Source organism: Methylobacterium sp. E-065 (assembly GCF_022829605.1).
GTDB lineage: Bacteria > Pseudomonadota > Alphaproteobacteria > Rhizobiales > Beijerinckiaceae > Methylobacterium.
On record NZ_JAKSYD010000112.1, the window covers coordinates 1 to 53,800 of the forward strand.

Below are 53,800 nucleotides of genomic sequence, written 5' to 3' on the forward strand. Positions count from 1 at the left end.
ATGGGCAAGGAAAAGTTCGCTCGCACCAAGCCGCACTGCAACATCGGGACGATCGGGCACGTCGATCACGGCAAGACGTCACTGACGGCGGCGATCACGAAGGTGCTGGCTGAGACGGGCGGGGCGACGTTCACGGCCTACGACCAGATCGACAAGGCTCCGGAGGAGAAGGCGCGCGGGATCACGATCTCGACGGCGCACGTGGAGTACGAGACGGCCAACCGTCACTACGCGCACGTGGATTGCCCCGGCCACGCCGACTACGTGAAGAACATGATCACGGGCGCGGCGCAGATGGACGGCGCGATCCTGGTGGTGTCGGCGGCCGACGGCCCGATGCCGCAGACCCGCGAGCACATCCTGCTGGCCCGTCAGGTCGGCGTTCCGGCGCTGGTGGTGTTCCTCAACAAGGTCGACATGGTCGACGACGAGGAGCTGCTGGAGCTGGTCGAGCTGGAGGTGCGCGAGCTTCTCTCGAAGTACGACTTCCCGGGCGACGACATCCCGATCACCAAGGGCTCGGCGCTGATGGCGCTGGAGGACAAGGAGCCGAAGATCGGCAAGGAGGCGGTCCTGGCGCTGATGGCGACGGTGGACAGCTACATCCCGCAGCCGGAGCGTCCGATCGACATGCCGTTCCTGATGCCGATCGAGGACGTGTTCTCGATCTCGGGCCGCGGCACGGTGGTGACGGGCCGCGTCGAGCGCGGGATCGTGAAGGTGGGTGAGACGGTCGAGATCGTCGGCATCCGCGACACGCAGACCACGACGGTGACCGGCGTGGAGATGTTCCGCAAGCTGCTCGACCAGGGTCAGGCGGGCGACAACGTCGGCGTGCTGCTGCGCGGCACGAAGCGCGAGGACGTGGAGCGCGGCCAGGTCGTGTGCAAGCCGGGTTCGGTGAAGCCGCACGCCAAGTTCAAGGCCGAGGCGTACATCCTGACCAAGGAAGAGGGTGGCCGTCACACGCCGTTCTTCACGAACTACCGGCCGCAGTTCTACTTCCGCACGACGGACGTGACCGGGATCTGCACGCTGCCCGAGGGCACCGAGATGGTGATGCCGGGCGACAACGTGACCATGGACGTGGTGCTGATCGTGCCGGTGGCCATGGAAGAGAAGCTGCGCTTCGCCATCCGCGAGGGCGGCCGCACCGTCGGTGCCGGCGTCGTCGCCGCCATCAACGACTGAACTCGAGCAAGCATCCTTAGCAGGGCGCGGCGGGGCCAAGGTCCCGCACACCCCGCCGTCCCTCTGTAGGTTCTAGGAACATGAACGGTCAGAACATCCGTATCCGCCTGAAGGCGTTCGACCACCGCATCCTCGATGCGTCGACCAAGGAGATCGTCTCCACGGCCCGGCGCACCGGCGCGACCATCCGGGGTCCGATCCCGCTGCCGACGCATATCGAGAAGTTCACCGTCAACCGCTCGCCGCACATCGACAAGAAGTCGCGCGAGCAGTTCGAGATGCGCACGCACAAGCGGGTGCTCGATATCGTCGATCCGACGCCGCAGACCGTGGACGCGCTGATGAAGCTCGACCTCGCCGCCGGCGTGGACGTGGAGATCAAGCTCTGAGTCCGCTGAGGACTTAGAGCTTACCGTTTCATCGCGCGAGGGAGAGAACCTATGCGCTCAGGCGTCATCGCACAGAAGGTCGGCATGACCCGCGTCTTTACGGACGCGGGGGAGCATGTCCCCGTCACAGTGCTTAAGATCGATCAGTGCCAGGTGGTTGCCCACCGCACCGTCGAGAAGAACGGCTACGTTGCGCTGCAGGTCGGCGTCGGCAAGGCCAAGGTCAAGAACGTCTCGGCTGCCGAGCGGGGCCGCTTCGCGGTCGCCAAGGTCGAGCCGAAGAAGAAGCTCGCCGAGTTCCGCGTGTCCGAGGACGCGCTGATCCCGGTCGGTGCTGAGATCACGGCGGACCACTTCATCCCCGGCCAGTTCGTGGATGTGACCGGCACCACCACCGGTAAGGGCTTCGCGGGCGGTATCAAGCGCTGGAACTTCGGCGGTCTGCGCGCCACCCACGGCGTGTCGATCTCGCACCGTTCGATCGGTTCGACCGGTGGCCGTCAGGATCCGGGCAAGACCTTCAAGAACAAGAAGATGCCGGGTCACCTCGGTGTCGAGCGGGTCACCACCCAAAACCTGCGCGTCGTGCGCACCGATCCCGAGCGTGGGCTGATCCTGGTCGAGGGCGCGGTGCCGGGTGTCGCCGGCGGCTGGATCCAGATCCGCGATGCGGTGAAGCGCAAGCTCCCCGCTGACGTTCCGCTGCCGGGCAAGTTCCGTGAGAACGGCGCGCCCATCCCGGCTCCCGAAGCCGCTGCGGCTGAGGAGACCGCGTGATGAAGCTCGATATCAAAACCCTCGACGGCGCTGGCGCCGGCTCGGTTGAGCTGAACGAAGAGATCTTCGGCCTGGAGCCCCGCGCTGACCTGCTTCAGCGTATGGTTCGCTGGCAGCTCGCCAAGCGGCGCGCCGGTACCCATGCCGTTCAGAACCGCTCGGACGTGAACCGGACCCGCAAGAAGCTGTACAAGCAGAAGGGCACCGGTAACGCCCGCCACGGCGCAGCCTCCGCACCGCAGTTCCGCGGTGGTGGCCGGGCCTTCGGTCCGGTGGTTCGTGACCACAGCCACGACCTTCCCAAGAAGGTCCGCGCTCTGGCCCTGCGCCACGCCCTGTCGGCCAAGGCCAAGGCTTCGACCCTGATCGTCGTGGACGACATCAAGATCGAGGATCACAAGACCAAGGGGCTCGTCGAGCGTTTCGGCAAGATGGGCCTCTCCAACGCGCTGATCATCGGCGGTGCCGAGGTCGACGTGAATTTCGGCCGTGCCGCCCGCGCCATCCCGCAGATCGACGTGCTGCCCGTGCAGGGCATCAACGTCTATGACATCCTGCGCCGCGACACGCTCGTCCTGACGAAGGCTGCCGTCGACGCGCTGGAGGAGCGTTTCAAATGAGTGCCGATCCGCGCCACTACGACATCGTTGTCTCCCCGGTGATCACCGAGAAGGCGACGAACCTGACCGAGCAGAACAAGGTTGTCTTCCGCGTCGCCCCCAAGGCGACGAAGCCTCAGATCAAAGAGGCGGTCGAGAAGCTGTTCGACGTGAAGGTCACGGCCGTGAACACCCTTGTCACCAAGGGAAAGAAGAAGATTTTCCGCGGCCTCCGCGGACAGCGCTCCGACGTGAAGAAGGCGATCGTGACCCTGGCCGAGGGCCACTCGATCGACGTCACGACCGGGCTCTGAGGACGGGTTTTAGGGATCCAAGCCGATGGCCTTGAAGACATTCAAACCGGTCACGCCGAGCCTGCGCCAGCTCGTACTCGTCGACCGCCGTGAGCTCTACAAGGGCAAGCCGGTGAAGGCGCTGACGGAGGGCAAGTCGTCCTCCGGCGGCCGCAACAACCTGGGTCGCATCACTGTCCGCTTCCGCGGCGGCGGCCACAAGCGTGTACTGCGCAACGTCGACTTCAAGCGTCGCGAGCAGCTGGGCGTGTCTGCCACCGTGGAGCGGATCGAGTACGATCCGAACCGCACGGCGTTCATCGCGCTGATCAACTTCCCCGACGGGAAGCAGAGCTACATCCTGGCCCCCCAGCGCCTTCAGCCGGGCGACAAGGTGGTGGCCGGCGAGAGCGTCGACATCAAGCCGGGCAATGCTGCCCCGGTCGGCTCGATGCCGGTGGGCACGATCGTCCACAACGTGGAGCTGAAGATCGGCAAGGGCGGCGCGATCGCCCGCTCGGCTGGCAACTACGCGCAGATCGTTGGCCGCGATCAGGGCTACGTGACGCTCCGTCTGAACTCGGGCGAGCAGCGGCTGGTCCACGGCCAGTGCTTCGCCAGCGTCGGTGCGGTCTCGAACCCGGATCACATGAACATCTCGCTCGGTAAGGCCGGGCGTAACCGTTGGCTCGGCAAGCGCCCGCACGTCCGCGGCGTGGCGATGAACCCGGTCGACCATCCGCACGGCGGCGGCGAGGGTCGTACCTCGGGCGGCCGCAACCCGGTCACGCCCTGGGGCGTGCCCACCAAGGGGAAGAAGACCCGGTCCAACAAGCGGACCGACGTGTTCATCCTGTCCAGCCGCCACAACCGCAAGAAGTAATCGCTATGGCACGCTCTCTCTGGAAGGGGCCGTTCGTCGACGGCTACCTCTTCAAGAAGGCCGAAGCGGCGCGGGGTTCCTCGCGCTCCGAGGTCATAAAGATCTGGAGCCGCCGCTCCACGATCCTTCCGCAGTTCGTCGGGCTCACCTTCGGTGTTCACAACGGGCAGAAGCACATCCCGGTCTACGTGTCCGAGGAGATGGTCGGTCACAAGTTCGGCGAGTTCTCGCCGACCCGCACCTTCCCGGGCCATGCGGCCGACAAGAAGGCGAAGAGGCGCTGAGATGGGCAAGCAAGCCACCCCCCGCGCGCTCCCCGAGAACGAGGCGAAGGCCGTTGCGCGCATGCTGCGCGTCAGCCCGCAGAAGCTCAACCTCGTGGCGCAGATGATCCGCGGCAAAAAGGTCGACACGGCCCTTGCCGAGCTCGAGTTCTCGCGCAAGCGGATCTCGACCGAGGTCAAGAAGTGCCTCGAGAGCGCCATTGCCAACGCCGAGAACAACCACGATCTGGATGTCGACGATCTCGTCGTCTCCGAGGCCTTTGTGGGCAAGGCGCTGGTTCTCAAGCGCTTCCACGCTCGCGCCCGCGGTCGCGGTGCGCGTATTCTGAAGCCCTTCTCGAACCTCACCATCGTGGTTCGTGAAGTCCGCCAGGCCGAAGCGGCTTGAGGAGGAACTGATGGGCCAGAAAGTCAACCCGATCGGTCTTCGGCTCGGCATCAACCGGACCTGGGATTCCCGCTGGTTCGCCAACAAGGGCGACTACGCGAAGCTCATGCACGAGGACGTCGCGATCCGCGCCGCCCTCATGAAGCAGCTCAAGCAGGCGGCGGTCTCCAAGATCGTCATCGAGCGTCCGCACCGGAAGTGCCGCGTCACCATCCACTCGGGTCGTCCGGGCGTGGTGATCGGCAAGAAGGGCGCGGATATCGAGAAGCTGCGCAAGCTCGTCGGCACGATGACCAAGGCCGACGTGACCATCAACATCGTGGAGGTGCGCAAGCCCGAGATCGATGCCACCCTGGTGGCCGACTCGATCGCGCAGCAGCTCGAGCGCCGCGTCGCCTTCCGGCGCGCCATGAAGCGGGCCGTTCAGTCGGCCATGCGTCTGGGCGCCGAGGGCATCCGGATCAACTGCTCGGGCCGTCTCGGCGGCGCCGAGATCGCCCGCCAGGAATGGTACCGTGAGGGACGCGTCCCGCTGCACACGCTGCGCGCCGACGTCGATTACGGCACTGCCACGGCGTTCACGACGTATGGTACTTGCGGCATCAAGGTTTGGGTGTTCAAGGGCGAGATCCTTGAGCATGACCCGATGGCCCAGGATAAGAAGGCCCAGGAAGAGGGTGGCCGCTCCGGCGGACGCCGTGAGCGCGATGGCGAGGGCGGCCGCGAGCGCGGACGCCGCGAGCACGCGTAAGGTAGGAAGCCATGCTGCAACCGAAAAAGACTCGCTTCCGTAAGCAGTTCAAGGGCCGCATCCACGGTGCGGCCAAGGGCGGCTTCGAGCTGAACTTCGGCCAGTTCGGTCTGAAGGCGGTGGAGCCCGAGCGCGTCACTGCTCGCCAGATCGAGGCGGCCCGCCGCGCGATCACCCGCGAGATGAAGCGCCAGGGCCGCGTTTGGATCCGGGTGTTCCCGGACGTGCCGGTCTCCTCGAAGCCGACCGAAGTCCGCATGGGCTCCGGTAAGGGCGCTCCGGATTACTGGGCTGCCCGCGTGCATCCCGGCCGGATCATGTTTGAGGTCGACGGCGTTGCCGAGGCCATCGCCAAGGAGGCGCTCCGCCTCGGCGCCGCGAAGCTCCCGATCCGTACGCGGGTCGTCCAACGCATCGCCGACTGAACGGAGGCTATCGTGAAGTCGACCCAGAGAGTGTCTGATCTCAAGGCGTTGTCGCCGGATCAGTTGAATGACGAGTTGCTGAACCTCAAGAAAGAGCAGTTCAACCTGCGCTTCCAGGGGGCCACTGGCCAGCTCGAGAACGTCGCCCGCGTCCGTGAGGTCCGCCGCGACATCGCCCGTGTCCGGACTCTGCAGCGTTCCAAGACGCTGCAGCAGGCCAAGGCCTGAGGCGGGTTTTAGGAGACAACCATGCCGAAGCGCATCCTGCAGGGCACCGTCGTCAGCGACAAGGGTGAGAAGACCATCGTGGTGAAGGTGGAGCGTCGCTTCACGCACCCGGTGATGAAGAAGACCGTCCGCCGGTCGAAGAACTACCATGCGCATGACGAGGCGAATGTCGCCAAGGTCGGGCAGACGGTGTTCATCGAGGAGTGCCGTCCGTTCTCGAAGACCAAGACCTGGAAGCTGGTCGAGGGCGAGGCGGCGGTTCAGGCCGAGGCTGGCGAGGCCGCTTGATCTGATGGCTTGGCGGCTGCGGGCGACCGCATTCGCCAGATCGTTTCTATTCGAATCGACGAAAGCCCGGGCAAGGCCGACCTTCATTGGTCGGACTCGCACCGGGCTTCGTCGTTTGAGGATTGCGTTCGGCCTTGGTGCCGATGGTTGTACCTATGCGCATCAGATCAAGCCTAGCCTGTGCGATCGTCCTTGAGCCTCCGGCATTATGCGGCGGTCGGTTTCGACGGGCATCTCGACCTTCGGCGTTGGCACGGCGCTCGGAAAGAAAAACGGCCCCGGAGATGCCCCGGGGCCGTTCTACGTCTCTTGCGAAGAATGCCGCCGCAAACCCTCTCAGATTGCGGCAGCGCCGATCAGGCCTCGCCCTCGTCGAGATCGTCCGCGCTCGGCGTCGCGGTCTCCAAAATCTTCTCGGCCACCAGCCCTGAGTTCTGCCGGATCGAGCCTTCGATCTCGGCGGCGATCTTCGGGTTGTCGCGCAGGAAGCCCTTCGAGTTCTCGCGGCCCTGGCCGAGGCGCTGGCTGTTGTACGAGAACCAGGCGCCCGACTTCTCGACGATCCCGGCCTTCACGCCGAGATCGATCAGCTCGCCGACCTTCGACACGCCCTCGCCGAACATGATGTCGAACTCGACCTGCTTGAACGGTGGCGCGACCTTGTTCTTCACCACCTTGACGCGGACCTGATTGCCGATCGCCTCGTCCCGGTCCTTCAGGGTCGAGATACGGCGGATGTCGAGGCGCACCGAGGCGTAGAACTTCAGGGCGTTGCCGCCCGTGGTGGTTTCGGGGCTGCCGTACATCACGCCGATCTTCATCCGGATCTGGTTGATGAAGATGACCATGCAGTTCGACCGCGAGATCGAGCCGGTCAGCTTGCGCAGGGCTTGGCTCATCAGGCGCGCCTGCAGGCCGGGCTGGCTCTCGCCCATCTCGCCTTCGATCTCGGCCCGCGGGGTCAGCGCGGCGACCGAATCGACCACCAGCACGTCAATGGCGCCGGAGCGCACCAGCGTGTCCGTGATCTCCAGGGCCTGCTCCCCGGTGTCGGGCTGCGAGATCAGCAGGTCGTCGAGATTGACCCCGAGCTTGCGGGCATAGACCGGATCCAGCGCATGCTCGGCGTCGATGAAGGCGCAGACCCCGCCCTTCTTCTGGGCTTCCGCGATGGTGTGAAGGGCGAGCGTCGTCTTGCCCGATGATTCAGGGCCGTAGATTTCCACGACGCGACCGCGCGGAAGGCCGCCGACGCCGAGCGCGATGTCGAGCCCGATCGAGCCGGTGGAGACGGTTTCGACCTCCTGCACCTTGTCGTTCTTGCCAAGCCGCATGATCGAGCCCTTGCCGAAGGCACGCTCGATCTGAGACAGGGCGGCGTCGATCGCCTTGGACTTGTCCTTGTCCGCGGGGGGCATGTCGACCACTTTCAATGCGGGCTGGGCCATCTGGCGGCATCCTTATGAAGGGGTTGAGCGCCGTTCACAACGCGCGTCAACGTCGGTCTTGTGTACCTGTTTTGTTCTCAATCGGCAAGGGCGCGCGGGTGTTCTGACCGGGCGTTGTGCCCGTCAATTTGCATTGCATGCGTTGCGGGAGCGTGGCTGGTCCGTCTCGCGCTGTGGGATCCGGCGTTGTGCGATGGCCGCGCCGCCCCTCATACCCGGCGTGCCGGGATGAGGCTGTTTGCGCCGGTGCCTGAAGGGTCGGTGGCCCAGCCCCTCAGCTTGCCATCGTCTTTTTCACGGTCTCGACGAGCTGCTTCAGGCTGAAGGGTTTTGGCAGGAAGTTGAAGGTCTCGCCCTCCGGCAGGTTCTTGCGGAAGGCGTCCTCGGCGTAGCCGGAGACGAAGATCACCTTCAGGTCCGGCTGGTGCTTGCGCACTTCCCGCAGCAGGGTCGGACCGTCCATCTCCGGCATGACGACGTCGGAGACCACGAGGTCGATCGGCTGGGCGTTCTCACGCACGATCGCCAGCGCCTCGAGACCAGAGGCCGCCTCTAGGACCGTATAACCGCGGGCCGAGAGGGCCCGGCTGTTGACCGCGCGGACCGGATCCTCGTCCTCCACCAGCAGAATCGTACCCTGGCCAGTATGGTCGGCGGCGGGCTGGCGCGGCGGCGTCCGCTCGACCGGGGTCGCAGGCCCCACGGGTTCGATCTTTCCCTCGGCCTTCGACGAACCAGGCAGCCGTGCGGCGTCCGTCCGCGGTAAGGCTGGTGCGGGGGCCGGGAGCGGCACCTCCTCGGGTTCCGCCACCGGTATGTGGCGCGGCAGGTAGATCCGGAAGGCGGTGCCCTCCCCGACCGTGGACTGCACGTCGATCGTGCCGCCGGACTGCTTGACGATACCGAACACCGTCGAAAGCCCGAGGCCCGTGCCCTTGCCGATCTCCTTGGTGGTGAAGAACGGCTCGAAGATCTTCTCCATCAGCTCGGGCGGGATGCCCTGTCCGGTGTCGCGGACCTCGATCAGCACGTGATCGCCCGCAGGCGCACCGCCCCGCCCTTCGGCCACCGCTGCGGGACCCGGATCGGTGACGTTCTCGGTGCGGATCACCAGTTTGCCGCCCTCCGGCATCGCGTCGCGGGCGTTGACCGCGAGGTTCACGATCACCTGCTCGAACTGGTTGACGTCGGCCTTCACGGGCCAAACCTCGCGGCCGTGCTTCAACTCCAGGGCGACTCGCTCGCCGAGCAGCCGCTTCAGCAGGAGCGTGAGCTCCGACAGCGCCTCGCCGACACTCATCACCTCAGGCCGCAGGGTTTGGCGGCGGGAGAACGCCAGGAGCTGGCGGACGAGGCCCGCCGCCCGATTGGCGTTCTGCTTGATCTGCATGATGTCTTGGAAGGCCGGATCGGTCGGCCGGTGGCTCGCCAGCAGCAGGTCCGAGTAGCCGATGATCGCCTGCAGCACGTTGTTGAAGTCGTGCGCGATGCCGCCCGCGAGCTGACCCACGGCGTTCATCTTCTGGGCCTGGGCGACCTGCTGCTCCAGCTGGCGCTGCGCCGTCGTGTCGAGGGCGTACAGGATGACGCGCTCGGCCTCGTCGGTCTGCTGCCCGGGATCGCCGCCGTCGGCGGGGCTCAGCCAGACCCGCGCGGAGCGGCCACCGGGTCCGGTCAGCTGAACCTCGATCGGCTCGGGATCGGTCATCCCGCGCGATGCCCGGGCGAGCCCGGCTTCGAGGCTGGTGCGGTCGGTCACCGAGTCGCCGACGTTGGGCTCGGCCCGGTGCGTGCCGTCCCCGTCGATGGCGCCGTCCTCGGCCTGCCGCGGCACCGTACCGAACAGCCGGGTGAAGGAGGCGTTGGCCCGGGCGATCCGCCCCGTGCTGTCGAGGGTCGCGATGGCAATCGGCGAGTTGTTGAGGAACCTGGCGAGGCGGACCTCGGCGGCGCGCTGCGGCTCGTCGGTCTCGGCCCCGGCGGAGCGGTTGATCACGAAGGTCCGCGAGGAGCCGGGCTTGCCGTCCTTGCCGAAGGCGATCCGGTGGTAGAGCCGCACCGGCAGGGTGTGGCCGTTCCGGCGGCGCAGGTCGAGGTCGAAGCGGTCGGTCCGCACCTCGCCGGGCATTCCGGCGGCGCGCACGAGGACGTCGGCCTCGGGGGCGATCTCGGTGAGGTGTGGGCCACCGGGGCCGACGCTCGCGAGGTCGTAGCCGAGCCAGGCCGCCAGCGTGGCGTTCATGTACACGATGGCGCCGGCCGGATCGATCGACAGGAAGCCGGCCGGGGCGTGGTCGAGATAATCGATCGCGTGCTGGAGTTCCTGGAAGACGTTCTCCTGGCGCTCGCGTTCGGCGGTGATGTCGGCGACCGTCCAGAGGGCGGCGGCCCGGCGCGCGCGGGCCAACGGCCGGACCGAGACCCGGTACCAGCCGAAGCTGCGCTCGCCGGCGAGCGGGCCGAGCGGCGGCGACATCCGCACCTCTTCGGTGTGCGCCCGGGCGTCGCGCGAGGCCTGCGACAGGCGGTAGACCGCCTCGGAGACCTCCGGCGGCCCGACCAGGATGCGCTCCACCGGCACGAGGTTCGAGAAGGTGTCGCCCCCGGCGATCCGCAGATAGGCCTCGTTGGCGTAGATCAGCCGGCCGCCATCCTCGACCACCAGTGCGCCGTCCGGCGAAGCGTCGACGATGCCCTTGGTGATGTCGTCCCGGGCGGCGCTGCCGCTGAGCTGAAGCGCGCCGATGGCGAGGGCGAACAGGAAGAACACGCCCGCCATGGCGAGCAGGGCGAGCAGCCACACGATCAGCGACTGGGCCTGCTCGTTGGCCACGAAGGACAGGCCGATGGCGGCTCCGACCAGAAGGCCCGCCAGGACGAGCAGCAGCCCGACCCGGCCCGGCTGCTCCGAGCGGTCGATCGAGCCGGTCGCCTGCGGCGCAGCCGGCTGCGATCCCGCACCCTGAGCGGCGACGACCGGCAATCCTGCATTCGGCGCGCCTGCGGCGGGTGCCGGAGGTCCAGTCACGTCGGCCATCGGCTTCATTTCCAGAACGTTCCCCCCGGTTAGGCCGGCCGGCCATATCAGGGCAAGGGCCGCGCGGCATCACGCGCATCGCGCCAAGCCTCGGCCCAGCCTCGCGAAAAAAGGTGGACGAAGCGTGGCTTTCGCGCGGTTTCACGCGCTGACGCAATGCCATCCGGGGATTGGGAGCTTCTTCCGGCCGCCGATGACCGTGGCGTCACGACGCCGGACGCCGACAAACGCGACAGATCCAAGAGCGCGGCCGCCGCGCCGGCCAACGCGAAGGAGGATTGCTCGCCGCGCATATCCGAGCTGGGGTTTGTCGCGTTCGACCATGAGCCTCATCCGTCTTCGCCCTCGCGCGTCGGGCAGATCGACCGGACCGACGCGGCACGCCGGGTGTCGCGGCCCGCACCACTGGGCGAATTGATCACGAAAGCGTGATCGACTGGCTGCTCGGACCTCGCATCTCGTTACAGTCCGCATTGATATTCGAGACGTTCATGCAGACGAAACCCATGTCCAAGCGGCGACAGCCGCTCAACCGTGTGGATCCGGGCGCGTATGCGCGCCGCGTCGAACCGGCTCGATCACGCGGCGCTGCCGAACCGGTCACCGCCTGACTCCGCGCGTGGAAAAACTCTCCTTTGCGGCTCGGGGGACGGACGGCGCCGGCTTCGAGAGCTATCGGCGCCTCTACGGCATCGGCGCCGATGTCGAGCCCGCCGATGGGCCGTTCCGCGCCGAGGTTCGGATCCGGCGTTTCCGGCGGATGATCCTGTTCGAGCGGGAACTCGGCGGCCTGCTGCACATGCGTGGTCCCGGGCGCGTGCGCCATGATGGCTTCGACCACATCACGCTGCACCTCCTGTTGTCCGGCGATCTCAGCGGCGGCCCCCTCGGCGCCGGCCATCGCCTGCGGCCGGGCGAGATCATGGTGGTGGATACGCGCCGACCGCACTGGACGCGGGTCGAACGGGCCCGATTGATCACCGTCCAGCTCGCCCGCGAGGTGGTCGAGGCCTCGGTCAGCGATCTGGAACCGGTGCACGGGATCGTCCTGCCCGCGGCCGCTGCCGGGCTGCTGGCCGATTTCACTGCGTCCCTGGTCCGCCGGGCGGACGATCTGCCCCCGGTCGCGGTGGAGCGTGCGGCTGCCACGGCGGCCGAACTCCTCGGCCTGGGCTTGAGCGTCGCGACGGCCGCGCCGTTGGCGCGCCTCCTCTCGACCGAGGCGTCGCAGCCGCTGCGGCGGATCCGAGGCGAAGCCTATATCGATGCGCATTTGGCCGACCCGGGCCTGAACAGTTCGGCGATCGCGGCTGGGATCGGAGCCTCCCGGAGCAGCCTGTACGCGGTCTTTGCCGATGAGGGTGGCATTGCCCGCTTCATCCAGAGGCGACGGCTCGAGCGTCTGCGCGCGGACCTGCGCCGTTCCGAGGACGGCCGGACCGTGTCGGCCCTCGCCCACGCGCATGGCTTCGCGGACGAGAGCGGGTTCAACCGCGCGTTCCGGGCTGCCTTCGGCATGCCCCCCGGCCGGTACCGCGCCGCTATGCGGGAGGCCCGGGAGGACCGGTCCGGAGACGGGCCGACCGACGCCGTCCTGGTCCGCTGGACGAGCGAACTGTATTGATGGCCGATCTGGAACGTCGTTACGCGTCGTTCGGCCTGTCGGAGCGGCGGCTGGTGATCCTGCTCGCGGCGACGCAGCTGCTGGCGTTCAGCGACCGCTTCCTGATCACCCTGGTGGCACAGCCGCTGAAGCTGGACCTCGCCCTCTCGGACGCGCAGCTCGGTATCCTCCAGGGATCGGCCTTCGCCCTCCTCAACGCGGCCGCCATGCCGTGGGCCGGGGGCGTCGCGGATGCCGGGCACCGCAGGATCCTGCTGATGGCCAGCGTTCTGGTCTGGAGCGTAGCCACCCTCGCGTGCGGGCTCGCGACCAGCTTCGCGATTCTGCTCGCCGCCCGGGCCTTCCTTGGACTCGGGCAGGCCGCGGTCGCGCCCGCGGCGCTGTCGCTGATGGCGCATCGCTTGCCGCGGCGCAGACTGGGGCGGTCGGTGGCGCTCCTGACCGCCGGAGCCAGTCTCGGCCGCAGTCTCGCCCTCCTGGCAGGCGGGGCGGTTCTGGCCTTGCTGACGGCGGCGCACGACCTGAATCTGCCCGGCTACGGAACGCTCCATCCCTGGCAGGCGCTCTTCCTGCTGGCCTGCCTGCCGAACATCGCGCTCCTGATCGGGCTCCGGCGGGTGGTCGAGCCGCCCGCGGCGCCGCAGCGCGAGGGGCGGCCGGCCCTCGCCTGGGTCGTCCGGCACCGCGCCGCCTATGGGCCGCATTTCGGCGCCGCCGCGGCGGCTGTCCTGATCGGGCAGACCCTGACCGCCTGGGCGCCGACCTTCTACGTGCGCGTCCACGGCCTGACGCCCGCCGAGGCTGGCTTACGGCTCGGGCTTCTGGTGCTCATCGCGGCGCCGGTCGGGCACCTCGCGGGTGGGCGCTGGCTCGACCGCGCCCGGGCTTTCGCGCCCCGGCGGGCGGCCTCGTACGGACTCGCGATGGGCCTGGCGGCTGCACCGGCCTGCACGGCCGCGATGGTCCTCACGGCCGACCGCGCGATGTCGCTGGCGGCGTTCGCAGGGCTCGTGGCTGTGCTTGGCTTCACTTCCCCATCCGCTCTGGCGGGCCTCCAGCTCCTCACGCCGCGGGCGCTCCGCGGCCGCGTGAGCGCCGCCTTCGTGGCCGGGGTGACCCTGGTCGCCTTCGGGGCGGGCCCGGCCCTCGTCGGGCTGATCAACGACCGGATGGTCGGCCCGGCGCAAGTCGGGACGGCGATGCTGGCCGTGTTCGGCGTCGCCTCCCTGATCGGGATCGCCTTCGCCCTGGCGACACGCCCTCTCGCAGGCCGTCGGCGGGCCGTGTCTGAGAGCTGAGCCCGATCGCGTCGCAATCGTGCGCGGCTCTAAGCTCTCGTCGTGACGCGCTTTCTGACGCCGACCCGGCGTCCCTTTCGTCGGAGAGCGCTCTAAGCCGCCCGACGCCGCAGACGCAGCACGAAGCCGATCACCTCAGCCACCGCGCGGAAATGCTCGGCGGGGATCTCGCCGTCGATCTCCACGGTGGCGTGCAGCGCCCGGGCCAGCGGCGGGTTCTCGATCACCGCGACGCCGTGCTCGGCCGCCATCGCGCGGATGCGCAGGGCCAGCGAGTCGACGCCCTTGGCAACGCAGATCGGCGCCGCCATGCCGGTCTCGTAGCGTAGGGCCACCGCGTAGTGGGTCGGGTTGGTGACCACCACGGTGGCGGTCGGCACGGCGGCCATCATCCGCTTCCGCACCCGGGCCATGCGGAGCTGTCGCATGCGGCCCTTCACCTCCGGGTTGCCGTCCGACTCCTTCATCTCCTGCTTCATCTCCTCCTTCGACATGCGGTGGCGCTTGCGCCAGCGGAACCGCGCGTAGAGGGCATCGCCCAGGGTGATCGCGAGATGCACGCACAGCATGCCGGCGAGCAGCCGCAGGCTCAAGGAGAGGATCGCCGGCAGGGCCGCAGCGGGATCGAGCTGGACGAACACCTCCAGCCGGTCGCGGTCGTTCCACAGGACCACGCCGCCCACCACGCCGACGGTGCAGATCTTGGCCAGCCCCTTGCCGAACTGGAACCACGCCTCGATGCCGAGCAGGCGCTTCACCCCGGCCATGGGCGAGAGCCGCTCGAATTTCGGCATCAGCGTCTCGGCGGTGAACACCAACGGGTGCTGGAGCAGCCCGGCGGCGAGCCCGGCAACCACGGCGAGGCCCACCGGGACGGCCACCGCCTGCAGCCACAGCCAGAGCGCCCGCACGGCTGCGGCCCGCATCGCGGTGGCGTCGTCCGGCAGGGTGTGGGCGTTGGCGAGGTAGGCCCTGAGCCCGTACAGCAGGTTCTGCGCGATGCTGGGCGCCGCGAGCAGCAGCGCGAGGGTGAAGGCCGCCAGGATCGCGAAGGTGTTGATCTCGGTGCTGGTCGCGACGTCGCCGCGCTCGATCGCCTGATCCAGCCGCCGTTGGGACGGCTCCTCGGTCTTGTCCTCGTCGTCCGCGCCTTCGGCCATCCCGCGACTACCTCAGCGCCCGATCGATTCGGCGAGGTATCGGCCCATATCGTCCAGGAAGACGCCCATCATCACGCCGAGGCAGCCCATCAGGATCACGACGCCCACCAGCACCGAGGCCGGGACCGCCAGGGCGAACACCTGCAATTGCGGCATCAGGCGCGACAGCACGCCGAGGCCCAGATTGAACAGGATCCCGAACGCGATGAACGGCCCGGAGATCTGCATCGCCAGGGTGAAGCCGCGGGCGAGCGCCCGGGTCGCCAGCGTGAGCGCGTCCGAGAAGGCCGGGACCCCATCCGGCGGCAGGACGTCGTAGCTCCGCGCCAAGCCCTCGATGGCGAGGTGGTGCAGATCGGTGGTGAAGATCAGCGTGATGCCCAGCAGCGACAGGAAGTTGCCGATCGCCACCTGCTGGCCGCCCTGGCTCGGATCCACGGTCATCGCGTAGGACAGGCCGATCTGCGCTGCGATGATCGTCCCGGCGGTCTGGAGGGCCGCAAGCACCATCCGCACCGAGAGGCCGAGGACCAGCCCCACGATCGTCTCGCCGAACAAAAGCCCGATCAGCCGCGGCCCGGCGAGACCCTCCGTGCCGCCGAGCAAAGGACGAACGGTCGGGAACAGCACCAGGGTGGTCAGCACCGCGAAGGCCAGCCGCAGGCGCGGCGAGACCGACTGTTCGCCGATCCCGGGCATCAGCATGATCAGCGTGCCGACGCGCGCGAAGGTGATCAGGGAGGCCGAGGCGATCCCGGGCAGGAGGAGGTTCATCGCCGCCCCCCTGACACGCGGATTGCGCCGCTGTCGTGGCCGGGACGGACCTCACCCGCCCATCGCGATGCGGGCGGCGATGCGGGTCATGTAGCCCGCCATGGCGTCGCCGATGAAGGGCAGCATCAGGAGCAGCACGGCGAAGACTGCCACGACCTTGGGGACGTAGATCAGGGTCTGCTCTTGGATCTGGGTCAGGGCCTGGACCAGCGAGACCGCGAGGCCCACCGCCAGGGAGACGAGCATCAGCGGTCCGGCGATCTTCAGGAACACGAAGATGCCGTCGCGGGCGACGTCGAGGATGGCGAGTCCGGTCATGGCAAGGACGGATCCGAAGGAAAACAGGTCATAGTTTCAAAAGGTCGTCGACCTTTTGCGGGTGCAGGGCGGAGCCCTGCCAAAGGGCGGAGCCCTTTGGGATCCCCGGTCAGATCTGCATCCGCATGATCTCCTCGTAGGCGGAGATCATGCGGTCGCGCACGGCGACCATGGTCTGGAGGGCGGTCTCGCTCTCGGCGACCGCGGTGACCACGTCCACGACGTTGGCCTTGCCGGATGCGGCCGAGACCGCCTGGGCATCGGCCCGGCGCCCGGCATCGCCGACGTTCTCCAGCGTCTTGCCGAGGAACTGCATGAAGTCGGTGCCGGTCTCGGCCGTCGACTGCACCTTGGGGACGGGCCGGCCGGAGGCGATGCCCTGGACGGCGGCGTAGGCGCCCGCCGCGAAGTTGCTCGAAGCCATCGCTATCGCTCCTGACCGATCACTTCAGGATGCCGAGTGTCTGGGACAGCATCTTGCGCGTGGCGGTGATCATGTTGAGGTTCGCCTCGTAGGAGCGCTGGGCCTCGCGCAGGTCCATGTTTTCGACCAGCGCGTTGACGTTGGGCATCTGCACCTCGCCCCGTGCGTTGGCAGCGGGGTTGCCGGGCTCGAACTTGGTCCGGAAGGCGGACGGGTCGCGCCGGACGCGGCCCGCTTCCACGAGCCGGGCGCCGGTCTCGTCGTCGAGGTGGCTGGTGAAGCTCGGAATCTTGCGGCGATAGGGCTCCGCCCCAACCGAAGGCGGCGCGGAATCGGCATTGGCGATGTTCTCGGCGATGATCCGCATCCGGCCCGACTGGGCCTTGAGGCCGGCCGCCGCCACCGCCATCGACTTGCTGAATTCCATGGCTCAACGCCCTCCTCTCGCCACGTCCGGTCGGCCGACGTCAGCTCTTGCCGATGGCGATCTTCAGGGTGGTCAGACTGTGCTGGTAGAGCGAGGCGGCGAGCTGATAGTCCGACTGGTTGTCGCCGGCCTTCATCATCTCGTCTTCGAGATTGACCCCGTTGCCGCTCGGGCGGATCTCGAAACCCTTGGCGCGCTTGGCTTCGGCCCCGCCGCCCTGCCCCGCGGGCGCCAGATGGGCCGGACTCGTCAGGGCGAGGCTGGTCGAGCCGGAAGCCAGGGCGCCGGTCGCCCGATCGAAGCGCGGCTCGACGAGGTCGCGGGGCTTAAACCCCGGCATGTCGGCGTTGGCCACGTTCTCCGAGATCAGTCCCTGGCGCGCCTGGGCCCATTGCATCCGGGTGCGCAGCATGCCGAGCACGGGCAGATCGGTGAGGGCCATGGTCGCCTTCGGTCGGGCATCGCCGCGCCGGAACGAGCGCGCTCGGCAAAAACTGCCGCGCGCATGGTTAACGCTGCGTTAAACCCAGGATCGATGCCGCTGCGGTAGACGCGCCTAAGTCCGGATTCGACGCGTCGAGACGTGGCGACGGGCCCGGGGAAGTCCGTTCTTCCACAGCCGATACGGCGGCAGTGCGCTTCATTTCACGCCGTATTGTGTTGATGGCGTTGGTCTAAAAGGTCTGTTAACGACCCCTTAACGCCGTTTGCCTTGCAGCCCCTCCGGCGTGGTATGGACTCGTCCTTGCCGGGCGCGGACCAGCGGCGGCCGGAACGTGCGAGTGCGTAACCTTGCGATGGCTGCAATCCGTGTTCGGTTCTGACGGCTCCCCCATCGTTCAATATGTCGTGATCTTCGCCGTCATCTTTACGGCGCTGGCGGCAATCGTCTTCACGGTGCGGCGGCTCACGGGGCGGAACCTTGCGCTGCCGGGGCGGAACGGCGGCCGCGGGCGGCAGCCGCGGCTCGGCATCGTCGACGTGTACGAGCTCGATCGCGCCCGCCAGCTGATCCTGCTGCGTCGGGACAATGTCGAGCATCTGCTCCTCGTCGGCGGGCCCAACGACGTCGTGGTCGAGCGCAACATCCAGCGCAGCCAGCGTCCCCTGACGGAGGCGTCCCTGAGGGCGGATACCGCAGCGGACGCCCTCGACGAACCGCTGTCGGATCCTCTGGTCCAAGGCGGGCGCCTGTCCGAGCCGTCACGCGCTCTGCCCGAGATGTCCGGGCTGCGCGCCGAGCCGCTGTTCGATCCCGGCTTCGAGATGCCCGTGATCGTGCCCTCGCCCGTGCCGCGCTCCGGGGCGGGGCCGACCGTGAACCTGCCGCTTGATCCTGCGCTGCTCGGCGGCGACGAGCCCGGGCAGGACGTCTCCGAACCGCTGTTGCCGCTGGCGCCTGCGCCTCCTCAGAAATTCACCGAACCGCTGCGCGCTCCGGTTCGCGAGCCGGCCGCTCCGCGCCGGGTCATGAGCCGGACTGCGCCGCCGCTGGTCGATCCGCGGCCCGGCCCGGCCTCGGAGCGCGCCGCCGATCCGGCGCCCGCCGTGGATCAGACGGCCCGGCCGGCGCCGAGCCTCGCGGTCCCGTCCGAGCGCCGGAGCGTCGATCCGGCGATCCTCTCCGACATGGCCCGGCAGCTACAGGCGGCTTTGTCGCGTCCCTCGTCGGCGGTGACCCCGGCCCCGCCGCCCATCGCGGCCTCGGCCCCGGACGACGGCGTCGATCCGATCGCCGCCGCGATGGCGACCACTCCGCCGGTCTCCGCGACGCCGCCCGAACCGGTGCTGCCCTCAACCGTCGACATGCCTGTCGACGAGCCTGCACCGCCGAGCGTTGTGGCCGCAGCTCCGTCGGTCGCGGAGGTAGAGCCTCCGGAGGTGCCGGCTCCCGCACCGCCTCCGCCTGCACCCCCTCCTCCTGCGCCGGCCGTGGCCCGGCCCGAGCCGAAGGCGCCGCCCACGTTCCGGCCTCCGCCTCCGCCCGAGCCGTCCTCACCCCCGACACGCCCCGACGCGAAGACGTCGGGAAATCCCTTCTCCGTGGAGGAGATCGAGGCCGAATTCGCCCGGCTGCTGGGACGCCCGCTCGACAAGCGGAGCTGACCCCGATTCTTCGTGACCACACGGCGGTAACGCGGCGTTAACCATCTGCTGGAACGCTCGGGTCTGGAGGATGACCCGATGCTCTCTCTGAACGCCGAGACCGCCCGCCGCAGCCGCGCCTACCGCGCGTTCAAGCTCGATCGTGCCGGCCGCGTAGCCTCGGCCGAGATCGTTGCGGCCGAGGACGATGGCCATGCGCGTCGACAGGTGCGTGCCATGGCGGAGCGCAGCACGATCGAACTCTGGGAGCGGACGCGGTTCCTCGGCCGCTTCGAGCCCGCCGGGCCGGGACGGAACTAGAGCCGTGCCCGATCGCACTGCGATCGCGACTGGCTCCAAACCCCTGTTGTGACGCGCTCTCTCGCGCTGAACCGATACCCACGGCGGCGGTGCACGCTTTAGCGGCCCGCCGTCTCCGGCATTGCCAGCACGGCGAGGAAGCTGAGGACCGCCGCGACCCCCAGGTAGATCCCGACGAAGCCGATCCCGCCGATGTTGACAAGTTCCTGGGCGATGTAGGGCGCTCCGGAGGCGCCCAGGATTCCCGCTAGGTTGTAGGTGACCGAGGCGCCCGTGTAGCGGACCCGGGTCGGGAACAGTTCGGGCAGGACGGCGCCCATCGGGCCGAACACCCAACCCATGGACAGCAGCGCAAGGCACAGGAAGCCAAGGACCGGCGGCCATGTGCCGGTGCCGGCGGCATGGCCGAGCATCGGCCCCATCAGGAAGCCGAGCCCGAATACCGCGGCCATCCCGGAGAGCAGCACCGGCCGGCGGCCGAACCGGTCCGCGGCGGCGCCCGAGATCACGATGCCGAGCGCCATGAAGCAGACCGCGATGCACTCGAACAGCAGGAAGGTCGGCCGCGCGTAGCCGAGCGTGCCGGTGCCGTAGCCCAGCGCGAACACGGTCGAGAGGTAGAACACCGCGTAGACCGCCACCATGGCGAAGGTGCCCATGACGACCGCGCGCCCATGCTGCGTCAGCATGGTGGCGAAGGGCACGCGCTCCGGCCGGGCCTGGCTCAGCGCAGCCTTGAAAGCCGGCGTCTCGGTGAGCTTCAGGCGGACATAGAGCCCGACGCCCACGAGGGCTGCCGAAGCCAGGAACGGCAGGCGCCAGCCCCAGCTCTGGAAGCTCTCGGGCGTCAGGCCGAAGCTCAGCGCCAGGAAGCCGAGATTGGCCAGGATGAATCCGACCGGCGCGCCGAGCTGCGGAAAGATCCCGTACCAGGCCCGCCGGCCGGGCGGCGCGTTCTCGACCGCCAACAGGGCCGCGCCGCCCCACTCGCCGCCGAACCCGATGCCCTGGCCGCAGCGCAGGATGCAGAGCGCCGCCGGTGCCCACCAGCCGGCGGTGGCGTAGCTCGGCAGGCAGCCGATCAGGACCGTGGACAGCCCCATGATCAGGAGCGAGGCCACCAGGGTCGCCTTGCGGCCGACCCGGTCGCCGAAATGCCCGAACAGGGCTGCGCCCACCGGCCGGGCGACGAACGCGATCGCGAAGGTCGCGAAGGCGCTCAGCTGCTGCACGCCGGGCGCCCCGGCCGGGAAGAAGACCGGGCCGATCACGAGCGCGGCGGCGGTGGCGTAGATGTAGAAATCGAAGAACTCGATCGCCGTGCCGACGAAGCTCGCGGCCAGGATGCGCCCGGCGCTGGGCGGGGTGGCGGTCGCGTCGGCGCTTTCGACGGTCTGTAGCATGGCGGCGTTGCGATTTATCTTGACGGCAAACAGGATTGCGGCGCTTTCGCACGGGGCGGCGCCCGCGGGAACCCCGAAAGCGCGTCCGGTGCAGGTCGCCTGTGCGATGCACCGGCGCCGGTCTTGCGTTCGCCGGCCCCCTTCGCCAAGCTAATCGGCCCTAATCCGCGCGGGACGCCGGCCGCCGCGCCGTCCCTACCAGTCGAGTTTTGCGATGAGAGTCACTGTCGAGCGCGCGGCCCTACTCAGGTCGCTCGGCCACGTGCACCGGGTCGTCGAGCGCCGCAACACGATCCCGATCCTGTCGAACGTGCTGCTGCGCTCGGAAGGGTCCGGTCTCCAGCTGCGTGCGACCGACCTCGACATCGAGGTCACCGAGAGCGTGCCGGCGGATGTCGCCGATCCGGGCGCCACCACTGTCCCGGCGCACGTGATCTACGACATCGTGCGCAAGCTGCCCGACGGCGCGCAGGTCTCGCTGGAGACCGGCGGTGAATCCGGCCAGATGACGATACGCTCCGGCCGCTCGCGCTTCGCGCTGGGCGCCTTGCCGGAGGGCGACTTCCCGGATCTGGCCGCCGGCGAGATGCCCCACGGCTTCGAGATCGCCAGCGCGGACCTCAAGCGCCTGATCGACAAGACGCAGTTCGCGATCTCCACCGAGGAGACACGCTACTACCTGAACGGCATCTACCTGCACACGCTGGAGACCGAGAACGGCCCGGTGATGCGGGCGGTGGCAACCGACGGGCACCGGCTCGCGCGGGTCGAGATCTCCGCCCCCCAGGGCAGCGTCGGCATGCCGGGCGTGATCGTGCCCCGCAAGGCGGTGGCCGAGATCCAGAAGCTGCTCGACGACGGCGGCGATTCCGTCGCGGTCGATCTGTCGCCGGCCAAGATCCGCCTGCGCTTCGCGGGCGGCCTGACGCTGATCTCCAAGCTGATCGACGGCACCTTCCCGGATTACCAGCGGGTGATCCCGGCCAACAACGACAAGCGACTCATCGTCCAGCGCGACACCTTCGCCAAGGCGGTGGACCGCGTCTCCACGATCTCATCGGAGCGCGGGCGCGCCGTGAAGCTCGGCCTCGCCGAGGGCCGCCTCGCCCTCTCGGTGAACAACCCGGATTCCGGCAGCGCCACCGAAGAGCTTGACGTCGATTACGAGGCCGCCAGCCTCGATATCGGCTTCAACGCCCGCTACCTGCTCGACATCACGGCGCAGCTTGAAGGCGACACCGCCCTGTTCAAGCTCGCCGACCCGGGCTCGCCGACCCTGATCCAGGACCGCGAGGGCGCCCCGGCGCTTTACGTGCTGATGCCGATGCGGGTGTAAGCACGCTGCCATGCCAAGAACCGTCGTCCTTGACCCAGTGCAGGAGGCTTCGCTCGATCGCCTGGTTGCGGCTGGCCGTTATGGCTCGTCCGAAGAGGCGATCGCCGCCGGTGTGGCGTTGCTGCTCCGGCATGAGGACCGCCTCGCGACCCTCCATCAGTCTTGGCACGAGGGCGTCGAGAGTGGCGACTATCAACCCCTCGATGCCACGTTGGACGCTTTGGAAGCGCGCTACGGCGCCCTGGAAAAGGCCAGTCCTTGACGCCTGTCGTGGTGTCGTGGCGAGTCCGGGCGAACCCGCGCGAGATTGGTGATTTCATCGCCGCCGAGAATCCATCCCGTGCCCGCAGCTTCGTCTCGGAGCTGCGCACCCGGTGTCAGGCCCTCGGCCGGCAGCCCATGATGGGAAGACCCGCGCCGGAGGTTGCGCCAGACGTCCGGATCCTCGTATTCCGGTCTTTCCTCATCCTCCATCGCGTCTTCGACGACCGAATTTCGATCGATCGCGTCGTGCATTCAGCCCGTGATCGCTCCACCTTGCCATCCAATGAGTGACTCCGACACGGCCGGCAGCGCGCGCGTCACGCGCCTGATCGCCCGCGATTTCCGCAACCACGCCGATCTCGAACTGAACCCTGCTGCCCGCTTCGTCGCGCTGGTCGGGGAGAACGGGGCGGGCAAGACCAACCTGCTCGAAGCGCTCTCGCTGTTCGTGCCGGGCCGGGGCCTGCGCCGGGCCGAGTTCGCCACCATGGCGCGTGCCGGGGGCCCAGGGGGCTTTGCCGTGTCCCTCACTCTGGACCGGGACGGGGCCGAGCACCGGCTCGGCACCGGCTTGGAGCCGCCGGGCCCGGACGGGCGCTCGAGCCGGCTCTGCCGGATCGACGGCGCCCCCGCATCTTCGCCCGTCGCGTTCTGCGAGTTCCTTCGGGTGGTCTGGCTGACGCCGGATCTCGACGGGCTGTTCCGCGGCGCGGCCGGCGACCGGCGCCGGTTCCTCGACCGTCTCGTGCTGGCGGTCGATGCCGGCCACGGGGCGCGGGTCTCCGCGATGGAGCGCGCCCTGCGCTCGCGCAACCGCCTGCTGGAGGACCGGCCCGACGACGACCGTTGGCTCGACGCGGTGGAGCGGGAGGTGGCCGAACTCGGCGTCGCCGTGGCTCTCGCCCGCCGGGAGACCGCGGAGCGCCTGGACCGGCTGATCGCCGAGACCCGGGACGACGCGCAGCCCTTCCCCTGGGCGTCGATCCGCCTGGAGGGCGACCTCGACGACCTCGTGGCGGTCTGGCCGGCCATCGAGGCGGAGGACCGCTTCCGCCTCGCCCTGCGCAACGGCCGCAACCGGGACCGCGCGGCTGGACGGACGTTGATGGGGCCGCAGACCAGCGACCTCGTGGTCCGCCACGGCCCCAAGGACGTGCCGGCGGGCACCGCCTCGACCGGTGAGCAGAAGGCCCTGCTGATCGGTCTTGTGCTGGCCCATGCGCGCTTGGTGCGTGCCATGAGCGGTATCGCCCCCGTGATCCTCCTCGACGAGGTGGCGGCGCATCTCGATCCGCGCCGCCGCGCTGGCTTGTTCGAGGCGCTGGAGGCCCTGCCCGGTCAGGTCTGGATGACCGGCGCCGACCCAAGCGCCTTCGCGCAGGCCGGCGACCGGACCGAGGTGCTGCGGATCGGAGCCTGAGCCTCAGGCCGCGCGGATCGTGCTTAGGAAGCGGGACACTTCCGCCCCGAGCTGTTCGGACTGCCGCGACAATTCGCTTGCCGCGCCGAGCACCTGCGTGGCGGCCGCGCCGGTCGCCTCGGACGCCTGCGCCACGCCCACGATGTTGCTGGTCACCTGATCCGTCCCGGTCGCCGCCTGGGAGACATTGCGGACGATCTCCTGGGTCGCCGCGCCCTGCTGCTCGACGGCCGCGGCGATGGTGGTGGCGACGTCGTTGATCTCCCGGATGCGTGCCGTGATGGTGTCGATGGCCGAGACCGCCTGCCCGGTGACCCCCTGGATCTGGCTGATCTGCTGGCTGATCTCCTCGGTGGCCTTGGCGGTCTGGCCGGCCAGTTCCTTCACCTCTGCCGCCACCACAGCGAAGCCGCGACCCGCCTCGCCAGCCCGCGCCGCCTCGATCGTGGCATTCAGCGCCAGCAGGTTCGTCTGCCCGGCGATGTTGGAGATCAACCCGACGACCTCGCCGATGCGCGTGGCCGCCTGCACAAGCGCCTTGACGAGGTGCTGGGTCTGGTCGGCCTCACCGACCGCATTCTGGGCGAGATCGGCCGAGCCAAGCACCTGCCGGCCGATCTCCTGCACCGAAGAGCCCAACTCCTCGGCGGCGGCCGCCACGGTCTGGACGTTGGTGGAGGCCTCCTCGGCCGCCGCCGCAACGGTCGTGGACTGGTTGGCGGTCTCGGTGGCGCTGGCCGTCATGCTCTGGGCGGTAGCCTGCAACTCGGTGGCCGAGGACGAAACCATCCCGACGATGCCGCCCACCGCTCGCTCGAACCCGTCGGCCAGCTCCAGCATGGTGCGCCGGCGCTCCGCGAGCGCCGACTCGTCGGCGCGGCGCTTGACCTCGGCCTCCTCGGTGGCCTTGCGGGCGACCATGGTCTTGATGCCTTCCACGGCCTTCCCGACCGCCCCGATCTCGTCCCGGCGGGCGGCCTCGCGGATCTCGGCGTCGATCTCACCCTGCGCCATGCGCTGCAGGACCTTGACCAGGCGATCGAGCGGCCGTGTGATGCCCACCATCGCGATGAACACCGCTGCCAATAGGCCGGCCAGCATCCCGAGGGCGCTGACGGTCATCAGGGTCTGACGGGTGGCGTTGGTCTGGTCGGTCAGGTCGTCCGAGCCCTTCAGCATGTAGGCGGTGATCGCATCGGCAAGTTCGTTGCCCTCGGCCAGCATACCTGTGAAGGTCGGATCGATCGCCGTATGGATCAGCGCGATGGCCTGCTCGTTCTGGTTGCTGGTGCCGAGCCGGCGAACCTCGCTCACATCCTTGACGTAGCGCTCGATTCGGACCGTCATCGCGTCGATGCGCGGCGTGAAGGTCTGGGCATGCGCCCGCAGGTTGGGGAGCAGCGCCGTCACCTTCGGCAGGACGGCCTCGAAGCCCCGATTGGCGTCCTGCATCTGGCCCGGGTCCGTCTCCGCGATGACCCGATACACCCAATAGTTGAGTTCGACCATCAAACGGTTGAGCCGGCGCGCCTCGGCGACGGCCGCCGCCTCGTTGTTGATGAAGCGGCTGTATTCATCGTCAATTTTGGTCATGCGCGACTGGGCATACCAGACGCAGCTGCCGACAATCATACTAATCAGTGCGATGACTGCTGCTATCTTCGGCAGAATTTTGACGTTGGACAGGCGTAACACGGCTTTGGGCCTCCCGATCGACATCGATGGCAGACGAGTGCAGGGCTGCGGCGTCGATTTCTGGATTGCTAGTAAAATGGTTTTAACAAATGGTTCTTGTCAAGGGATGATCTGCAAGCTTCGATTTGGTTCATTGTTGCGTGGCGCAACATAACTTATTGCAGCGATCGAATATGAAGACCTATGAATTAAATATTTGATTTGGAATGATCTAGTGCCCGGTATTGCGTCTTCAGCTCATATATTTGGGTTCGTGTGCTTGAATGTATACCATCGGAAAATATCTTCGCCGTTGCACCCGGCGTTTCGCGACCATGGCAAGCGCTGCGGGCGACCGAACGACACCTCTGGGGCGTGCCGACCTTTTCTGCGGACGCCGGGGCGCCACATAGAGGTTCGGCACGCAGCAAGCGCGTGCGCTCGGAACTTTCTAACGCATGTCCAAGCCCGTCCACGCCATGATCCGCGTCCTCGAAGAGGATCGCGCACGCGACTACTATGCCCGCGCCTTCGGGCTCGAAGTGTCCGACCGCTTCGACTTCCCGGATTTCACCCTGATCTACCTGCGCGCCCCTGCCTCGCCGTTCGAGCTGGAGCTCACGGTCAACAAGGGGCGGGACAGGCCCTACGACCTCGGCGACGGCTACGGCCACATCGCCTTCGTGATCGACGACGTCGAGGCTGAGCACGCGCGGCACAAGCGCGAGGGCTTCACGGCCACCGATCTGAAGACGCTCAAGCACGGCGAGGACGTGCTGGCGCGGTTCTTCTTCGCGACCGATCCGGACGGGTACAAGATCGAGGTCATCCAGCGCGGCGGGCGCTTCGCCTGACCGCATCAGACCGACCGAACCCGTCGCGGAATACACAGCCGAGATCCATGCCGAACAACACCCGACACGAGACCCGTATCGTCTGCATCCGCCACGGACAGTCGACCTTCAACGCCGCCCACAAGCATGGGGGCGGCGACCCCGGCCTCCTGGACGCACGGCTGACCGAGATGGGTCAGGCCCAGGCCCGGGCCGCCCGGGATCGGCTGCGGGCGATCCCGTTCGAGCTCGTGGTGGTTTCGCCGCTCACCCGGGCGATCGAGACCGCGGCGATCCTGTTCGGCGACCATCCGAGCCAGCCGCGCGTGCTGGTCGAGGTGCTGCACCGGGAATGCCAGGAGAGCAGCTGCGATGTCGGGCGGGCGGCCTCCGAGATCGCGGCCGAGTTCCCGCATCTCGATGTCGGGCATCTCCCGGAGGTGTGGTGGCACGCCGAGCCGGGCTGTGAGGTCGGCGGCTATCCGGTCGAGCCGCGCCCCCTGTTCGACGCCCGGGTGGCGGCGTTCCGGGAGTGGCTGCGGGAGCGGCCCGAGCGGACCATCGCGGTCGTCGGGCACGGCACGTTCTTCTACCACCTCACCGGCACGTTCCTGGAGAACTGTGCCACCATCGAGCTGGACCTGGACGCCGCGCCGGCCGCGGCCTGATCAAGCCAGTGCGCGCGCGCGCGCCGCATCCAGCCGCTCCCGGGCGCCCGCGAGGGCGATCTCGGGCGCCTGCCGGCCGATCGCCAGGGCCATGTCGAGGATCGCGCAGGCCTCGGTCCAGGTGCCGATGACGAAGGGCGCCGCGCCTTCGGCGACCTCGGCGGCGCAGCGCGCATCCTCCCCGGCCCGTTGCGCGGCCGTGGCGGTGCGGGCGACGGCTGCCGTCAGCGCGCCCTCGCGCCAGCGCCGCGCCCGGGACGCCGCCTGCGAGAGTGCCCCACCCCGCCACGCGGCCGAGCGCGCCGCCGCGAACGCCGTCGGCCAATCCGGTGCCCCGGCGCAGGCCTCGGCATCCTCCGCCATCGCGGCCAGGGTGCAGAGCGGCGCGAGGATGCGCCGGACGCTTTCGAGCGCCAGCCGCCGGGTCCGCGCGGCTTCGATCTCCGGTGTGTCGGCGCTGCCGGACAGGCGCAGTACGAAGGCCAGGAGCTGCGTCCGCACGACGTCCGGCATGGCGTCGTTGAGCCCGAGGGCGTAGGCGGCGATCGGCCGCGAGAAGCAGGGCGGGCAATCCGTGCTGGAGCGGATCGCCCGGTAGGGCAGACCCGCGGCCACCATCGCCGCTTCGTTGATGCAGGTTCCGCCGTCAGGGCCGGGGAAGGGATGCGATCCGGCAAGCAGGCGCCAGTTCAGGATCGTCTCGAAGTCGGGATGCATCGGCGCGCTCTCCGTCTCGGGCACGCAGCGTGGCACGCCGCGAGCCGGATGGCGAGGCCCCTCAGCCGCCCAAGGTCGGCGCGAGGCCGGAGAGCATCGCCGTGCCGAGCACCAGCACGAAGGCGGCGGCCACCAGTTCGAGGCCGCCGAGCGCCAGGAGGCCGACCCGGCCCCGCCCGCCAGCAAGGCGCAGGGCCGCGCGCTTGGCGAAGACCGCGAGGCCGGCCAGCGCCGTGGTGGTGAGCGCCGTCCCCAGCGCCATGGCGAGCACCGCCAGCACGCCCGCCCCGGGGACGCCCTGCGACACCGCGAAGACCAGGACCAGCACAGCCCCCGCGCAGGGGCGCGAACCGGCAGCCAAGACAACCCCGGCCCGCTCGCGCCACGTATCCATCGTCTCAAGCGCCTCCGGTCCGGGCAGGTGGCTGCAGCCGGGCCCGCATGGGGCGTCGAGATGGACCAGGCGCCCGGCCTTGCGCCATGTCAGCACCAGCCCGATCAGGGCGACGAGGGCGAAGCTCGCGGTTTCGATCGCGGTGCCGGCGCGGGTGATGCCGGCCGCCGTGGCGTTCAGGATCAGGCTTCCGATCCCCATGATCGCCCCGGCGACGAGCGCCTGGAGCAAAGCCGCGCAGAAGCTGAGCGTGCAGCCGCGCCGGAACGCCCGCTCGCCCGCCAGGATGTAGCCGGCGATCACCGCCTTGCCGTGCCCCGGGCCGGCGGCGTGGAACACGCCGTACGCGAAGGCGAGTCCGACCAGCGGGCTCCAGCTGCCGCCGCCGCGCAGCGCCATGACGGCCGCGTTGAGGCTGCGCGAAAAGCTGGCTTGCAGCGCCAGGATGATCCCCCCGAGGCCGGTCGCCGCCGGGGCCGCTTCGCGAAACCCGATGCCGAAGGGCGAGCGCGGCGGCGGGGCGGTGAAGCCGGGCGCCACGAGCCACGCGATCCCGGCCGCCAGGAGCGCTGCGAGACCGATGGCCAGCGCCATGAGGCCGAGCCTCAGGCCCAGCCGTCCAGCCCCGGCGGGGGCGGCGATCCCGATGCCTACGGACACGCGACGAGCACCCGGCTGGAGAACTGAACCCCGTAGGAGGATGCGGCGGTCAGCGCCTCGAAGAAGGCCTCGGTCATGCCCGGGGATCCAGCCTCGGCGGTCTTCGGCTGCTCGGTCTTCGGGCGGGTGACGGTGGCGGCGCAGCCCTGCGGCGCGCCGGCCAGCGTCGCGGCTTCGGGCCCTTCGGCGAACGAGAAGGCGACGAAGTAGGTCGGGTCATAGACCTCCAGGGCGGCAACCCCCCGCCCCTGCTGGACCGGACTCTTCAGCGGCAGCAGGAAGGTCATGACCAGGGCCTTGTCCTCCATGCGGGCCGCCGGCTCCTTCGGATCGGCGAAGGCCTGCTCCCTGCCGCCGACCTTCAGCTTCGTGAAGTAGCCGAACTCGGCGAGGTTGGCGGTGTTCTCGGCGGCGAGCCCGGCGAGTTCGTCGGGGCTGAGTTTGCCGTCCTTGTTGGTGTCGAGGCCCTGCGTGACGAAGGCGGTGTATTCGGGGTCGAAGCTCCATGTGTCGCGCACGCCCACGAGCTTGCCGTTCTCGTAGACGAGCTGCGCCTTCGCGGTCACCCAGACGTGTGGGTGCGCGGAAGCTCCGGTGGCCGCGCAGGCGAGGATGGCGGCCAAAGCGGCGGCGCGAAGGGTCTGGCAATGCGCGGCGATCGGCATGGACGGTTGGCGCTCGCGACAGGAAGGGACCGGTGGTCCTTCCTCGCGCTCCGGTTGGGCAAAAGCGAGGCGAGTGCCGCCTACTCGCCCGCGTCGAGGCCCATCAGCTGGAAGCTCACCCGCAGGTCGTTCGACATCGGGATGTCGAGGCGCTCGCCGTTGGGCAGGCGCTTGAGGAACCAGCGCTCGTAGGTCCAGCGTAAGGCCCGGGACTCGGCCAGCCGCGTGAAGGTCTGCTGCACGATTCCAGCAAGCTCCGGATCGTCCTTGCGGAACATGATGCCATAGGGCTCGTAGGAGAGCTTGTCGGGCAGGACCGCGTAGTTCGCCCCGTCCTGCGCGTCGGTGGCGATCAGCCCGTAGAGCAGCACGTCGTCGGTGGCGAAGGCGTCGGCCTTACCGGCCTTCACCATCGCGTAGGATGCGGCGTGGTCAGGGGCGGTCACCACCTGCGCGGCGATCTTCAGCCGGGCAAGCTGGTCGCGCACGGCCTTCTCGTTGGTGGTGCCGGCGGTGACCACCACGGTCCTCCCGGCGAGGTCGCGATAGGAGGCGATCCCGGAGCCCCGCTTCACCAGCAATTGCGTCGCGCTGATGTAGTCCACCGGCGAGAAGGCGACCTGCTTGCGCCGCTCGGCGTTGGCGGTGGTCGAGCCGCATTCGAGGTCGATCTTGCCGGAGGTCACCGCCTCGATGCGGGTCTCGGCGCTGACCGGTGCGTAGCGGATCTTCACGGGCCGGCCGATCGCAGTCTGGACGTCGTCCGCGATCTCGCCGCAAAGATCGAGGGCGTAGCCGATCGCCCTCGGGCTGCTGTCCGGGTTCTTGCCGGCCACGAAGGAGAACGGCACCGAGCTTTCCCGGTAGCCGAGCACGATCTCGCCGCGCTCGGCGACGCTCTTGAGCGTGCCGGTGAGCACCTCCACGGCATAAGCCGGGGTCGCGCCCGTCAGCGCCAGAACAATCGCTGCCACGAGCCGCATCGTCATCGTCCGCTCCTTCGAAGCGTATCTTTGGCTGCCAGCAGCGTCACATATCGCGATCTTGCGCCAACCCCTCCACACAGGAGGTAGGAGAGAGCCCTGCGTCCCGCGATGTGCGAGAACCGGAGCCTCTGGATCAGGCCCCGCTGGCAAATCTCTGCAACTACTCCGCCGGCGACGGCACGGTCCCCACATGGTCGAGCCGCTGATCCGTGGCGGTGAGCTGCCCCTCCCACTTGGCCACCGCCACCGTGGCGACGCTGTTGCCGAGCACGTTGGTGGCCGAGCGGCCCATGTCGAGGAACTGGTCGATGCCGATGATCAGCAGCAGCCCGGCCTCCGGGATGTTGAAGTGCGACAGCGTCGCCGAGATCACCACCAGCGAGGCGCGCGGCACACCGGCCATGCCCTTCGAGGTCACCATCAGCAGGAGCAGCATCGTGAGCTGCTGCCCATAGGTCAGCGGGATGTTGTAGGCCTGGGCGATGAACATCACCGCGAAGGTGCAGTACATCATCGAGCCGTCGAGGTTGAACGAGTAGCCCATCGGCAGAACGAACGAGGTGATGCGGTTCGGTACGCCGAATGTCTCGAGGTTGGTCAGCATCTTCGGGTAGGCCGCCTCGCTCGACGCGGTCGAGAAGGCGAGCACGAAGGGCTCCTTGATCAGGTTGAACAGGCGCACGATGCCGCCGCCGCCGAGCAGCAGGAAGCCGACGCCCATCAACAGAGCCCAGAGCACGCCGAGACCGATGTAGAACTCGACGAGGAACTTGCCGTAGGTCACCAGCACGCCGATGCCCTGCGTGGTGATCGTGGCCGCGATGGCGGCGAACACCGCCACGGGGGCGAACATCATCACGTAGCCCGTCACCTTCAACATGACGTCGGCCACGCCCTCGATGCCCTTCGCCAGGAGTTGCCCCTTCTCGCCGAGCGCCGCGAGGCCCACGCCGAAGAAGATCGAGAAGACGACGATCTGCAGGATCTCGTTGTTGGCCATCGCCTCGACGGCGCTCTTCGGCACGAGGTGCGTGACGAACTCCTTGAGCGACAGCGAAGCCGCTTTGAGACCCGTGCCGGCGCCGGCATCGGGCAGCGGCAGGTTCAGGTTCACGCCCGGCTGCATGAGGTTGACCAGGATCAGCCCCAGCATCAGCGAGCAGAACGACGCGCCGACGAACCAGAGCAGCGCCTTGCCGCCGACCCGACCCACTGAGGCGGTGTCCCCGAGATGCGCAATGCCGACCACCAGGGTGGAGAATACCAGCGGCGCGATGATCATCTTGATCAGCCGCAGGAACACGTCGGAAATCAGCGCGATGTAGCCGGCGATCTCCTTCGCCGTCTGTGGATCCGGCCAGGTGATGCTGCAGGCATAGCCCACCGCGATCCCGAGGAGCATGCCGATGAAGATCATCGTCGTGAGTCGTGAACCCTTCATCGGACGGCTCCTCGCCTTGGCCCGGGATGAACGCATCTTAAAGTTCGTTAACGTGACGCAGGAATTGCGCCATGCGCAAGCCCAATCGGGGGGCGTGACTCGGGTCTTCGACTGTTTTCGCGCGACGCTTCCACGGGGATGAAACCAGTGGCCCACGTGCTACGGCTGCGGTACGGGACTTGCCCTGCCAAGCTGCCTGCTGTTTCAACAGGCGGCCCGGAACCTGCGCGCGAGAGTACATGGACGTCTTCGTACAGCAGCTCATCAATGGGCTGACGCTCGGCTCGATCTATGGCCTGATCGCCATCGGCTACACGATGGTGTTCGGCATCATCGGCATGGTGAACTTCGCCCATGGCGACGTCTTCATGGTCTCGTGCTTCATCGCGCTGATCACCTTCCTGCTGTTGACCACTTGGCTCGGCATCAGCTCGATCGCGCTGGCCTTCCTAGTCGTGCTGGTGGTCGCCATGGTGCTGACTGCCCTCTGGGGCTGGGCGATCGAGCGCATCGCCTACCGCCCCTTGCGCGGCTCGTTCCGGCTGGCGCCGCTGATCTCGGCGATCGGCGTGTCGATCTTCCTGTCGAACTTCGTGCAGGTGGTGCAGGGCGCGCGCAACAAGCCGACGCCACCGATGTTCTCGGGCGGCATCACCCTGTTCGAGCGCGATGGTTACGCGGTGTTCCTGGCCTGGAAGCAGGTGCTGATCATGGCGGTGACCGCCGTGCTGCTCACCGGCTTCTGGTATCTCGTGCAGCGCACGCCGTTCGGCCGGGCGCAGCGCGCCTGCGAGCAGGACCGCAAGATGGCGGCGCTCCTCGGGATCGACGTCGACCGCACGATCTCGCTGACCTTCGTGCTCGGCGCCGCGCTGGCAGCGGTCGCGGGCGTCCTCTACCTCATGTATTACGGCGTCGTGTCGTTCTCTGACGGGTTCGTGCCCGGCGTGAAGGCGTTCACCGCGGCGGTGCTGGGCGGCATCGGCTCGCTCCCCGGGGCTGTGCTCGGCGGCCTGATCATCGGGTTGATCGAGACCTTCTGGTCGGCCTATTTCTCCATCGAGTACAAGGACGTGGCGGCTTTCTCGATCCTCGCGATCGTGCTGATCTTCATGCCCTCGGGCATCCTGGGCCGGCCCGAGGTCGAGAAGGTCTGATGGCTGCCTCGCAGACTGCCCTTCCCGGCTCCGTCATGGCCGGCATCCTGCGCGACTGCGCCCTCTACGCCCTCGTGGCCTTCGGCCTGTGCGTGCCGATCATCGCCTACCGCACTGATCCCGGGCCGGGGACCGACCTCGTGCTCGTTCCGCGCTGGGGGCTGGTGGCGGCGCTCTGCGCGGCGGTCTTCGTCCTTCGCCTCGTCCAACGGCTCGTGCTGCTGCGCCGGGACGCCCGGCGGGCGCTGACCCCCGCCCCGACCCAGGCGACCGAGGCGGTGCACGGTGAGCCCGATGCGGGTCAGAAGAACTCGAAGCTCGGTCTCTGGCTGTTCATTGCCGTCGCGCTGACCCTGCCGATTCTCTCCACGCTCGCGACCGGCGGCCTGTCTTCGGCGCGCTACTGGATCGATCTCGGCATCCTGATCCTGACCTACGTGATGCTCGGCTGGGGCCTGAACATCGTCGTCGGCCTCGCGGGGCTGCTCGACCTCGGCTACGTCGCCTTCTACGCGGTCGGTGCCTATTCCTACGCGCTGCTCTCGACCACCTTCGGCCTGTCGTTCTGGATCTGCCTGCCGCTGGCCGGCCTGTTCGCTGGCCTGTGGGGCATGATCCTGGGCTTCCCCGTCCTGCGTCTGCGCGGCGATTACCTCGCGATCGTGACCCTGGCGTTCGGCGAGATCATCCGCCTCGTGCTGATCAACTGGACCGACGTGACCGGGGGGGGCGCCGGCATTTCGTCGATCCCCCGGGCGACCTTCTTCGGGATTCCGTTCACGGCGGGCGATGATGGGTTCGCCGCGACCTTCGGCATCCCGTACGATTCGATGCACCGGCTCGTGTTCCTGTACTACCTGATCCTGGGGCTCGCCCTGATCACCAACTTCGTCACCCTGCGCCTGCGCCGGCTGCCGATCGGGCGGGCCTGGGAGGCCCTGCGCGAGGACGAGATCGCCTGCCGGTCGCTCGGGATCGACACGACGGCGACCAAGCTCACGGCCTTCGCGCTGGGCGCGGCCTTCGGGGGCATCGCCGGGTCGTTCTTCGCCGTGCGCCAGGGCTTCATCAGCCCGGAGAGCTTCAACTTCCTGGAGAGCGCCATCATCCTGGCGATCGTCGTGCTCGGCGGCATGGGCAGCCAGGTCGGCGTCGCCATCGCGGCGGTGGCGATGGTCGGTGGGCCCGAGATGCTGCGCAACCTCGGCTTCCTGAAGGCCGTGTTCGGAGAGGGCTTCGATCCGAACGAGTACCGCCTGCTGCTGTTCGGGCTCGCCATGGTGGCCATGATGGTCTGGCGACCGCGCGGGCTGATCTCGGAGCGCCTGCCCTCGGTGTCGCTGGGCAAGCGCCGTGCCGTCTCGGGCGCGCATGTAAGCGAGGGGCACGGCTGATGGCGGCCCATCCGGATAGCCGGGCGGCTGCCGCCCCGCCGGTGCTCGCGGTCGAGCACCTGACCATGCGATTCGGCGGCCTGGTCGCCGTCTCCGACCTGTCCTTCGAGGCCCGGCGCGGCGACATCACCGCGCTGATCGGCCCGAACGGGGCCGGCAAGACCACGGTGTTCAACTGCATCACCGGCTTCTACAAGCCGACCGAGGGCATGCTGACCCTGTCTCATGCGGACGGCACCACGCACCTGCTGGAGCGGCTGCCGAACCATCAGGTCAACCGCACCGCCCGGGTGGCCCGGACCTTCCAGAACATCCGCCTGTTCCAGGGCATGACCGTGCTGGAGAACCTGCTGGTCGCCCAGCACGCGCCGCTGATGCGCGCCTCGGGCTATACGATCCTGGGCCTGCTCGGCCTCAAGACCTACCGGGACGCGCAAGCCGCCGCGATCGAGCGCGCCAAGGCGTGGCTCACCCGCATCGACCTGATGGACCGGGCCGACGACCCGGCCGGCGCCCTGCCGTATGGCGCCCAGAGGCGTCTGGAGATCGCCCGGGCGATGTGCACCGATCCGGTGCTGCTCTGCCTGGACGAGCCGGCGGCGGGCCTCAACCCGCGCGAATCGGCCGAGCTGAACACGCTGCTGCGCCACATCCGGGACGAGCACGACACCTCGGTCCTGCTGATCGAGCACGACATGTCGGTGGTGATGGAGATCTCCGACCACGTGGTGGTGCTCGATTACGGCCAGAAGATCGCCGACGGCACCCCCGCCGAGGTGCGCTCCGACCCGAAGGTGATCGCCGCCTATCTCGGCGTTGAGGACGAGGAGGTGGAGGCCGTGGAGGCCGAGGTCGGGATCAGCGTGCCGCACGGGCACGACGTTCAGACGGGGCAATCGGCATGAGCGTCGCCGGCATCAACGTCTTGGTCGAGGAGACCCGGGCGATCCAGGCAGGACAGAAGCCGCCGCTCCTCGCGGTGCGCGATGTCTCGACCTATTACGGCAGCGTCGCCGCCCTGCGCGGGGTCGACCTCGATGTCGCCGAGGGCGAGATCGTCACGCTGATCGGCGCCAACGGCGCCGGCAAGTCGACCCTGATGATGACGATCTTCGGCAGCCCCCAGGCGCGCTCGGGCACCATCACGTATGACGGGCGCGACATCACCCGGATGCCGACCCACGCCATCGCCCGGCTCGGCATCGCCCAGTCGCCGGAGGGCCGCCGGGTCTTCCCGCGCATGAGCGTCTACGAGAATCTCCAGATGGGCGCGGCGCTCCATGACGGGCGCTTCTTCACCGAGGATCTGGAGAAGGTCTGCGTCCTGTTCCCGCGGGTGAAGGAGAGGCTGACTCAGCGCGCCGGCACCATGTCGGGCGGCGAGCAGCAGATGCTGGCCATCGCCCGCGCCCTGATGAGCCGCCCGCGCCTGCTGCTGCTCGACGAGCCGTCGCTTGGCCTTGCGCCGCTGGTGGTGAAGGGCATCTTCGACGCGATCCGGGAGCTGAACCGGACCGAGGGCATGACGATCTTCCTCGTGGAGCAGAACGCCTATCACGCCCTCAAGCTCGCCCATCGCGGCTACGTGCTGGTCAACGGCCGGGTCACGATGAGCGGCACGGGTCGTGCGCTCCTGGACGATCCCAACGTTCAGGCCGCCTATCTGGAGGGGGGCCATGCCGGCCCGGTCGGGGCATGAGCATGCTGCAGGAGATCCTGTACGAGGAGCCGTCAGCCTGGCTGTTCCTGCTCGTCACCGTGGTGATGGGCGGCTGGGCCGGCTGGATGGCGGCCCGCGGCATCGCCCGGGGCTGGCGGCCGTTCTGGCAATGCGCCCTTGCGCTTCTGCTCGTGGCGGCTGCCGTGCGCTTCATCCACTACGCCCTGTTTTCGGGCACGCTGCTGTCGCTGCACTACTATGCGGTCGACGCTGTCGTGGTCATGATCATCGGCGCGGCGGGCTTCCGCTACACGCGGACGCGCCAGATGACGAGCCAGTACCGCTGGCTCTACGAGAAGACCTCACCGCTGACATGGCGCGAACGCGCGCCCGCAGCGGGCGGGGTCCGATGAGTGCGGCCGGATCCGCACGTGCGGTCCTGACGATAAGGGGAAGTACGCGATGAGATCGATTCTGCTGGCCGGGCTCGCCCTCGGCGCCATGATGGCCGGAACGCAGGCCGCCGAGGTCAAGCTCGGCATCGCTGCGCCGATCACCGGCAACAGCGCTGCCATCGGTGCGCAGCTCAAGAACGGCGCGAGCCAAGCGGTGGAGGACCTGAACAAGGCCGGCACCCTGAAGGGCACGACGCTGACCGTGACTGTGGGCGACGACGCCTCCGACCCGAAGCAGGGCGTCTCGGTTGCCAACAAGTTCGCCAGCGACGGCGTGAAGGTGGTGGTCGGCGACTACAATTCCGGCGTGTCGATCCCGGCCTCCGACGTCTATCTCGACGCCGGCATCATTCAGGTCACCCCCGCCTCCACGAACGTGAAGTTCACCGAGCGCGGCATGTGGAACACGTTCCGCACCTGCGGCCGCGACGACCAGCAGGGCGCGGTGGCCGGCACCTATCTGGCCGACCACTTCAAGGGCAAGAAGATCGCCTTCGTTCACGACAAGACCCCCTACGGCAAGGGTCTGGCCGACGAGACCCTTAAGGCGCTCAAGGCCAAGGGCGGCAAGGACGTGATGTACGAGGGCATCAACCCGGGCGAGAAGGATTATTCCGCCCTCGTCTCGAAGCTGAAGTCGGCCAATGTCGATGTCGTCTATTACGGTGGCTATTACACCGAGGCCGGCCTGATCCTGCGCCAGATGCGCGATCAGGGCCTCAAGGCGCCGATGATGGGCGGCGACGGCATGGTCGACCGCGAACTCGTGGCGATCGCCGGCCCCGCGGCCGAGGGCACGCTGACGACCTTCCCGCCGGATGCCCGCAAGAACCCGAACGCCAAGGCCGCGCTCGCTGCCTTCAAGGCCAAGAACATCGATCCCGAGGGCTATACCCTCTACTCCTATGCGGCCGTTCAGGTGCTGGCCAAGGCGATGGCCGAAACCGGATCCAGCGACGGCAAGAAGCTCGCCGAGTGGCTGCACCAGGGCAAGGCCGTCGAGACCGTGGTCGGCCCGATCGCGTACGACAAGAAGGGCGACATCACACGGCCCGACTACGTCATGTACGAGTGGAAGAAGGGCGCTGACGGCAAGATCGACTACACGGGTAACGAGTTGACCAAGTAAGACCGGACGGTTCTTCGATCCCGTAAGTCAGTCCGACGCCGCTCCGCATCCTATCTGTGGGGCGGCGTCGTCGTTTGAGATGCGGTGCATTCGTCAGTCTTGATGGCGGATACGCCGTCGAGCCCCCGTGCGTACGCCTAAGAAGTGTGCATGATGCCGCTGGCACGAGCGGCAGGCCGGCTCGACGTCTTGGAGGCGTTCATGAGGGGGGTAGGTATCGCGTCTGCGCGTATGCATACGAGCGTGGCCGCGCCCTATCCGCATTCAGCCGCGTTCGCGCGCGGAGACTCGATCCTCCTCCCGGCACCATCATTGCAAAGGCGTCGCCCGAGCGGGCGGGCCTGTAGGCTCAGCCGCCTGCCGACACCGTTCGGCCCGATCCAGGAGTTCCGTACCGATGCAGTCTGATATCGCTCGCCGCGGCGTTGCCGCGGCGCTGGGTCTGACCCTCGCCCTCGCCCCCATGAGTCTCCGGGCGCAGGAGCTGACCGGCACCCTCAAGAAGGTCAAGGATTCCAACGCCATCGTCATCGGCTACCGCGATGCGTCCGTGCCGTTCTCGTATCTCGGAGGCGACCAGAAGCCGGTCGGCTACGCGCTCGAGATCTGCAACAAGATCGCCGACGCCGTGAAGACCAAGCTCAACCTCCCGAACCTCGAGGTGAAGCTCAACCCGGTCACCTCCGCCACCCGCATCCCGCTGATGGCGAACGGCACGATCGACTTGGAGTGCGGCTCGACCACCAACAATGCCGAGCGCGAGAAGCAGGTGTGGTTCACCAACTCGCACTTCCTGACCGCCACGCGCTACGTCTCGAAGAAGTCGGCCAACCTGCACACGATCGAGGACCTGAAGGGCAAGACCGTCGTGTCGACCTCGGGCACCACGAACATCAAGCAGATCAACGAGGCCAACACGGAGCGTAAGCTCGGCCTGACGATCCTGCCGGCCAAGGACCATGCCGAGGCGTTCCTAATGGTCGAGACCGGCCGCGCCGCCGCCTTCGTGATGGACGACGTGCTGCTCGCCTCGCTCGCCGCGTCCTCCAAGGACCCGTCAGCCTACGAGATCTCCACCGAGGCCCTGTCGAAGCCTGAGCCCTACGGCATCATGCTGCGCAAGGACGACACGGAGTTCAAGAAGGTCGCGGACGACGCCACCGCCAAGCTCTACACGAGCCCCGAGGGCAAGGCGCTCTACGACACGTGGTTCACGAAGCCGATCCCGCCGCGCAACATCAACCTCAACCTGCCGATGAGCGCGGAGATGAAGAAGCAGTTCACGACGCCGATCTCGAGCCCCGATCCGGCGGCCTACTGAGATCCAGCGATACGATGATGCGCACCGCGGGCAAAGGCTTGCGGTGCGCCTCTGTAAGTTCACAGTAGAAGCGGCGCGATGAACTACAACTGGAACTGGCGAATCTTCTTCGATGCCTCGCCGGAGGGCAATGGCACCTACCTCGACATGCTCTTGTCGGGGCTCCTGTGGACGATCGCCACCGCGCTCTGCTCGTGGATCATCGCGTTCTTCCTCGGGTCGCTGGTCGGCGTGCTGCGCACCCTGCCGTCGAAGCCCGCCAACGCGATCGGCACGGCCTATGTCGAGCTGTTCCGCAACATCCCGCTGCTGGTGCAGATGTTCCTCTGGTACTTCGTAATGCCGGAGGTTGTGCCGACACGGATCGGTGACGCGATCAAGCAATTGCCCGACGCGCCGTTCTACACCGCGGTGGTGTGCCTCGGCTTCTTCACCGCCTCGCGGGTGGCCGAGCAGGTCCGGGCCGGCATCCAGGCGCTGCCGCGGGGCCAGCGGATGGCCGGCACCGCCATGGGCTTCACCACCTATCAGACCTACCGCTACGTGCTGCTGCCCAACGCCTACCGGATCATCCTGCCGCCGATGACCTCGGAGTTCCTCAACAACCTGAAGAACACGTCGGTGGCGCTGACCATCGGTCTCTTGGAGCTGACCGCGCGAGCCCGGTCGATGCAGGAATTCTCCTTCCAGGTGTTCGAGGCGTTCACGGCGGCCACGATCCTCTACGTGATCATCAACCTCGTGGTCGTCACGGCGGCGACCTTCCTGGAAAAGGCGGTTGCCATACCCGGCCAGCGCTGAGGATAGCCCGCCCCCGACCACCCGCCCGACGGCCACCGCGAACAGGCGCCGATGCTCTCGAATTTCGACTTCTCCGTCATCGTCTCCTCCCTGCCCTACCTGTTCGGGCAGGGCATGGTCTTCACCGTGACGCTCACCGCCATGGCGGCCGTCGGTGGCGTGATCATCGGCACCTTGCTGGCCATGGCCCGGCTCTCGGGCGTGCCGGGACTCACCCAGGTCGCGAAGGGCTATGTCGAGTTGTGCCGCTCGCTGCCGCTGGTGCTGGTGATCTTCTGGTTTTACTTCCTGGTGCCGTATATCGGCGCCTATCTGACCGGGGGCTCGACCCCGATCCAGGTCGGCGCCTTCCCGTCGGCGCTGATCACCTTCATGGCCTTCGAGGCAGCCTATTTCTCGGAGATCATGCGGGCGGGCATCCAATCGATCCCCAAGGGTCAGACCGCTGCTGCGCAGGCTTTGGGGATGAATTACTGGCAGACCATGGGCAACGTCGTCCTGCCCCAGGCTTTCCGCAACATGCTGCCGCTGCTGCTGACCCAGACCATCGTGCTGTTCCAGGACACCTCGCTGGTCTACGTGCTGTCGCTCACGGATTTCATGGGCGCCGCCTCGAAGGTGGCCCAGCGCGACGGCCGCCTCGTCGAGATGTATATTTTTGCGGCGGTCGTTTACTTTGCGATCTGCTTCTCGGCCTCGTTCCTGGTGCGCCGCCTGCAGCGCCGCGTGGCCATCATCCGCTGACCGACACTGGAGACTGCCTATGACCTCGTCCCCGATGCCGGCTCCACACGCCACAGAACCCGCCGCCGAGGCCGCCTACGCGCCGACGGATGCGGGCCTCCAGCCCGGCCACCTGATCTCCGGCGCCCCCGCGGCGGCGCCCGGCGAGACGATGATTTCCATCGACAACATCAGCAAATGGTACGGCGACTTCCAGGTGCTGACCAATTGCACCACTAAGGTCGCCAAGGGCGAGGTCGTGGTGGTCTGCGGGCCTTCGGGCTCGGGCAAGTCGACCCTGATCAAATGCGTCAATGCCCTGGAGCCCTTTCAGAAGGGCCAGGTCACGGTGGCGGGTACCAAGGTGGTCGACAAGGCGACCAACCTGCCCAAGCTTCGCTCGCGGGTCGGCATGGTGTTCCAGCATTTCGAGCTGTTTCCGCACCTGTCGATCACCGACAACCTGACCATTGCTCAGCGCAAGGTGCTCGGCCGCAGCGCCGAGGACGCCAAGAAGCGCGGGCTGGATCTGCTCGCCCGGGTCGGCCTCGGCGCGCACGCCACCAAGTTCCCGGGTCAGCTCTCGGGCGGCCAGCAGCAGCGGGTGGCCATCGCCCGGGCGCTCGCCATGAACCCGGTGGTGATGCTGTTCGATGAGCCGACCTCGGCGCTCGACCCCGAGATGGTCGGCGAGGTGCTCGACGTGATGGTGGAACTTGCCAAGGAAGGCATGACCATGATGGTCGTGACCCACGAGATGGGCTTCGCCCGCAAGGTCGCCGACCGGGTGATCTTCATGGATCGCGGCGAGATCGTCGAAGACGCGAGGAAGGAAGACTTTTTCGGCAGCCCCCGGTCGGAGCGGGCACAGACCTTCCTGTCGAAGATCCTGCAGCACTGATTGGGACACGTGACGCGTAGGATCCCGAACGCTCCAACATCCTGATTTTTCAGAGCAAAGCTTAGGGCTCTAGCGAGGGAGGCTGTCCGCATCTCAGGATGCGGTCGAGGGTGGGAGAAGCGAAGCGCGGTTGCTAACCCAACGCTTCCTGAGCCACCCGGTATTCCCGCCCGTGCCGGCAATAGCCCTCGACGATTCGGATCATCGTGGCGCGCTTCTCGGCGTCGAGAGGCGCGAGGATCCGCGCCGGGCGGCCCCCCCAGAGATAGCCGGCCTCCAGGATCTGGCCGGGATCCGTGGTGGCGCCGGCGGCCAGCATCACATCGTCGGCGATCAGAGTGCCGGGCGCGATCGCCGCGCCAATTCCGATGAGCGAGCGGGCGCCGATTCGGCAGTCGGCGATCCGCACGTTGTGGGCGATCGTCGTGTCGCGCCCAATCACCACGCCCTCTCCGCGGGTCCGTATGAGGGTGTTGTCCTGAATGTTGGTGTCGGCGCCGATCACGATCGGCCCGGCCTCGGCGTTGAGGTCGCAGCAGAACAGCACGCTCGATCCCGCGCCCAAGCTCACCCGCCCGCGCACGGTCGCGGTGCGGGCCACGAAAACGCTGGCCTCGACCTCGGGCGGATCTCCGGCGGGCGGCGTGGATCCTTCGCCCATCCGCTCGCGCAGGCGCTCGGCACGCTCGGCGACGTCTTCGAGTGTCACCGGCTGCTTCGGCCGCGCCGGGCTGCCCGCGTAGGCGAAGCCGCCGGTCAGCTGCGCCCTCGGGAAGACGGTGGAGCCCGCCTCGATCACCACGCCGTCGCCGATCTCCGCCCCGTCGAGGATCACCACGTCGTCCTCGATCACGACATCGGAGCCGACCGTGCAGGCATGCACGACGCTGTTGCGCCCGACGGTGACCCGGTCGCCGACCTGCGTGCCCCGCGCCTGGGTGGCGATGTGGACGGTGGAGCGCGGTCCGAGCCAGAATCGCTCGCCCAGGATGACGCTCTGCCCGTCCGCGCGGATGACGGCGTCGTCACCGATCCAGGACTGGGCGCCGATGCGGGCCGCGCCGATCACGGTGCTGCCGCGGCCGCACCAGACGGGCCGGCTCGCGAAGTCCGGCAGGACGCCTTCGTAGGGCAGGATGAGCTCGGGGGTCACGTGGATATCCTTCTCCACCGCCGGCCCGGGGCAAAGCACCCCGGCGCCGGCAGGGCGCGGTAGACCGTGTCATATAGAGGCATCGACCGGTGTGACAGGCAGAGGGCTGGCCGGAGCCGTCCCAGACCCCTATGGACCGAAGCATGAGCGCGCCCGTCCCGAGCATCGCCATCCAGGCCGAGCCCTTCGATACCGCGGCCGAGATCGCCCGCATCACCGCCGATCTCGGGGGTCGAGCCGGCGCCGTCGTCACCTTCTCTGGCTTGTGCCGGGACGAGGACGGCCGCCTGGCGGCGCTTGAACTCGAACATTACCCCGGCATGGCCGAGGCGGAGTTGGCTCGCGTCGCCGCGGAGGCGTCGTCGCGCTGGCCGCTCCAGGCCGTGCGGATGATCCACCGCTACGGGCGTGTGCGCCCGGGCGATGGAATCGTTCTGGTGATCACGGTCTCGAGCCACCGGATCGCCGCCTTCGAGGCGGCGAGCTTCCTGATGGATTATCTCAAGACCCGCGCGCCGTTCTGGAAGCGCGAGCACCTCGCAGACGGCACCACCGGCGCCTGGGTCGAGGCGACCGCGCAGGACGACGCCGCGGCCGGGCGCTGGGGCTGAGCCGGCCTACACGATCAGCGCGTTGAGCAGCACGGCCAGGATGCCCCCGGCGATGGCGATGCCCATCAGGACCACGCTGCTGAGCTGATCGGCGGAATCGACCGTGTGGCCAGGGCCGAGGGAACGGATCTGCGTCTCGCCGTAATGATCGCTCATCGCGTGTTTCCTGCTTGTGCCTCCGCCGGAATCGGTTGGGCGGCCGCAACCAACGCGCGAACGACCTTTCGGTCCCCGGTCTCGGGATGCCCGCGTCGGTCATCAGCACGGAAACGCGCGTTCGCGAATCGCACATACCGCGCCGCGCGCACTTGACCCCGGGTGGTACCGCGGCGTTCGTGGAGCCGCACTGCGGGAGCGATGATGTTGGACAGGAAGCTTCAGGACGTCGAGGGCCCGGCCAGGCCGTGGCGCGGTGCGGCGCCGCTCGCCGCCTCGGGTATTGCGGTCGTCTGCTTCGCGGCGGCGCTTGCGCTGGCCTGGATGTCGGTGGGGACGCTGCTGCTGATTTTCGCCGGCGTGCTGTTAGGCGTCTTCCTCGACGGTCTGACGCGCGGGCTCGGCCATGTCGTGCCCCTGCCCCGGGGTTTGCGGCTGACCATCGCCAGTCTCGCCGTCGCGATCGCGGTTCTGGCCTTCGGATCCTACGGCGGCGCCACGATCGTGCAGCAGGGACGCGACCTGGGCACCACGATCAAGGATCAAGCCGGAACGGTGACCGGCTGGCTCTCCGCGCGCGGCATCGATGTGCCGTCTTTCGCGCCACAGGGCGGCGGCAAGGACGGCTCGACCGAATCCGGCCAGCGAGAGGGCGGGCTCGGCGGTCTCGCCAACGGCCTCCTGAAGGGAAGCGGCTCGATCGTCTCGGATGCCGGCAGCGTGCTGGGACCGGCGGCCGCGGTGATCCTCGGGCTGTTCGACGCGCTGGGCAATGTCCTGGTGATCGCCTTCCTGGGGCTCGCCTTCGCGGCCGACCCGAAAGCCTACCGGGACGGCGTCGTCCGTTTCGTCCCGCCGCAGAAGCGCTGGCGGGCGAGCCAGGTCCTCGATGGGGCGGGCGAGACCCTGCGGCACTGGCTGTTCGGCCAGCTGATCATCATGGCGGTGATCTTCCTGTGCACCTGGGCTGGGCTGGCCTTCCTGGGGATCGGCGGTGCGCTGATTCTCGGCCTCCAGGCCGGCCTGCTCGCCTTCGTGCCCACTGTCGGCCCCCTCGTGGCGGGGCTCGTGATCGTGCTGGCTGCGCTGGCCTCCGGCACCAAGGCGGTGATCGGTGCGATCGGCGTCTACCTCGCCGTGCAGTGCCTGGAGAGCTACGGCCTGACGCCGTTCATCCAGAAGCGCGCCCTCGACATCCCCCCAGCCACGATCTTCGCCGGGCAGCTGATCCTCGGCGTGATCTTCGGCCTCTGGGGCATCGCCCTGGCCCTGCCGCTGATGGCGGTGATCAAGGTGCTGCTGGAGCAGCTCTACGTCGAGGACACCCTCCACGAGCAGCCGAGCACGTAAACTTCTGGTTTCGAAAGGTCCGTGACCTTTCGCGGGTGCAGGGCAGAGCCTTGCCGGGTTCGGGCGAAGCCCGATCGTCTGGGCTCCACCCCGACACCCCGCCGAAGGGCTCAGCCCTTCGGGAGCCCTTGGTATGCCGTGCTAGCGCAGGGCGTCCTCGAGCATCCGGGCCACGGCCAGGGCGCGCCCGTCGTCGCCGAAGCGGCCGATGACCTGGACGCCGATCGGAAGCCGGTCGCCCGGTACCGGTACGTTCACGCAGGGCACGCCCATCAGCGTCCAGAGCTGGTTGAAGCGCGGATCGCCGGTCGCGGCGAGCGTCGCGGGGGCCGGTCCCGGGGCCGAGAAGGTCAGGATCGCGTCGTAATTCGCGAACAGGTCCTTCAGCACCCTTCGGGCCCGGTGGGCATGGCGGCGGGCATCGTCATACGCGGCCGGCGCGATCGCGGCGCCGGCATAGAGATGCGCCCGGACGAGCGGCGGGAGGGCTTCGGCCTGTGTGTCGTACTCCCAGGCCAGCGCCAGCCGACCTTCGTAGTTCTGGATGATCCGATGGCGCTCCCAGGCCTCGGCCAGCTCCGGCGGCAGAGCAAGGTCGGTGACGTGCGCGCCGGCGCGCTCGGCCGCCTGTCGGGCCCGCGCCAGGGCGGCCTCGGCCTCCGGCTCCGGCGCTTCGGCGAAATCCTGTCGGACGAGGCCGATGCGGGGCGCGGATCCCGTCTCCGCCCCCTCGATCTGCGGTCGGCCGGTCACCAGCGCCAGGGCGTGCGCGACATCCGCGACGCCGGCAGCGAACAGGCCGACCGTATCGAGCGCCCAGGAATAGGTCTTCACCCCCACGGTCGGGATCAGCCGGAACGAGGGCTTCACCGCCGCGCAGCCGCAATAGCTCGCGGGCCGGATCACCGAACCCGCCGTCTGGGTGCCCAGCGCCAGCGGCAGCAGCCCGGCGCCGACCGCCGCAGCCGACCCGGCCGAGGATCCCCCGGGCGTGTGGCCGGGATCGTGCGGGTTGACGGTTTCCGTCGGATCGCTGCTGGCGAAGGCCGTGGTGGTGGTCTTGGCAAGCGCCACCGCGCCGAGGCCTTTTAGCCGTGCCACCACGGCGGAATCCCCCCGCGGGTGCCAGCCCTGGTAGATCGGCGAGCCCATCTGGGTCGGCAGGCCGGCGCTGTCGATGATGTCCTTCACGCCCACCGCGATCCCGGCGAGCGGCCCCATCTCCGGGACCGTGGGTGCCGCGTCGAGGGTGACGAAGGCGCGCAATTCCGGCTCCCGGGCAGCGATCGCCGCCCGGCAGAGATCGATCGCGCCCGCGGGCGTCAGGGTGCCGGCAGCGATGCGGGCGCGGAGATCGAGGAGCGAGAGCATTTTGTATTCAGTGCTCTGGACGGGGCCTCTGTCAACTCAGTCACGGGTCCCGGCATTCGGGAAACGGCGTTGACGAACGCTTTACGGGACCATGCGCATCGTCCGTGTCATGTGGCGTGGCGTATCCCTGATTTCGGCCCTGGCGCTGTTCGGCGCAGGGCTCACCGCGTGCTCGATCAATCATTTCGAGCGGCGCGAGCCGTGGCGCGACCAGGCGGAGCAGGTCTGCCTGGCCAAGAAGCTGGTGGAGCCCACCGAGTTCATCACGCCGGTGGCGGCGATGGACGGTCCGGGTCCCTGCGGCATGCAGCAGCCGTTCCGGGTGACGCGGCTCGGCGGCGGCTCCGTGCTGATGAAGCAGCGCATGACCCTTGGATGCCCGGCGCTCGCCGAGGCCGAAGCTTGGCTCGCCGACACGATCCAGCCCGCCGCCAACCTGTATTTCGGCGTGCCGGTGGCCGAGATCAACGCGGGCTCCTACTCCTGCCGAGGCCGCAACAATCAGCCCGGGGCGAAGCTTTCCGAGCACGGGTTCGGCAACGCCATCGACGTCATGTCGGTCAAGCTCGCCGACGGCCACGTGATCACCGTCAAGGGCGGGTGGCGCGGTACGGAGGCCGAGCAGGCCTTCCTGCGCGAAATTTTTCTGGGCGCCTGCCAGCGCTTCTCGACGGTGCTGGCGCCTGGCTCGAACGTGTTCCACTACGACCACATCCACGTGGACCTCGCCCGGCACGACCCGCGGGGCCTGAGGCGGATCTGCCAGCCCCTGATCAAGTTCACGCCGCAGCTCGGCACGGGCGCCGAACGGCCCCTGTCGCGCCCGGTGCCGCCGCCGCACCAGCCCGCCGCCCCGCAGGCCCCGGTGGATATCGAGGAGGACGATCCCTACGGCGTCGCGCCGATGTCGAAAGCGGCAAGCCCGACGCAGGTCGCCCGCGCTCCGGCACGCCTGCCGGCGGCGACGGCCTACACGTCGGCGCCGCCGGTCCGATCCGCGCCCCGTGTCGCAACCGCCGCTCCGGAGGAGCCCACAGGGGCCTACGACGAGCCGCTCCAGCTCGGGGCGCCGTCGCCCGGCACCGGGCCGATCTACTGAGGTTGCTTCTTGCTGCACGGGGGATCGTCGGCATAGCCGTCGACTCACTGTAGCGGCGACGCCGCACCGCCCGTCAAAAGGGCTTTTCTGGCGCAGCGAGAGCTTGACTGGCGGGCCTGCCGAGTCATCGTCCTGGGATGCAGGACCGTACATCCGCCGAGGCTCGCGCCATGCGTTCGATCCGTCACGGCCTCGCCCTCGGGCTGGCCCTCATCGCGCTGGCGCAGCCGGCGCTCGCCCGCTCGGCGCGCGAAGATATCGAGCCCGCCGAGGAGCGGGTCTTCCCGTTCGATGCGCAGATCCCAGCCTGTCAGGATCCCTCGGTGCTGGAGCGGGTCTCGACCAACTTCGCCGAGAAGGAGGCGAAGTTCTGGAACTCGTCGATGACGATCCTGTCGTTCGACACGATCGAGCGCACCGCGTGGCGGCCCTGGGGGCTGGACACCTATCCGCGCCGGTTCTGCACCGCGACCGTGACAACGTCCGACGGTATGCGCCGCAAGGTCGATTACTCCGTGCGCGAGAGCCTCGGCATCATCGGCGCAACCTGGGGCGTCGAGTTCTGCGTCCACGGGCTGGACCGCGAACTTGCCTACGCCTACGCCACCGCCTGCCGGATGGCGCGTCCCTGACCATGCGGGGGCTCGCAGCCTGCCTCGCCGGCCTGCTGATCGCCGGGCCGGCCCTCGCTCAGGATTACGGCGGCTTCGCCCGACGTGGCAGCCCCGGCGAATTCGACTTCTACGTGCTGGCCCTGTCGTGGTCCCCGACCTACTGCGCGGGCACCGGCGAGCGCCGGGACGACGTCCAGTGCGCGCCGGGCCGCGGGCTCGGCTTCGTGGTCCACGGGTTGTGGCCGCAATACAGCCGAGGCTACCCCGAGAACTGTTCCGCCGTGGTGCGCGCACCGACCCGGCAGGCGATCGAGGTGGCCGGGCAGGTCTATCCGAGCGAGGGCCTTGCCCGCTACGAGTGGCGCAAGCACGGGACCTGCTCGGGCCTCGATCCGGCGGCCTATTTCGCCGCCGCCCGGGACGCGCGGCTGACCGTGACGATCCCGGATGGCCTCAAGGGCGGTGGCCCGTCGCAGACGCTGGCGCCGATCGAGATCGCCCGCCAGTTCGTCGCCGCCAATCGCGGCCTGCGCCCCGACATGATGGCGGTCACCTGCACCCGGGGGCAGTTGCAGGAGGTGCGGATCTGCTTCGGCGAGGATCTTAAGGGGTTCACCTCCTGCCCCGAGGTCGCCCGCAGCAATTGCCGTGCGCCTGAAATCTCCCTCGACGCCGCACGCTGACTTTTTTCGACCGCAGGCGCTGGACCCGGGCCGCCGGATCCGCTTCACCGCGACCTCATGAATTATCGGCACGCCTTCCACGCCGGCAACCATGCCGACGTGCTCAAGCATCTCGTCCTGGCGCGGGTGCTCGATCATCTGCGCCTCAAGGACAAGCCGTTCCGGGCGCTCGACGCCTTCGCGGGGCTCGGCGTCTACGACCTCACGGCCGACGAGGCATCCCGCACCGGCGAGTGGCGGGACGGCTGGGGCCGCATGGAAGAGTCCTTTCCGCCCGCCGTCGAGGCGCTGCTCGCGCCCTATCGGGCCGCGGTGGCGGCGGTGCAGGCGCGCCACGGCGCAACCGCCTATCCCGGCTCGCCCGCCGTGATCCGCGAGGCCCTGAGGCCCGGCGACAAGGGTGTGTTCGTCGAACTGCATCCGGCCGATGCCGCGACCCTGCGGGCGCGCTACGAGCGCGATCCGCGCACGAAGGTGATGAGCCTCGACGGCTGGACCGCCGTCAACGCCCAGATCCCGCCCCCCGAGCGGCGCGGTCTCGTGCTGATCGACCCGCCCTACGAGGTGCCCGGCGAAATCGAACGGCTCGGTTCCCACGTCGCCCGGGCGGTGGCGAAGTGGCCGACCGGCGTGTTCCTGGCGTGGTACCCGATCAAGGATGCGGCCGCCCTCGATCGCATGGTCGGCGAGCTCGATGCCGCCCTGCCCCGCCCGGCGCTCCGCCTCGACCTGCTGATCGACCGGCCGGACGATCCGACCCGACTCACCGGCAGCGGCTTGATCGTCGTCAATCCGCCTTGGCGCCTCGCCGAAGAGGCTCTGCTGTTCCTGCCAGCGCTCGCCGAACGTCTGGCTCGACAGGACTTCGGAGGGTTTCGCTGTGATTCGATCGGCGCGCGGAGCTGAAGCCGCAGAATTCGCGCGACTTTTATGAGGTGCTGATCCGGGCCCGCAGGCTAAGGGACCTGCCGATCCCGTTTTTGTTGCGTCAAAGACACATTTGAGCGGTATCGGTCCGCCGCGATGTTAAAATGCTCAAAAAATATGCAACTGCCGTATGTTTGATTTTGTGTCATTTGCTGGTCGATGTCAGCTTGACCGTAGACGAACCACAACGAGCGGCGACATCATGCTGACCCGATCCACCCTGTCCGGCCTTGCCGCTGTCCTGCTGTCCTCGACCAGTCTCCTGGCGGCCGATCTGGCTGCGCCGGCTCCCGTGCCCGTGGCGCCCCCGGCCGAGCCATGCAAGGCGACGCTCCTCGGCCCGACCTACGGCGGCGTGATCAAGGCGAACCCGAACCCGACCTGCTTCGCCGCGGGCCCGCTGGGCGACCTCTATGTCGGCGGCGCCGTGACGGGTTACGGCTACACGCAGACCAATCCGTTCAAGTCGTTCGCGACGCCGGCGGCGCCCGATGATCGCGATCGCTCCGCGCGGTTCGACTTCTCGAACATCCAGGGCGTCATCCAGAAGCCTGAGGGCGCGTTCCAGTTCTACATCCAGGCCGGCGGCTACTCGATCCCGCAGCTCGGCTTCCCGACCCTCGGCACCTTCACGCAGACCGACCTGCTGTTCGGCCCGGTCCCGGTCGCCTTCGGCAAGATCCAGATCAACGACGAGTGGTCGATCCAGGGCGGCCGGCTGTTCACCTTGATTGGCAGCGAGTTGCTGTTCACCTACCAGAACCTGAACATCAACCGCGGCCTCCTGTTCGTGCAGGAGAACTTCATCAACCAGGGCGTTCAGGTGAACTACAGCAGCGGCCCGCTCTCGGTGTCGCTGGCCGGGACGGATGGGTTCTTCTCCAACGAGATCACGTGGTTCACCGGAAACGTCGCCTACAAGCTCGACGACTACAACACGATCGGCGTGAACGGCGGCCTCAACCTCGGCCGGACGAACTCCTTCGCCCGGAGCGCGCGCTACCAGTTCGCGACGCCCGGCTTCCAGCAGAACAGCGGCATCTTCGACATCAACTACACCTACGCGAATGGTCCGTGGATCATCTCGCCGTACTTCCAGTTCACCAACGTCGAGCGCGATCCGCGCGTGGGCATCAACGCCTCCGCGTCGACCTACGGCGGCGCCCTGCTGGCGGCCTACTCGTTCACCGACAACTTTTCTCTGGCGGGCCGCGTCGAATACACGGAGCAGACCGGCGTGCGGGGCGGATCGACCCCGAACCTCCTGGGCTTCGGCGCGGGCAGCAACGCCTTCTCGGTGACCGTGACGCCGACCTTCACGTTCGACCGGTACTTCTTCCGGGTCGAGTACGCGCATGTCGAACTCGGCAACATCACCCGCGGCAACCTCGCGGAGGGGAGCCTGGGCACCGGTTTCGGCCGGACCGGTAACCGCACCTCCCAGGACCGCTACATGGTCGAGACCGGCATCACCTTCTGATCCGCGACCTAGACCGGCCGCTTCGGCGGCCGCAAGAAGCCCCCGTCCACGAGACGGGGGCTTTTTTAATTTAATATGTTGTGGTTTTTCGCATGTGGCTACCAATACGCGGCGTATTTCATCCATATTATCGTAGATTATGAGATGTATTTCATCCGGTATTGCATTTTTGCGCTTAGTAAAAAAACGATGTGTGGATGATCACTTGAACGCCCATGCCGATGTCATGTACTTCTCCTCGCTGTCGGGCTGCGGCCGGATCAGGAAACTTGGAGATGTTCGTGATGGAGGCTTTGTCCGCCACCCTTTGGAGCTTGGCTGTGCCGGGCATGACGCCGAAGGCGCTGCGCGCGGCCGTCCGCGAAAAGCATCCCGAGGCTTCGAAGAAGGATATCGTGCGCGCGGCCTTCTATGCGCTGATCGAGGCGCGGTCTCAGGACAACCAGACCGTAGACGCACTCCACCAGTTCGCTCTGGCCGAGCGGATACCGTCCGACGAGCCGCCCATGACGATCGGCAAGCGGCGGAAGAACAAGCAGCGCCAGGCCGTCGAATCAGCCGTCGCCGAGGCCGCCGCGGCTTGAGCAGCCCGCACATTGAAGCGCCCGGTCTTGTGACCGAGTGCGAGAGCCGTGCTTGATCTCGTACGGCTCTCAGTTCCCGATGTGACGCGCTCTCCGCCGTACCGATGGCCGCGTCGTTGCAGAGCGGTCTAGGTCCGCCGGAGCAGCCGCCGGCCTGGCCGATGGCCCTCCTCACCCGTGTCGCGGAAGCCGAGTTTCTCCAGAAGCCCCCAGGACGCGACGTTGGCGGGGCGGCATTCCGCCACGATGGTGCGACTCGGAAAGCGTCTCACGAGGAGGTCGATGATCGCCGAGACCGCCTCGAACGCGAAGCCGCGTCCGCGCGCGGCGCCGCCGATCCAGTAGCCGATCTCGATCACCCCGGCGCCGCGCAGATGCGTGCCGACGACGCCGACAAGGTCACCCCCGACGGACCCCGTTGCGGAGTCTGTTCCGCGCATCCAGGCTCCCAGGAAGCGGTCCTGTCCCCGCCGCCCGCTCAGGATCAGATCCTGGGCGTCCTGCAGGGTGAAGTGCGTCGGCAGAAAATCCACCGCCGCGGTGATCGCCGGATCGTCCGTGAGCCGGCGCACGGCGTCGGCATCCTCAGGCTGCAGCGCCACGATCGACAGGCGTGAAGTGTCGATCCCGGGCAGGTCGCTGAGGGTGGCGCGGGCGGCGCGGATGGTAAACATCCCACCGAGATGGGGTGCCGGACGGTGCAGAAAAGGCACGGTCAGGCCCCCCGCGATCATCCTGAAATGGGCCACGAATACAGCGCCGCCCTTGGTAAGAGGCATGCAGTCGTGCGGAACGGGAACGGTTGCTTAACCTGAATCCGTCTTCATTGGGGCATCAAGTTGCGTCAGGCAAACGGGTGCGTCGATGCGGGTGCGCGGTAAGGGTCGGATGTTGCGGACGCTGTCGCGGGTCGCCCTCATCGGTATCATCGGTGGGGCGGCAGCCGCCTGTTCCTCGGACGCATCGCGCCTGAGCAACCCGTTCTCAAATCCGTTTGATTCGGAGCCCGCTGCCACCGGCAGCCTGCCGGACGGTGGCCTCAAGTCGGTGCCTCCGGTCCGCACCGGCCGGATCCAGTCGGAGGCGCTGAGTGCCCCCGGGGCACCGCGCAGCGCCAGCGTTGCGGCGCCGATCCAGCCCCATGCCTCGGCGCCCGCGACCCGCGTCGCGTCGACCGGTCAGGTCGGCTGGAACGCCCAGGGCGGCACCCAGATCACCGTGTCGCAGAACGACAGCTTGAACCAGATGTCGACCCGCTACGGCGTTCCCGCCTCGGCGATCCTGTCGGCCAACGGCCTGACCAGCGCGAACCAGATCACCCCCGGCCGGCAGATCGTGATTCCGGTCTACAACGCCTCGGGCATGAACCCGGCCGCCGCTCCGATGACCGCCCGCCCGGCCCGGGCGGCGGAGGAGAAGCGCGAGGATTCCAAGCAGGTCGACGGCAAGCTGGCCGCCAAGCGCGAGGAAGCGGCCCGAGAAGCGAAGCGCGAAGAGGCCAAGCGCGAAGAGGCCAAGCGCGACGAGGCTAAGCGCGAGGAGGCCAAGGAGGCCGTCAAGGAAGCGGCCAAGCGGGCCGCCGACAAGGAGACAGAGCGCAAGGAAGCGCTGGCGCGCGATGCCGCCGCCCGTAAGGTCGCCGACACCAAGTCCCGCAAGGAGACCGTGAAGGAAGCCGCAAAGGTGGACGCGAAGGCGGACGACAAGCCGCGTCACGTCCGCCCGGGGCAGGTTGCTAAGGCCGACGAGAAGAAGCCGGACCCGAAGGCCGACGCGAAGGCCAAGGCCGAAGCGAAGGCGATGGAGGCCAAGGCTGAAGCCAAGGCCGCCGCGAAGGCCGAGGCGACCCAGAAGCTCGCCGAGGCCAAGGCCGCCAAGGAGGCCGCGCAGAAGGCCGCAGCCGCCGAGAAGGTTGAGAAGGTTGCGGCCAAGGAGGCGCCGAAGGCTGCCGCGCCCGCCGCTCCGGCGAAGCCCGAGCCCGCTGCCACCGGTTCGGTCGCCGACGCCTCCGAGAGCTTCCGCTGGCCCGCGAAGGGCCGGGTGATCTCGGGCTACGGCACCTCCGGCAACGAGGGCATCAACATCGCCGTGCCCGAGGGGACGCCGGTCAAGGCCGCCGAGGAGGGCACCGTCGCCTATGCCGGTTCGGACGTGAAGGGCTATGGCAAGCTGGTGCTGGTGCGTCACGCCAACGGCTACGTCTCGGCCTACGCCCATAACGGCGAGCTCGACGTGAAGCCGGGCGAGAAGGTCAAGCGCGGTCAGGTGATCGCCAAGTCCGGCGCATCGGGTAACGTGACCTCGCCCCAGCTGCACTTCGAGATCCGCAAGGGCGGCGCGCCGGTCGACCCGATGTCC

General features: G+C 68.3%; 62 protein-coding genes (1 of these 62 cut by a window edge). 43 read left to right on the forward strand and 19 right to left on the reverse strand.

The window, feature by feature from the left end; all coding sequences use genetic code 11:
* From tuf to rpsQ, 12 genes are all read left to right on the forward strand, one after another.
* Entirely contained in the window at positions 1-1,191 is a 1,191-nt protein-coding gene (gene tuf, locus MKK84_RS13165; protein WP_243920333.1) for an elongation factor Tu, read from the forward strand.
* Between the two features lie 80 nt (positions 1,192-1,271).
* Positions 1,272-1,580 (forward strand): 30S ribosomal protein S10, encoded by a 309-nt coding sequence (gene rpsJ, locus MKK84_RS13170; protein WP_043351245.1) that lies wholly within the window; start codon positions 1,272-1,274, stop codon positions 1,578-1,580.
* 51 nt (positions 1,581-1,631) lie between these two features.
* Entirely contained in the window at positions 1,632-2,357 is a 726-nt protein-coding gene (rplC, locus tag MKK84_RS13175) for a 50S ribosomal protein L3 (protein ID WP_243920336.1), read from the forward strand.
* Positions 2,357-2,977, forward strand: coding sequence for a 50S ribosomal protein L4 (gene rplD, locus MKK84_RS13180; RefSeq protein ID WP_091719328.1), 621 nt, complete (start codon positions 2,357-2,359; stop codon positions 2,975-2,977). Before rplC ends, rplD begins: the two co-directional genes overlap by 1 nt.
* The gene (locus MKK84_RS13185) at positions 2,974-3,270 is read left to right on the forward strand and encodes a 50S ribosomal protein L23 (protein ID WP_020094257.1); all 297 of its coding nucleotides are present in this window, start codon (positions 2,974-2,976) and stop codon (positions 3,268-3,270) included. Before rplD ends, MKK84_RS13185 begins: the two co-directional genes overlap by 4 nt.
* Positions 3,271-3,295: 25 nt before the next feature.
* Positions 3,296-4,132 carry a 50S ribosomal protein L2 gene (gene rplB, locus MKK84_RS13190; protein ID WP_243920338.1) on the forward strand — a complete coding sequence of 279 codons (837 nt, stop codon included), beginning with the start codon at positions 3,296-3,298 and terminating at the stop codon, positions 4,130-4,132.
* Between the two features lie 5 nt (positions 4,133-4,137).
* On the forward strand, positions 4,138-4,416 hold the full coding sequence (gene rpsS, locus MKK84_RS13195; RefSeq protein WP_192708807.1) for a 30S ribosomal protein S19: 279 nt from the start codon (positions 4,138-4,140) through the stop codon (positions 4,414-4,416).
* A 1-nt stretch (position 4,417) separates the two neighbouring features.
* Positions 4,418-4,804 (forward strand): 50S ribosomal protein L22, encoded by a 387-nt coding sequence (rplV, locus tag MKK84_RS13200; protein ID WP_243920340.1) that lies wholly within the window; start codon positions 4,418-4,420, stop codon positions 4,802-4,804.
* A 10-nt stretch (positions 4,805-4,814) separates the two neighbouring features.
* Complete coding sequence (gene rpsC, locus MKK84_RS13205; protein WP_243920342.1) at positions 4,815-5,555, forward strand: 30S ribosomal protein S3; 741 nt, start codon at positions 4,815-4,817, stop codon at positions 5,553-5,555.
* Between the two features lie 11 nt (positions 5,556-5,566).
* On the forward strand, positions 5,567-5,980 hold the full coding sequence (gene rplP / locus MKK84_RS13210; protein ID WP_091719330.1) for a 50S ribosomal protein L16: 414 nt from the start codon (positions 5,567-5,569) through the stop codon (positions 5,978-5,980).
* Positions 5,981-5,992: 12 nt separating this feature from the next.
* Positions 5,993-6,208, forward strand: coding sequence for a 50S ribosomal protein L29 (gene rpmC / locus MKK84_RS13215; RefSeq protein WP_243920344.1), 216 nt, complete (start codon positions 5,993-5,995; stop codon positions 6,206-6,208).
* A gap of 21 nt (positions 6,209-6,229) precedes the next feature.
* Positions 6,230-6,496 (forward strand): 30S ribosomal protein S17, encoded by a 267-nt coding sequence (rpsQ, locus tag MKK84_RS13220; RefSeq protein WP_243920346.1) that lies wholly within the window; start codon positions 6,230-6,232, stop codon positions 6,494-6,496.
* Positions 6,497-6,852: 356 nt separating this feature from the next.
* On the opposite strand, the gene recA is transcribed toward rpsQ, so the two are convergent.
* On the reverse strand, positions 6,853-7,914 hold the full coding sequence (gene recA, locus MKK84_RS13225) for a recombinase RecA (RefSeq protein WP_409566500.1): 1,062 nt from the start codon (positions 7,912-7,914) through the stop codon (positions 6,853-6,855).
* A 304-nt stretch (positions 7,915-8,218) separates the two neighbouring features.
* Positions 8,219-10,981, reverse strand: coding sequence for a cell cycle histidine kinase CckA (gene cckA / locus MKK84_RS13230; RefSeq protein ID WP_243920350.1), 2,763 nt, complete (start codon positions 10,979-10,981; stop codon positions 8,219-8,221).
* Positions 10,982-11,137: 156 nt separating this feature from the next.
* Here cckA and MKK84_RS13235 point away from each other — a divergent pair, with 156 nt between their 5' ends.
* The 4 genes from MKK84_RS13235 to MKK84_RS13250 are packed head-to-tail and all read left to right on the forward strand — an operon-like array spanning position 11,138 to position 13,903.
* Positions 11,138-11,413, forward strand: coding sequence for a hypothetical protein (locus MKK84_RS13235; protein WP_243920352.1), 276 nt, complete (start codon positions 11,138-11,140; stop codon positions 11,411-11,413).
* Positions 11,410-11,592, forward strand: coding sequence for a hypothetical protein (locus tag MKK84_RS13240; protein WP_243920354.1), 183 nt, complete (start codon positions 11,410-11,412; stop codon positions 11,590-11,592). Before MKK84_RS13235 ends, MKK84_RS13240 begins: the two co-directional genes overlap by 4 nt.
* A gap of 8 nt (positions 11,593-11,600) precedes the next feature.
* On the forward strand, positions 11,601-12,605 hold the full coding sequence (locus MKK84_RS13245) for a helix-turn-helix domain-containing protein (RefSeq protein WP_243920356.1): 1,005 nt from the start codon (positions 11,601-11,603) through the stop codon (positions 12,603-12,605).
* Positions 12,605-13,903, forward strand: coding sequence for an MFS transporter (locus MKK84_RS13250; RefSeq protein WP_243920357.1), 1,299 nt, complete (start codon positions 12,605-12,607; stop codon positions 13,901-13,903). Before MKK84_RS13245 ends, MKK84_RS13250 begins: the two co-directional genes overlap by 1 nt.
* A gap of 92 nt (positions 13,904-13,995) precedes the next feature.
* Here the strand turns inward: MKK84_RS13250 and flhB are convergent, their stop codons facing one another.
* From flhB to flgB, 6 genes are all read right to left on the reverse strand, one after another.
* Positions 13,996-15,063, reverse strand: coding sequence for a flagellar biosynthesis protein FlhB (flhB, locus tag MKK84_RS13255; protein WP_243920359.1), 1,068 nt, complete (start codon positions 15,061-15,063; stop codon positions 13,996-13,998).
* Positions 15,064-15,075: 12 nt separating this feature from the next.
* Complete coding sequence (fliR, locus tag MKK84_RS13260) at positions 15,076-15,837, reverse strand: flagellar biosynthetic protein FliR (RefSeq protein ID WP_243920361.1); 762 nt, start codon at positions 15,835-15,837, stop codon at positions 15,076-15,078.
* Positions 15,838-15,888: 51 nt separating this feature from the next.
* Positions 15,889-16,155, reverse strand: coding sequence for a flagellar biosynthesis protein FliQ (gene fliQ / locus MKK84_RS13265; RefSeq protein ID WP_243920363.1), 267 nt, complete (start codon positions 16,153-16,155; stop codon positions 15,889-15,891).
* A 109-nt stretch (positions 16,156-16,264) separates the two neighbouring features.
* On the reverse strand, positions 16,265-16,579 hold the full coding sequence (gene fliE, locus MKK84_RS13270) for a flagellar hook-basal body complex protein FliE (protein WP_243920365.1): 315 nt from the start codon (positions 16,577-16,579) through the stop codon (positions 16,265-16,267).
* Positions 16,580-16,598: 19 nt separating this feature from the next.
* On the reverse strand, positions 16,599-17,006 hold the full coding sequence (flgC, locus tag MKK84_RS13275; protein ID WP_243920366.1) for a flagellar basal body rod protein FlgC: 408 nt from the start codon (positions 17,004-17,006) through the stop codon (positions 16,599-16,601).
* Between the two features lie 40 nt (positions 17,007-17,046).
* Positions 17,047-17,448 (reverse strand): flagellar basal body rod protein FlgB, encoded by a 402-nt coding sequence (gene flgB, locus MKK84_RS13280; RefSeq protein ID WP_243920367.1) that lies wholly within the window; start codon positions 17,446-17,448, stop codon positions 17,047-17,049.
* Between the two features lie 368 nt (positions 17,449-17,816).
* Here flgB and MKK84_RS13285 point away from each other — a divergent pair, with 368 nt between their 5' ends.
* Together MKK84_RS13285 and MKK84_RS13290 are read left to right on the forward strand one after the other, a co-directional pair.
* Entirely contained in the window at positions 17,817-19,112 is a 1,296-nt protein-coding gene (locus tag MKK84_RS13285; RefSeq protein ID WP_243920368.1) for a hypothetical protein, read from the forward strand.
* 78 nt (positions 19,113-19,190) lie between these two features.
* Positions 19,191-19,412 carry a hypothetical protein gene (locus MKK84_RS13290; protein WP_243920369.1) on the forward strand — a complete coding sequence of 74 codons (222 nt, stop codon included), beginning with the start codon at positions 19,191-19,193 and terminating at the stop codon, positions 19,410-19,412.
* A gap of 98 nt (positions 19,413-19,510) precedes the next feature.
* Here the strand turns inward: MKK84_RS13290 and MKK84_RS13295 are convergent, their stop codons facing one another.
* Complete coding sequence (locus MKK84_RS13295) at positions 19,511-20,815, reverse strand: MFS transporter (protein WP_243920370.1); 1,305 nt, start codon at positions 20,813-20,815, stop codon at positions 19,511-19,513.
* A 214-nt stretch (positions 20,816-21,029) separates the two neighbouring features.
* Here MKK84_RS13295 and dnaN point away from each other — a divergent pair, with 214 nt between their 5' ends.
* The 4 genes from dnaN to recF are packed head-to-tail and all read left to right on the forward strand — an operon-like array spanning position 21,030 to position 23,835.
* The gene (gene dnaN / locus MKK84_RS13300; protein WP_243920371.1) at positions 21,030-22,151 is read left to right on the forward strand and encodes a DNA polymerase III subunit beta; all 1,122 of its coding nucleotides are present in this window, start codon (positions 21,030-21,032) and stop codon (positions 22,149-22,151) included.
* 10 nt (positions 22,152-22,161) lie between these two features.
* On the forward strand, positions 22,162-22,413 hold the full coding sequence (locus MKK84_RS13305) for a type II toxin-antitoxin system ParD family antitoxin (protein WP_243920373.1): 252 nt from the start codon (positions 22,162-22,164) through the stop codon (positions 22,411-22,413).
* Positions 22,414-22,424: 11 nt separating this feature from the next.
* A complete protein-coding gene (locus tag MKK84_RS35905) occupies positions 22,425-22,706 on the forward strand; it encodes a type II toxin-antitoxin system RelE/ParE family toxin (RefSeq protein ID WP_409566501.1) in 282 nt (93 codons plus the stop codon).
* A complete protein-coding gene (gene recF / locus MKK84_RS13315) occupies positions 22,699-23,835 on the forward strand; it encodes a DNA replication/repair protein RecF (RefSeq protein WP_243920378.1) in 1,137 nt (378 codons plus the stop codon). Before MKK84_RS35905 ends, recF begins: the two co-directional genes overlap by 8 nt.
* A 3-nt stretch (positions 23,836-23,838) precedes the next feature.
* Here recF and MKK84_RS13320 read toward each other — a convergent pair whose 3' ends face one another.
* Positions 23,839-25,554 (reverse strand): methyl-accepting chemotaxis protein, encoded by a 1,716-nt coding sequence (locus tag MKK84_RS13320; protein WP_279599512.1) that lies wholly within the window; start codon positions 25,552-25,554, stop codon positions 23,839-23,841.
* 413 nt (positions 25,555-25,967) lie between these two features.
* Between MKK84_RS13320 and MKK84_RS13325 the strand changes: the two genes are divergently transcribed.
* Both MKK84_RS13325 and MKK84_RS13330 read left to right on the forward strand, forming a co-directional pair.
* Complete coding sequence (locus tag MKK84_RS13325) at positions 25,968-26,363, forward strand: VOC family protein (RefSeq protein ID WP_243920381.1); 396 nt, start codon at positions 25,968-25,970, stop codon at positions 26,361-26,363.
* 47 nt (positions 26,364-26,410) lie between these two features.
* Positions 26,411-27,010: a histidine phosphatase family protein gene (locus MKK84_RS13330; protein WP_243920382.1), complete on the forward strand. Its 600-nt coding sequence runs from the start codon at positions 26,411-26,413 to the stop codon at positions 27,008-27,010.
* Here MKK84_RS13330 and MKK84_RS13335 read toward each other — a convergent pair whose 3' ends face one another.
* The 5 genes from MKK84_RS13335 to MKK84_RS13355 form a co-directional block, all read right to left on the reverse strand.
* On the reverse strand, positions 27,011-27,727 hold the full coding sequence (locus MKK84_RS13335) for a hypothetical protein (RefSeq protein WP_243920383.1): 717 nt from the start codon (positions 27,725-27,727) through the stop codon (positions 27,011-27,013).
* Between the two features lie 61 nt (positions 27,728-27,788).
* Positions 27,789-28,781 (reverse strand): nickel/cobalt transporter, encoded by a 993-nt coding sequence (locus MKK84_RS13340; protein WP_243920384.1) that lies wholly within the window; start codon positions 28,779-28,781, stop codon positions 27,789-27,791.
* Positions 28,772-29,446, reverse strand: coding sequence for a DUF1007 family protein (locus MKK84_RS13345; RefSeq protein WP_243920385.1), 675 nt, complete (start codon positions 29,444-29,446; stop codon positions 28,772-28,774). Before MKK84_RS13345 ends, MKK84_RS13340 begins: the two co-directional genes overlap by 10 nt.
* A gap of 80 nt (positions 29,447-29,526) precedes the next feature.
* On the reverse strand, positions 29,527-30,435 hold the full coding sequence (locus MKK84_RS13350; protein WP_243920386.1) for an amino acid ABC transporter substrate-binding protein: 909 nt from the start codon (positions 30,433-30,435) through the stop codon (positions 29,527-29,529).
* Between the two features lie 157 nt (positions 30,436-30,592).
* Positions 30,593-31,873: a dicarboxylate/amino acid:cation symporter gene (locus MKK84_RS13355; protein ID WP_243920387.1), complete on the reverse strand. Its 1,281-nt coding sequence runs from the start codon at positions 31,871-31,873 to the stop codon at positions 30,593-30,595.
* Positions 31,874-32,112: 239 nt separating this feature from the next.
* Between MKK84_RS13355 and MKK84_RS13360 the strand changes: the two genes are divergently transcribed.
* From MKK84_RS13360 to MKK84_RS13405, 10 genes are all read left to right on the forward strand, one after another.
* Positions 32,113-33,030 carry a branched-chain amino acid ABC transporter permease gene (locus MKK84_RS13360; protein ID WP_243920389.1) on the forward strand — a complete coding sequence of 306 codons (918 nt, stop codon included), beginning with the start codon at positions 32,113-32,115 and terminating at the stop codon, positions 33,028-33,030.
* The gene (gene livM / locus MKK84_RS13365) at positions 33,030-34,424 is read left to right on the forward strand and encodes a high-affinity branched-chain amino acid ABC transporter permease LivM (protein ID WP_243920391.1); all 1,395 of its coding nucleotides are present in this window, start codon (positions 33,030-33,032) and stop codon (positions 34,422-34,424) included. The genes MKK84_RS13360 and livM overlap by 1 nt, the downstream gene beginning before the upstream one ends.
* Entirely contained in the window at positions 34,424-35,329 is a 906-nt protein-coding gene (locus MKK84_RS13370) for an ABC transporter ATP-binding protein (RefSeq protein ID WP_243920392.1), read from the forward strand. Before livM ends, MKK84_RS13370 begins: the two co-directional genes overlap by 1 nt.
* Positions 35,326-36,123: an ABC transporter ATP-binding protein gene (locus MKK84_RS13375; protein WP_243920393.1), complete on the forward strand. Its 798-nt coding sequence runs from the start codon at positions 35,326-35,328 to the stop codon at positions 36,121-36,123. The genes MKK84_RS13370 and MKK84_RS13375 overlap by 4 nt, the downstream gene beginning before the upstream one ends.
* 5 nt (positions 36,124-36,128) lie before the next feature.
* Complete coding sequence (locus tag MKK84_RS13380) at positions 36,129-36,497, forward strand: DUF6867 family protein (protein WP_243920614.1); 369 nt, start codon at positions 36,129-36,131, stop codon at positions 36,495-36,497.
* Between the two features lie 49 nt (positions 36,498-36,546).
* Positions 36,547-37,668, forward strand: a complete 1,122-nt coding sequence (locus MKK84_RS13385) for a branched-chain amino acid ABC transporter substrate-binding protein (protein ID WP_243920394.1) — start codon at positions 36,547-36,549, stop codon at positions 37,666-37,668.
* Between the two features lie 397 nt (positions 37,669-38,065).
* Positions 38,066-38,989, forward strand: a complete 924-nt coding sequence (locus tag MKK84_RS13390) for an amino acid ABC transporter substrate-binding protein (RefSeq protein WP_243920395.1) — start codon at positions 38,066-38,068, stop codon at positions 38,987-38,989.
* Positions 38,990-39,067: 78 nt separating this feature from the next.
* Positions 39,068-39,790, forward strand: a complete 723-nt coding sequence (locus tag MKK84_RS13395) for an amino acid ABC transporter permease (RefSeq protein ID WP_243920396.1) — start codon at positions 39,068-39,070, stop codon at positions 39,788-39,790.
* Between the two features lie 51 nt (positions 39,791-39,841).
* Complete coding sequence (locus tag MKK84_RS13400; protein WP_243920397.1) at positions 39,842-40,534, forward strand: amino acid ABC transporter permease; 693 nt, start codon at positions 39,842-39,844, stop codon at positions 40,532-40,534.
* A 151-nt stretch (positions 40,535-40,685) separates the two neighbouring features.
* Positions 40,686-41,414: an amino acid ABC transporter ATP-binding protein gene (locus tag MKK84_RS13405; protein ID WP_243920616.1), complete on the forward strand. Its 729-nt coding sequence runs from the start codon at positions 40,686-40,688 to the stop codon at positions 41,412-41,414.
* A gap of 133 nt (positions 41,415-41,547) precedes the next feature.
* Here the strand turns inward: MKK84_RS13405 and MKK84_RS13410 are convergent, their stop codons facing one another.
* Positions 41,548-42,567, reverse strand: coding sequence for a gamma carbonic anhydrase family protein (locus MKK84_RS13410; protein WP_243920398.1), 1,020 nt, complete (start codon positions 42,565-42,567; stop codon positions 41,548-41,550).
* A 143-nt stretch (positions 42,568-42,710) separates the two neighbouring features.
* On the opposite strand from MKK84_RS13410, the gene MKK84_RS13415 reads away from it, so the two are divergent.
* Positions 42,711-43,178, forward strand: a complete 468-nt coding sequence (locus tag MKK84_RS13415; protein ID WP_243920400.1) for a molybdenum cofactor biosynthesis protein MoaE — start codon at positions 42,711-42,713, stop codon at positions 43,176-43,178.
* Between the two features lie 6 nt (positions 43,179-43,184).
* Here the strand turns inward: MKK84_RS13415 and MKK84_RS13420 are convergent, their stop codons facing one another.
* Positions 43,185-43,334 carry a hypothetical protein gene (locus MKK84_RS13420; RefSeq protein ID WP_243920402.1) on the reverse strand — a complete coding sequence of 50 codons (150 nt, stop codon included), beginning with the start codon at positions 43,332-43,334 and terminating at the stop codon, positions 43,185-43,187.
* Between the two features lie 204 nt (positions 43,335-43,538).
* Between MKK84_RS13420 and MKK84_RS13425 the strand changes: the two genes are divergently transcribed.
* The gene (locus tag MKK84_RS13425; RefSeq protein ID WP_243920617.1) at positions 43,539-44,684 is read left to right on the forward strand and encodes an AI-2E family transporter; all 1,146 of its coding nucleotides are present in this window, start codon (positions 43,539-43,541) and stop codon (positions 44,682-44,684) included.
* A gap of 141 nt (positions 44,685-44,825) precedes the next feature.
* On the opposite strand, the gene MKK84_RS13430 is transcribed toward MKK84_RS13425, so the two are convergent.
* Positions 44,826-46,055, reverse strand: coding sequence for an amidase (locus MKK84_RS13430; protein WP_243920404.1), 1,230 nt, complete (start codon positions 46,053-46,055; stop codon positions 44,826-44,828).
* A 109-nt stretch (positions 46,056-46,164) separates the two neighbouring features.
* On the opposite strand from MKK84_RS13430, the gene MKK84_RS13435 reads away from it, so the two are divergent.
* From MKK84_RS13435 to MKK84_RS13460, 6 genes are all read left to right on the forward strand, one after another.
* Positions 46,165-47,154 (forward strand): extensin family protein, encoded by a 990-nt coding sequence (locus MKK84_RS13435; RefSeq protein WP_409566502.1) that lies wholly within the window; start codon positions 46,165-46,167, stop codon positions 47,152-47,154.
* A 170-nt stretch (positions 47,155-47,324) separates the two neighbouring features.
* The gene (locus MKK84_RS13440; protein WP_243920408.1) at positions 47,325-47,786 is read left to right on the forward strand and encodes a hypothetical protein; all 462 of its coding nucleotides are present in this window, start codon (positions 47,325-47,327) and stop codon (positions 47,784-47,786) included.
* A gap of 2 nt (positions 47,787-47,788) precedes the next feature.
* Complete coding sequence (locus MKK84_RS13445; RefSeq protein WP_243920410.1) at positions 47,789-48,451, forward strand: ribonuclease T2 family protein; 663 nt, start codon at positions 47,789-47,791, stop codon at positions 48,449-48,451.
* 57 nt (positions 48,452-48,508) lie between these two features.
* Positions 48,509-49,357: a 23S rRNA (adenine(2030)-N(6))-methyltransferase RlmJ gene (locus MKK84_RS13450; RefSeq protein ID WP_243920412.1), complete on the forward strand. Its 849-nt coding sequence runs from the start codon at positions 48,509-48,511 to the stop codon at positions 49,355-49,357.
* A gap of 223 nt (positions 49,358-49,580) precedes the next feature.
* Positions 49,581-50,858 (forward strand): porin, encoded by a 1,278-nt coding sequence (locus MKK84_RS13455; protein ID WP_243920413.1) that lies wholly within the window; start codon positions 49,581-49,583, stop codon positions 50,856-50,858.
* A 329-nt stretch (positions 50,859-51,187) separates the two neighbouring features.
* Positions 51,188-51,442: a hypothetical protein gene (locus MKK84_RS13460; protein ID WP_243920414.1), complete on the forward strand. Its 255-nt coding sequence runs from the start codon at positions 51,188-51,190 to the stop codon at positions 51,440-51,442.
* Positions 51,443-51,570: 128 nt separating this feature from the next.
* On the opposite strand, the gene MKK84_RS13465 is transcribed toward MKK84_RS13460, so the two are convergent.
* Positions 51,571-52,116: a GNAT family N-acetyltransferase gene (locus MKK84_RS13465; RefSeq protein ID WP_243920619.1), complete on the reverse strand. Its 546-nt coding sequence runs from the start codon at positions 52,114-52,116 to the stop codon at positions 51,571-51,573.
* A gap of 190 nt (positions 52,117-52,306) precedes the next feature.
* Between MKK84_RS13465 and MKK84_RS13470 the strand changes: the two genes are divergently transcribed.
* Positions 52,307-53,800: the 5' portion of a peptidoglycan DD-metalloendopeptidase family protein gene (locus MKK84_RS13470; protein WP_243920415.1), read on the forward strand. 18 nt of this gene lie beyond the right edge of the window; the window shows 1,494 of its 1,512 coding nt (coding positions 1-1,494); the start codon lies at positions 52,307-52,309; its stop codon lies beyond the right edge, outside the window.

Coding starts and splice junctions, on each gene's coding strand:
- flgC (WP_243920366.1), bottom strand. CDS start 17,006: ATGGAATTCAGCAAGTCGATGGCGGTGGCGGCGGCCGGCCTCAAGGCC.
- MKK84_RS13250 (WP_243920357.1), top strand. CDS start 12,605: ATGGCCGATCTGGAACGTCGTTACGCGTCGTTCGGCCTGTCGGAGCGG.
- dnaN (WP_243920371.1), top strand. CDS start 21,030: ATGAGAGTCACTGTCGAGCGCGCGGCCCTACTCAGGTCGCTCGGCCAC.
- recA (WP_409566500.1), bottom strand. CDS start 7,914: ATGCCCCCCGCGGACAAGGACAAGTCCAAGGCGATCGACGCCGCCCTG.
- rplD (WP_091719328.1), top strand. CDS start 2,357: ATGAAGCTCGATATCAAAACCCTCGACGGCGCTGGCGCCGGCTCGGTT.
- fliR (WP_243920361.1), bottom strand. CDS start 15,837: ATGAACCTCCTCCTGCCCGGGATCGCCTCGGCCTCCCTGATCACCTTC.
- MKK84_RS13335 (WP_243920383.1), bottom strand. CDS start 27,727: ATGCATCCCGACTTCGAGACGATCCTGAACTGGCGCCTGCTTGCCGGA.
- MKK84_RS13390 (WP_243920395.1), top strand. CDS start 38,066: ATGCAGTCTGATATCGCTCGCCGCGGCGTTGCCGCGGCGCTGGGTCTG.
- MKK84_RS13445 (WP_243920410.1), top strand. CDS start 47,789: ATGCGGGGGCTCGCAGCCTGCCTCGCCGGCCTGCTGATCGCCGGGCCG.
- MKK84_RS13395 (WP_243920396.1), top strand. CDS start 39,068: ATGAACTACAACTGGAACTGGCGAATCTTCTTCGATGCCTCGCCGGAG.
- MKK84_RS13455 (WP_243920413.1), top strand. CDS start 49,581: ATGCTGACCCGATCCACCCTGTCCGGCCTTGCCGCTGTCCTGCTGTCC.
- MKK84_RS13320 (WP_279599512.1), bottom strand. CDS start 25,554: ATGTCGATCGGGAGGCCCAAAGCCGTGTTACGCCTGTCCAACGTCAAA.
- rpsJ (WP_043351245.1), top strand. CDS start 1,272: ATGAACGGTCAGAACATCCGTATCCGCCTGAAGGCGTTCGACCACCGC.
- rpsS (WP_192708807.1), top strand. CDS start 4,138: ATGGCACGCTCTCTCTGGAAGGGGCCGTTCGTCGACGGCTACCTCTTC.
- MKK84_RS13460 (WP_243920414.1), top strand. CDS start 51,188: ATGACGCCGAAGGCGCTGCGCGCGGCCGTCCGCGAAAAGCATCCCGAG.
- recF (WP_243920378.1), top strand. CDS start 22,699: ATGAGTGACTCCGACACGGCCGGCAGCGCGCGCGTCACGCGCCTGATC.
- MKK84_RS13185 (WP_020094257.1), top strand. CDS start 2,974: ATGAGTGCCGATCCGCGCCACTACGACATCGTTGTCTCCCCGGTGATC.
- MKK84_RS13450 (WP_243920412.1), top strand. CDS start 48,509: ATGAATTATCGGCACGCCTTCCACGCCGGCAACCATGCCGACGTGCTC.
- MKK84_RS13420 (WP_243920402.1), bottom strand. CDS start 43,334: ATGAGCGATCATTACGGCGAGACGCAGATCCGTTCCCTCGGCCCTGGC.
- MKK84_RS13290 (WP_243920369.1), top strand. CDS start 19,191: ATGCTCTCTCTGAACGCCGAGACCGCCCGCCGCAGCCGCGCCTACCGC.
- MKK84_RS13305 (WP_243920373.1), top strand. CDS start 22,162: ATGCCAAGAACCGTCGTCCTTGACCCAGTGCAGGAGGCTTCGCTCGAT.
- cckA (WP_243920350.1), bottom strand. CDS start 10,981: ATGGCCGACGTGACTGGACCTCCGGCACCCGCCGCAGGCGCGCCGAAT.
- fliQ (WP_243920363.1), bottom strand. CDS start 16,155: ATGACCGGACTCGCCATCCTCGACGTCGCCCGCGACGGCATCTTCGTG.
- MKK84_RS13235 (WP_243920352.1), top strand. CDS start 11,138: ATGCCATCCGGGGATTGGGAGCTTCTTCCGGCCGCCGATGACCGTGGC.
- MKK84_RS13330 (WP_243920382.1), top strand. CDS start 26,411: ATGCCGAACAACACCCGACACGAGACCCGTATCGTCTGCATCCGCCAC.
- MKK84_RS13435 (WP_409566502.1), top strand. CDS start 46,165: ATGTGGCGTGGCGTATCCCTGATTTCGGCCCTGGCGCTGTTCGGCGCA.
- MKK84_RS13355 (WP_243920387.1), bottom strand. CDS start 31,873: ATGAAGGGTTCACGACTCACGACGATGATCTTCATCGGCATGCTCCTC.
- MKK84_RS13295 (WP_243920370.1), bottom strand. CDS start 20,815: ATGCTACAGACCGTCGAAAGCGCCGACGCGACCGCCACCCCGCCCAGC.
- MKK84_RS13345 (WP_243920385.1), bottom strand. CDS start 29,446: ATGCCGATCGCCGCGCATTGCCAGACCCTTCGCGCCGCCGCTTTGGCC.
- MKK84_RS13400 (WP_243920397.1), top strand. CDS start 39,842: ATGCTCTCGAATTTCGACTTCTCCGTCATCGTCTCCTCCCTGCCCTAC.
- rplB (WP_243920338.1), top strand. CDS start 3,296: ATGGCCTTGAAGACATTCAAACCGGTCACGCCGAGCCTGCGCCAGCTC.
- livM (WP_243920391.1), top strand. CDS start 33,030: ATGGCTGCCTCGCAGACTGCCCTTCCCGGCTCCGTCATGGCCGGCATC.
- MKK84_RS13415 (WP_243920400.1), top strand. CDS start 42,711: ATGAGCGCGCCCGTCCCGAGCATCGCCATCCAGGCCGAGCCCTTCGAT.
- rplC (WP_243920336.1), top strand. CDS start 1,632: ATGCGCTCAGGCGTCATCGCACAGAAGGTCGGCATGACCCGCGTCTTT.
- MKK84_RS13405 (WP_243920616.1), top strand. CDS start 40,686: ATGATTTCCATCGACAACATCAGCAAATGGTACGGCGACTTCCAGGTG.
- rpsQ (WP_243920346.1), top strand. CDS start 6,230: ATGCCGAAGCGCATCCTGCAGGGCACCGTCGTCAGCGACAAGGGTGAG.
- flhB (WP_243920359.1), bottom strand. CDS start 15,063: ATGGCCGAAGGCGCGGACGACGAGGACAAGACCGAGGAGCCGTCCCAA.
- fliE (WP_243920365.1), bottom strand. CDS start 16,579: ATGGCTTCGAGCAACTTCGCGGCGGGCGCCTACGCCGCCGTCCAGGGC.
- rpsC (WP_243920342.1), top strand. CDS start 4,815: ATGGGCCAGAAAGTCAACCCGATCGGTCTTCGGCTCGGCATCAACCGG.
- MKK84_RS13385 (WP_243920394.1), top strand. CDS start 36,547: ATGAGATCGATTCTGCTGGCCGGGCTCGCCCTCGGCGCCATGATGGCC.
- MKK84_RS13350 (WP_243920386.1), bottom strand. CDS start 30,435: ATGACGATGCGGCTCGTGGCAGCGATTGTTCTGGCGCTGACGGGCGCG.
- MKK84_RS13360 (WP_243920389.1), top strand. CDS start 32,113: ATGGACGTCTTCGTACAGCAGCTCATCAATGGGCTGACGCTCGGCTCG.
- MKK84_RS13465 (WP_243920619.1), bottom strand. CDS start 52,116: ATGTTTACCATCCGCGCCGCCCGCGCCACCCTCAGCGACCTGCCCGGG.
- rplV (WP_243920340.1), top strand. CDS start 4,418: ATGGGCAAGCAAGCCACCCCCCGCGCGCTCCCCGAGAACGAGGCGAAG.
- MKK84_RS13370 (WP_243920392.1), top strand. CDS start 34,424: ATGGCGGCCCATCCGGATAGCCGGGCGGCTGCCGCCCCGCCGGTGCTC.
- MKK84_RS13375 (WP_243920393.1), top strand. CDS start 35,326: ATGAGCGTCGCCGGCATCAACGTCTTGGTCGAGGAGACCCGGGCGATC.
- tuf (WP_243920333.1), top strand. CDS start 1: ATGGGCAAGGAAAAGTTCGCTCGCACCAAGCCGCACTGCAACATCGGG.
- MKK84_RS13425 (WP_243920617.1), top strand. CDS start 43,539: ATGTTGGACAGGAAGCTTCAGGACGTCGAGGGCCCGGCCAGGCCGTGG.
- MKK84_RS13325 (WP_243920381.1), top strand. CDS start 25,968: ATGTCCAAGCCCGTCCACGCCATGATCCGCGTCCTCGAAGAGGATCGC.
- rplP (WP_091719330.1), top strand. CDS start 5,567: ATGCTGCAACCGAAAAAGACTCGCTTCCGTAAGCAGTTCAAGGGCCGC.
- flgB (WP_243920367.1), bottom strand. CDS start 17,448: ATGGCCCTCACCGATCTGCCCGTGCTCGGCATGCTGCGCACCCGGATG.
- MKK84_RS13430 (WP_243920404.1), bottom strand. CDS start 46,055: ATGCTCTCGCTCCTCGATCTCCGCGCCCGCATCGCTGCCGGCACCCTG.
- MKK84_RS13440 (WP_243920408.1), top strand. CDS start 47,325: ATGCGTTCGATCCGTCACGGCCTCGCCCTCGGGCTGGCCCTCATCGCG.